The sequence below is a fragment of the Blastococcus sp. TF02A-35 genome, assembly GCF_004571075.1.
Classification (GTDB): domain Bacteria; phylum Actinomycetota; class Actinomycetes; order Mycobacteriales; family Geodermatophilaceae; genus Blastococcus.
This window is the reverse complement of record NZ_SPQP01000033.1, coordinates 1-41,482: the sequence shown is the minus strand read 5'-3', so window position 1 is coordinate 41,482 and position 41,482 is coordinate 1. Positions and strand designations below refer to the sequence as shown.

Genomic DNA, 41,482 nt, shown 5'->3' with positions numbered 1-41,482 from the left:
GTGACCTTCGCGGTGAAGCGCACGCCCACGGGCAGCGCGACCGCCTGCGCGGCGCGGGCCCCGACGCTCGCCGCCAGGCCGGCGAACCGCTCGACGAGGCGGACCGCGACGCCCTGGCCCCGCCGGCGCGGGTGCACCGCGACCGCGTGCACGACGGCGAGCCGGTCGGCGCTGACCACGCCCAGCAGGTAGCCGGCGTCCTCGCCTTCGGGGGTCAGGGCGACCGCCCCGAACCCGCCCAGCTGGTGGAAGAACACCGGGTCGTGCAGCGCCCGCACGGCGTCGTCGTCGAGGGCGGAGCCGGACCAGAACTCGGCCCGGCGGTCCAGGAGCCGGCCCAGCAGGGCACCGGCGGAGAGCTCCTCGAAACCGACCAGACGCAGGTCTCCGGTCACCGGCGGTCCTTCGCGGCGTCGAGCTCGGCGCGCGTCGGCGGGTCGGCGCCGACCCGGGTGCAGTTCAGGGCGGCCACCAGCGCCGCGTCGTCGACGAGGGCGAGCAGCTGCTCGTCGGACGCCGCCTCCAGGGCCGCGCGGCTGGTGACCCCGGCGGCGAGCAGCCCGGTGAGCAGCCCGGCGGCGAGGGAGTCCCCGGCACCGACGGTGTCGACGACGTCGACGCGCGGGATCTCCCGGTGCAGCACCGGACCGCCGGGACGGGCGATGCGCAGCGGCGCGCCGCCGTCGGTGAGCACGACGAGCGCGGGCCCGCGACCGGCCCAGCGCCGGGCCGCCTCGTCCAGGTCCCCGGCGTCGGGCTCGAGCCAGCCGAGGTCCTCCGCGCTCACCTTGACCACGTCGGCCCGGGCGACGAGCCCGTCCAGCCGCCGGGCCACCGCGGCCCGGTCGTTGCCGAGGGTGGCGCCGACCGGCCCGTCGGCGAGCATCGGCCGGATGTTGGGGTCGACGCTGACCAGCGACCGGCCGGAGAGCCGTTCGACCAGCCGCGCGACCGCGGAGCTGCCCGGCTCGGTCCAGCTGGAGATGGACCCCACGTGCACCGCGCCGACCTCGGCCGGCAGGGCCTGCTCCAGCTCGGCGTCGGTCCACTGCCAGTCCGCGGCGCCGAGCACGTGGAAGCCGTAGTCAGGGGAGCCGTCCGGGCCGACGCCCACGACGGCGAGGCTCACCGGCTCCGCGGCGTCCACGAAGCCCGAGGTGTCCACGCCCGAGAGCTCGGCGTGCCGGCGCAGGTTGGCCGCCAGCGGGCCGGTGCCCAGCCGGGCGAGCAGGCGGACGGGGGCCTCCAGGCGGCCCGCGGCCACAGCCACGTTCAGCGCGTTGCCGCCCGGTCGGGCGACGTACTGCGGGGCGGTCCCCTCCGGGCCGGCGCCCGCCTCGGGGACGGGGAGCAGGTCGACGACCAGCTCCCCGAGGACGCACAGGACGGGGCCGGCGGGCTGCACGTCCCGAACCCTAGCCGCGCGTCCGGGGACCTGCGTTGGCTGCACCGGGTGATCACCTGGGACCATGGCGGGTGACGCGCATCGCCGGGCCGGCCGTCGTGCCGGAGCAGGAGGACCCATCCCCATGCCCAACCCGTTCGTGAAGCTCTGGAAGTACCTCACCGCGTCGGCCAACGCGCAGATCGACCAGCGCGCCGACCCCAAGATCCAGATCCAGCAGGCCATCGAGGCCGAGCAGCAGCGCCACCAGTCGCTGGCCAACCAGGCCGCCGCCGTGCTGGGCAACCAGCGGCAGCTGGAGATGCGGCTCAACCGCCAGCTGGGCGAGGTCGAGAAGCTGCAGGCCTCCGCCCGCCAGGCGCTCGTGCTGGCCGACCAGACGCGGGGCAAGGGCGACGCGGCCAAGGCCGCCGAGTACGAGCAGGCCGCCCAGGCGTTCGCCACCCAGCTGGTCGCCGCCGAGCAGGCGATGGAGGACCTCAAGCGCAGCCACGACGAGGCGCTCCAGGCCGCCGAGCAGGCGCGTGGCGCGGTGGAGCAGTCCCGCATGCGGCTGCAGACCACCCTGGCCGAGCGCACCAAGCTGATGAGCCAGCTCGAGCAGGCCAAGATGCAGGAGCACGTCGCCGACTCGCTGCGGCAGGTCAACGAGCTCTCGGCGCCGGGCAACACGCCCTCGCTGTCCGAGGTCCGCGACAAGATCGAGGCCCGCTACGCCAACGCCCTCGGCCAGGCCGAGCTCGCCCAGACCTCCGTCGAGGGCCGGATGCTCGAGGTGCAGAAGGCCACCCTCGACGTCGCCGGCGCCTCCCGGCTGGACCAGATCCGCGCCTCCATGGGCGGCGCCCCGGCGGTGGAGGGCACCTCGGCCGCCGGCGCGATCGAGCAGGGCACGCCGGCGGCGCAGCCCACCGCCCAGCCCCAGGCCCAGCCCGCCGAGCGGCCCGAGCAGGCCTGAGCGAGGGCGCCTCTCCCACGGGGCCCCGTCCCGCACGCCTCGCGGCGGTCTCCCGGTCCGGGAGGCCGCCGCGAGCCGTCGGTGGCCCCGTCAGCCGGGGGTGGCGACCGGGCGCGGCCGGCCCGGCTCCCCGGTCCGCGCCTGCGGGTCGATGGCCGACCGCGCGGCCTGGCAGCGGGGGCACCAGTAGGTCACCCGCTCCTGCAGGTGCGGTCCCTGGTCGCCCATGAGGATCGGCGTGCGGCAGCGTCGGCACGGCTTGCCCTTGCGCCCGTAGACCCAGTGGTCGTAGCCGCGCCGCAGGTCGCCGGTCGTGCTCTGCTCGGGTCGCTCGAGGTTCGCCTTCATGAGCCGCTGCGCCCGCTCGACGAGCGGTGCCAGCCGGTCGTCGACGTCGGCGACGCGGGCCCAGGGGTGCACCCCGGCGAGGAAGAGCGACTCGACCTTGTAGAGGTTGCCGATCCCGGCGAGGTTGCGCTGGTCGAGGATGGCCACGCCCACCTGCTCCTCGGGTCGGTCCCGGATCCGGCGCAGCGCCTCCTCGAGGTCCCAGTCGGGGCCGAGGATGTCGGGGCCGAGGTGCCCGACGAGGGTGTCCTCCTGGGACGTCGGCACGTACTCGACGTCGTGCAGCCGGTAGCCGACGCACTCCCACTCGTCGGTCGCGAGCACCACGCGCACGTCGTAGCCGGGGCCGCCGCGCCACCTGGTCCCCGGCCGGTAGATGTGCCAGCTGCCGTCCATCCGGTAGTGCGTGCGCAGGGTGTGGTCGTCGGCCAGCCGGATCAGCATGTGCTTGCCGCGGGGGACCACCTCGCGGACGGTCGCCCCGGCGAGGTCGAGCGCGGCGAGGTGCGGCAGGCGGAACTCACCGCGGCGCAGGGTGGCGCCGGCGAGCGCGGTGTTCATGCGCTTGGCCGCCAGCCAGACGGTGTCTCCCTCGGGCACGCCGTCCATGATCCCCTCCGGTGACCGGGGTGCGCGCGGCCGACCGCCTAGCCTGCTCGTCGAACCAGCGGTCCACGGGAGGGAGGAGGAGCTGCGTGCCGCGCTGGGTGCACCCGAACGCGATCGACCTGCCCCCGGAGCCGCCGGTGGTCCTCGCTCGGCCGCACTGGGTGAGCCGGGCAGTCGTCGTCCTCCTCACCGGCCCGTTGTTCGTGTTCGCCGTCGTCGCGCCGTGGGCGACCACCGAGGACCGGGTCGGCGTCTCGGTGGTCACCGGCGTGCTGCTGGCCTGAAGCGTGGCGCTCGCCACCAGCCGGTGGGAGGGACAGGGGCCGCTGCTGGTGGGGGTGGGTGCCGTGGTGGTGCACAGCATCGCGGCCTCGCAGGTCGCCGCGGTGACCGAGGAACGCGGCGTGCAGGTCGAGCGGGCCGACGGCACGACGGTGACCCTGGGGGCGCTGGAGTACCGCCCGTTCCAGCTGGCCCTCAGCCGCGGGCTGGCCGCCCACGTCTCCGGGGAGGCGGCCGCGGTCCGGGCCTGGGCCGCGCGGCACCGCGACACCGAGCTGCCCCCGCACACCCGTGCGGTCACGGTCGACCCGCGCTGGGCGGCCTGGGGCGGGGCGCTGCTGCTGGCCACCGCCGGCTCGCTGGCGTCCCTCGGGGTCGGGCTCCTGTACTGAGCGCCGCGCTCAGCCGCGCAGGCGCAGGCCCCGAGGGGTCGCGGCGAAGCCGGCCGCCTGCAGCGCCTGCGACAGCGGCGTGGGTTCGTGCACCGAGGCGCCGTCGGCCTTCTGCACGACCATCCGCCCGAGCGCCCCGGCCGACACCGCTCCCGACAGCGCCGTCGCCGCCTCCTTGAGCGCCTGCTCGTCCTCGGTCCACGACAGCAGCGTCTTGCCGCCGCGCTCGACGTAGAGCACCAGCTCGCCGTCGACCAGCACGACGAGCGCGCCCGCCTTGCGCCCGGCCCGGTGCCCGGCCTTGCGGGTGCCGGTGCCCTCGCCGAGGTCCACGGCCTCGCCGTCGGACGCGACCGTGCGCTCGGGCCAGGGCAGCGCCGCTCCGTACACGTTGGCGGGGTCGGTGGCGGCGAGGACGACCGCGCCGGCGGGGACGCGGTCGGGCGAGGCGAAGCTGCGCAGCCGGTCCACCGAGCCCGGGGTGCCGAACTGGGCGGCGCCGAGCGTCTCCACGAAGTAGCCGCGGCGGGCCCGGCCGTTCTCCTCGAACGCACGCAGCACCGGGTAGACCGCCGAGAACCCGCCGGTGACCTGCTCGGCCATGACGGCGCCGCGGGTGAGGACGCCGTGCCGCTCGAGCAGCGCCTCGGCCCGCGCGGTCGAGCGCCGGGTGGCGTTCGGCTCGCGGTCGGGCAGCCGGGACCAGCGGCCCGCGACCGTGGGCGGGCCGCTGCGGGTGGGCATCGCGGCCCGGCTCAGCCGCGGGCGCCCGTACCGGCTGCGGGTCACGCGCGGCGGCGCGGCGGCGCGCTTGTGGGTGCCGCCCCCGCCGAGCCGGGTGCGCAGCGGCGCGAGCGTGTCGTTGGTCAGCGCGCCGGCCCACACCAGGTCCCAGACCTGGTCGGCCAGCGCGGCGTCGTCGGTGGCGCCCAGGGCGTCGGAGAGCCCGCGGAAGAACATCGCCTGGCCGCCCGCGAGCAGGTCGAGCAGCGGCTGCCCCTCGCCGGCGACCTCCAGCTGCTCGGGCAGGAGCAGCGGCGCCAGGTCCGCCGGCACCAGGCTGACCCACCCGTCACCACCGGGCAGGCCACCGGCGCCGGCCCACAGCACCTCCCCGGCGCTGGTCAGCTCGTCGAGCATGGCGGGGGAGTAGTCGCGCACCCGCGTCGGCAGGACCAGCGACTCCAGCGCGCTCGCGGGCACCAGCGCACCCGCCAGCTGCTCGACGACCGCGAGGACGCCGTCGGCCCCGCGCAGCCGGCTGCCCACCGACTGCCAGGAGGGGGTGAAGCGGGCCAGGGTGTCGATCGGCACCGGCTCCACCTCCTGGCGCAGCTTCGCCAGGCTGCGCCGGCGCACCGACCGGAGCACGTCGGCGTCGCACCACTCCTGCCCGCTGCCGCCCGGGCGGAACTCCCCGGACACCAGCCGGCCGGTGCCCGTCAGCCGCTGCACGGTGGCGGTGACGACGGCGACGCCCAGCCCGAGCCGGGTCGCGACCTCCTGCGGCTGGAAGGGGCCGTGCGTGCGGGCGTAACGGCCGACGAGGTCGCCGAGCGGGTCCTCGACCGGCTCGGTGAAGACCTCGGGCACGCCGACGGGCAGCGCGGTGCCGAGCGCGTCGCGCAGCCGGCCGGCGTCCTCGATGGCGACGTAGCGCTCCTCGCCGGCGATGCGCACCACCAGCGCCCGGCGGGCGGCGACCAGCTCGTCCAGCCACGCCTGGGGGACGCCGCGGCGGGCCGCCTCGCCGGGAGTCAGGTCACCGACGATCCGGAGCAGGTCACCGGCGCCGTCGACGTCGCGCGGGTGCCGCTGCTCGGGCAGCCGCTGCAGCTCCGACTCGATCTCGGCCATGGCCTCGGCGTCGAGCAGCTCGCGGAGCTCGGACCGGCCGAGCAGCTCGGCGAGCAGGCCGGTGTCCAGCGCCAGGGCCTGGGCGCGGCGCTCGGCCAGCGGTGCGTCGCCCTCGTAGAGGAACTGGCCGACGTAGCCGAACAGCAGCGACTGGGCGAACGGCGAGGCCGTCTCGGTCTGCACGTCGACCACCCGCACGCGGCGGGCACGGACGTCGCTCATCAGCTCGACCAGCCCGGGCACGTCGTAGACGTCCTGCAGCACCTCGCGGGCGGCCTCGAGCGTGATCGGGAAGGACGAGAACTCGCTGGCGACGCTCAGCAGCTGGGCGGCGCGCTGGCGCTGCTGCCACAGCGGGGTCCGCCGCCGGGGGTCGCGCCGGGGGAGGAGCAGCGCGCGGGCGGCGCACTCGCGGAACCGGCTGGCGAACAGCGCCGAGGTGCCGACCTCCGCGGTGACCTCCCGCTCGACGTCGTCGGGGTCGAGGACGGCGAGGTCGCCCTCCGGCGGCTCGCCGGTGGTGTCGGGCAGCCGCAGCACGATGCCGTCGTCGGAGTGCATGGAGGAGACGTCGACGCCGTAGCGCTCGCGCAGCCGCGCGGCCAGCACCAGCGCCCACGGGGCGTTGACCTGCGCACCGAAGGGGGAGTGGACGACGATCCGCCAGTCGCCCAGCTCGTCGCGGAAGCGCTCGACCAGCAGCGTCCGGTCGTCGGGGAGGTGGCCGGTCGCCGCCTTCTGCTCGGCGAGGTAGGCGGCGAGGTTGGCCGCACCCCACTCGTCGAGGCCGGCGGCGCGGGCGCGCTCCAGGCCCGCCTCCGGCGTGGCGGACCCGACCTCGCGCAGGAACGCACCCAGCGCCCGGCCCAGCTCCAGCGGGCGCCCGGGGGCGTCGCCGTGCCAGAACGGCATCTTCCCGGGCTGGCCGGGGGCGGGGGTGACCAGCACGCGGTCGTGGGTGATCTCCTCGATCCGCCACGACGAGGACCCGAGGAGGAAGACGTCGCCCGTGCGGGACTCGTAGACCATCTCCTCGTCGAGCTCGCCCACCCGGCGCCCGCCGGTGCCCTCGGCACCGACGAGGAAGACGCCGAACAGGCCGCGGTCGGGGATCGTGCCGCCGCTGGTGACGGCCAGCCGCTGGGCGCCGGCGCGGGCGGTGAGGGTGTCGGTGACCCGGTCCCAGGTGAGCCGGGGGCGTAGCTCGGCGAAGGCGTCGGACGGGTAGCGCCCGGCCAGCATGTCGAGCACCGCGTGCAGCGCGGACTCCGGCAGCGAGGAGAAGGCGGCCGACCGGCGCACGAGCGCGCCGACCTCGTCGACCGTGCGCGGGCGCTCGGAGACGATCGCCACGACCTGCTGGGCCAGCACGTCCAGCGGGTTGCGCAGGTAGCGGATCGACTCGATCGCGCCGGACGTCATCCGCTCGGCGACCAGCGCGCACTGCACGAGGTCGCCCCGGTACTTCGGGAACAGCACGCCGCGGCTGACCGCGCCGACCTGGTGACCGGCGCGGCCCACCCGCTGCAGCCCGCTGGCCACGGTCGGCGGGGCCTCGACCTGGACGACGAGGTCGACCGCCCCCATGTCGATGCCCAGCTCCAGGCTGGAGGTGGCGACGACGGCCGGGAGCCGGCCGGACTTCAGCGCCTCCTCGACGATCGCGCGCTGCTCGCGGGAGACCGAGCCGTGGTGGGCGGCGGCGACCGGCTGGAACGCCTCGGGCAGTCCCCCGCCGGACCCGGCCTGGGCCATCAGCGCCGCCGCGTTCGTGCCGGGCGGGACCGGCTCGCCGGTCTGGCGCTCGTAGGCCAGCTCGTTGAGCCGGCTGGTGAGCCGCTCGGCCAGCCGCCGGGAGTTGGCGAACACGATCGTGCTGCGGTGCGCCTGGACGAGGTCGAGCACGCGCTCCTCGACCGCGGGCCAGATGGAGTTGCGCGGCTGGTTGCCCGCCGCCGACCCCTCCAGCTCCCCGGTCGGCTGCCCCAGCTCGCTCATGTCCTCGACCGGGACGACGACCGAGAGGTCCCACTGCTTGGTCGAGCCCGGGGAGACCACCTGCACCGGGCGACCGCCGGCCAGGTACGTGGCGACCTCCTCGATGGGCCGGACGGTGGCCGACAGCCCGATCCGCTGCGCCGGCCGCTCCAGCAGCTCGTCGAGCCGGTCGAGGGAGACGGCCAGGTGGGCGCCGCGCTTGGAGTCGGTGACCGCGTGGACCTCGTCGACGATCACCGTCTCGACGCCACGCAGCGCCTCCCGTGCCTGGCTGGTGAGCAGCAGGAACAGCGACTCCGGCGTCGTGATCAGGATGTCCGGCGGCTTGCGGGCGAAGGTGCGCCGCTCGTCGGCGGGCGTGTCACCGGATCGGATCCCGACCTTGATCTCCGGGCGGGGGAGCCCGAGCCGGGCCGCGGCCTGCCCGATGCCGGCCAGCGGGGCGCGCAGGTTGCGCTCGACGTCGACCGCCAGCGCCTTCAGCGGGGAGACGTAGAGGACCCGGCACCGGGTGCGCTCGTCGGCCGGCGGGGTCGCCGCGAGCCGGTCGAGCGACCAGAGGAACGCGGCGAGCGTCTTCCCCGAGCCGGTGGGGGCGACGACGAGCGCGTGCTCCCCGCTGCTGATGGCCTGCCAGGCGCCGTCCTGCGCCGCCGTCGGGCGCTCGAAGGCACCGGTGAACCAGGCCCGGGTGGGCTCGGAGAACCGGGCCAGCGCACCGGGCGCGGTACCGGTCTCGGCGGACGCGCGGTCGGACACGTGATCAGTGTCCCCGCCGTGTACGACACTTCGCTGGCCGGCGACCCCGCCGGCGCCCGGGAACCACCCGGTCGGGAGAAGGAGGCAGCCGTGGCGTCGCTGGAACGGGCACCGGCCACCGACCTGGCCAGGGTGCAGCGGCGCACGGTCGGCGTCCTCGGCGGGGGAGTCGCCCTGGCCGGCCTCGGCGTCACGGTCGGGATCACCGCCGGCGGGCTGCTGGCCCGCGACGTCGCGGGCACCGACTCCGCGTCCGGCCTGGGGCAGACGGCGGGCGTGCTCGGTGCGGCGGTGCTGGCGGTCCCGCTGGCCCGCATCAGCGACTCGGCGGGCCGTCGCGCGGGGCTGGCGGTGGGGTACGGGATCAGCGTCGTCGGCGCGGTCGTGACGGTGTGCGCCGCCGCGGCGTCGTCGCTGTTCCTGCTGCTGGTCGGGCTGTTCCTCTTCGGCGCCTCCACGGCCTGCGGCCTGCAGTCCCGCTACGCGGCGGCGGACCTCGCCGCACCCGAGCGCCGCGGCCGGGACCTCTCGCTCGTCGTCTGGGCCACCACCCTCGGCTCGGTGGTGGGGCCGAACCTCGCCGCACCGGGAGCGGTCGTGGGGGAGTCGCTGGGGCTCCCGGCTCTGGGCGGGGTGTTCGTCGTCTCCGCCGTCGTCTTCGGGGTGGTGGCGGTGGGCTTCCTCCTGCTGCTGCGGCCCGACCCGCTGCTGCTGGCCCGCCGGCTCGGCGGGGGAGCCGCCGGACCGCGCCCGCGCCGGGCGACCGGGACCGCGCTCCGGGCGGTCTGGTCGACGGCCGGCGGCCGGCTGGGCCTGACCGCGGTGGTCGTGGCGCACGCGGTGATGGTCGGCGTCATGGTGATGACGCCGGTGCACATGGGCCACGCCGGCGGGGACGCCGACGGCGTCCTGCGGCTGGTGGGCCTGGTCATCAGCGTCCACGTGGCCGGCATGTACCTGTTCTCGCCGCTGGTGGGCCTGCTGGTCGACCGCGTGGGGGCGGCCGCGGTGGTGGCCCTGGGCGGGGCGCTCCTGCTGGCGGCCGCCGCGGTGGCCGGGACCGCGGCACCGCGCGACTCCGGGCAGCTGGCGGCGGGGCTGCTGCTGCTGGGCCTGGGATGGTCGTGCGGGCTGGTGGCGGGGTCCGCGCTCGTGACCTCGTCGGTGGGGGACGCCCTGCGCCCGACGGCGCAGGGCGGCACCGACCTCCTGATGGGGCTCGGCGCGGCGCTCGCCGGCGTCGTGGGTGGCCCGCTGCTGGCCTGGGGCGGCTTCGGGCTGGTGTCCGGGGTCTCGGCGGTGCTCGTGGTCCCGCTCGTCGCCGTGCTGCTGACGACCTCCCGGGCTCAGCGCCCGCGGTAGTCGCGGACCAGCAGGACGACGCTGACCAGCAGGGCCAGGACGATGCCGATCTCCAGCACGACGTCGAGGGTCTCCGAACCGGTGCCCGGGATCATGTCGGCAGCCTAGGGCCCCGAGCCGTGCGACGCGTTAGCGTCGGTGCGTGCGCCTGCAGGAGTTCTGGTCCCGTCTCGACGAGCAGTTCGGCTCGATGCGGGCGCAGACCGTCGCCCGCGACCACGTCTTCTCGGCCCTCGGCGGGCGCACCGCGCTGGACGCGATCGACAAGGGCGTGCCGGTGCGCAAGGTCTGGCTGGCGATCTGCGAGGCCTACGACGTGCCGCCGAAGGACCGCTGACCGCTCGTCCCCGGCCGCCCGTGTGGCTGCTGTGACAGCTGGCGTGTCGCCCTGGCGATCGAACAGGTGTTCGGCCTACTGTGGCTTCCACAGGCGGTCGTTCCTCCACAGCCCGTCCGGAATCCGAAAACTGTCGGTGCCTCGCCCTAGCGTCGGTCCCGACCCGCTTCTCGCGAACCGAAGGTGACGCACCATGGCAGCAACGCTCGACCGCGACAAGGCCCTCGACATGGCCCTCGCCCAGATCGACAAGCAGTTCGGCAAGGGCTCGGTCATGCGGCTGGGCGACAACGCCGCCCAGGCGATCAAGGTCATCCCGACCGGCTCGATCGCCCTGGACATCGCGCTGGGCATCGGCGGCCTGCCGCGTGGCCGCGTCATCGAGGTCTACGGCCCGGAGTCCTCCGGTAAGACGACCGTCGCCCTGCACGCGGTCGCCAACGCCCAGGCCAACGGCGGCATCGCCGCCTTCATCGACGCCGAGCACGCGCTCGACCCCGAGTACGCCCGGGCGATCGGCGTCGACACCGACGCGCTGCTGGTGAGCCAGCCCGACACCGGTGAGCAGGCGCTCGAGATCGCCGACATGCTCATCCGCTCCGGCGCGCTGGACATCATCGTCATCGACTCGGTGGCGGCCCTGGTGCCCCGTGCCGAGATCGAGGGCGAGATGGGTGACAGCCACGTCGGTCTGCAGGCCCGCCTCATGAGCCAGGCGCTGCGGAAGATCACCGGTGCGCTGAACAACTCCGGCACCACGGCGATCTTCATCAACCAGCTGCGCGAGAAGGTCGGCGTGGTCTACGGCTCGCCCGAGGTCACCACCGGTGGTCGCGCGCTGAAGTTCTACTCGTCGGTCCGCCTCGACGTCCGCCGCATCGAGACCCTCAAGCAGGGCACCGACGCGATCGGCAGCCGCACGCGCATCAAGGTGGTCAAGAACAAGGTCGCCGCGCCGTTCAAGCAGGCCGAGCTCGACATCCTCTGGGGCCAGGGCTTCAGCCGCGAGGGCGGCATCGTCGACGCCGGCGTCGAGCAGGGCATCGTGAAGAAGTCCGGCGCCTGGTACACGTACGAGGGCGACCAGCTCGGCCAGGGCAAGGAGAACGTCCGGAACTTCCTGAAGGACAACCCGGACCTCGCCGACGAGATCGAGAAGCGGGTCAAGGAGAAGCTGGGCATCGGCCCGACGCTGGACGCCCCGGCGCCGGTTGACACCCCGGACTTCTGAGCCGCCGGTGGACGACCGTCCGCCGAACCGTCGGCGTGCCCCGGGAGGCCCCCGGGGCGGCCGGCGGACGAGGACCCCGGGTGGCGACGATTCCCTGACCCCGGACGTCGCCCCTGGGTCCCCCGAGGACGAGATGGGTGACCCGGAGTCGGTGGCCCGTGGCATCTGCCTGCGGGCCCTGACCGGGGCGCCGAAGACGCGTCAGCAGCTGGCCGACCTGCTGGAGAAGCGAGGCGTCCCGGAGGACGCCGCGACCACGGTGCTCGACAGGTTCACCGAGGTCGGTCTCATCGACGACGCCGCCTTCGCCCGCGCCTGGGTGAACAGCCGGCAGGCCGGCCGTGGGCTGGCCCGCCGGGCGCTGTCGGCAGAGCTCCGCGCCAAGGGTGTGGACCCCGAGGTCGCCGCCGAGGCGGTGGAGCTGGTCGACGACGAGGACGAGCGTGCGGCCGCACGCCGGCTGGTCGAGCGGCGGGCCGGCTCCATGCGCCGGCTGGACCGCACCACGGCGACGAGGCGCCTCATGGGGATGCTGGCCCGAAAGGGCTACAACGGCGGCCTGGCGGCAGCGGTCGTGCGCGAGGTGCTCGACGAGGTCGAGGCGGGGGACCTGGTCGACGACGACCTCCTCGAGCTCGACGAGGAGAGCGCACTGCCCTGACCGACGCCCGTGCAGGCCTCGCGCCGCCCTACTCGCCGAGCCGCACGAAGAACTCGGCGTTGTCCGGGTCGAGCGAGAACCACGCCCACGCCCCGGTAGCGGCGACCACGACCACCGCGCCGGTGACCCAGGCCGCCCATGACCGCACGCGGGCCACGTCGAGACCGACGGCGATCGGCACGGCCAGCAGCACCGCCGCCACCGCGGACCAGGCGAGCCCGGATCCGGGCCGAGAAGCCCCGCCGCAGCTCGACCAGCAGCCGCTGAACGCCGCGTGGGCGGTGCTCGCGACCCACGCGAGCGGGTAGGCGACGACGAGACCCGTCAGCAGCGCGGCGCCGAGGCCGCGTCGGCCTCGGGAGCCGGGGCGGGGCGCGTGGAGACCGTGTGCCATCGCGATGCTCCTCCTCGGGGCGTCCGTGGTGCGGGTCAGGCGACGGCGAGCCAGGCCGTGATGTCCACGGCCACGCCGTCGGGTGCGTCGGCGTCGGTGACGAGCCAGGCCGTGTCCTGGGGCGATCCCGCCCGCAGCCAGCCGGCCACCTCGGCGTCGAGCGCGTTCTCGCCGGTGCCCCCGCGGCGTCGCTCACCCAGGAATGTCAGGTCGGTCTCGGTGCCGTCGGCGAAGCGGAGGACCACGCGGCACCGCGCCCGGCGGTGCCGGGCCGGCGGGACCACCTCGCGGACCACGGCGTTCCGGGCGCCGGCAGCCACCGCGAGGGCGGGAGCGGCCGCACGCAGTCGCGTGACGAACTCCTGACCGGCGTCGAAGAGCGCGGTCGCGGCGAGCGCGGTGCCCGCGGGCAGCTCGATCGCCGGCGCGGGCCCGGTGTCACGTGCCGCGTCGGCGGCAGGGCGGGGGACCGGGGGCAGCCGGCGGCGCCCCGCCGTGTGCGTCGTCTCCATCGTGACGACCAGTCTCGTCACGAGCCGCGGCCCCGCCCGACCGGCGCGCCCGGGTGGGGCGGGTGAGTCGGACGGGGCCGTGGCACGACTCAGGCGGCTCCGCCGCCCCCGCCCATCTGCACGTCGGCGGGGAGCTCCTGGTCCTTGGTCCCGGCCGCCTTGGTGTCCCGGCGGGTGCGCCGCTCGACCACGCGCGCCAGCCACGACAGCAGCAGGTTCACGACGATGTAGATCACCGCGGCCGCCACGTAGAGCTGGAAGGTGTAGATCGGGCCGAACTGGAAGTTCAGCGTCTCCACCAGGCTGCGCGCGGTCCGCAGCAGCTCGAGGTACCCGACGATGAAGCCGAGCGAGCTGTCCTTGAGCAGCACGACGAGCTGCGCGATGAGGACCGGCAGCATCCGGCGCACCGCCTGCGGCACCAGGATGAAGGACATGACCTGCCACTTGCGCATGCCGACCGCGTACGCGGCCTCGCTCTGGCCGCGGTCCACGGACAGGATGCCGGCGCGGATGATCTCGGCCAGCACGGCCATGTTGTAGAGCGTCAGGCCGAGGGCCAGCGCGCCGAAGGCGCTGATCGAGATGCCCAGTCGCGGCAGGAATAGGAAGCAGAACAGGATCAGCACCAGCAGCGGCACGGCGCGGAAGAACTCGATGACCGCGGCCACCGGCACCCGCACCCAGGCGTGCTCGGAGAGGCGTCCGATCGCGAGGAATGCCCCCAGGACGGTCGCGGCGACCATCCCGACGGCGGCCACCTCGAGGGTGTTGAGCAGCGCCTCGAGCAGTCGCTGCGGCACGTTGGTGCGGGCGTCGAAGAGGATCGCCCAGCGGCTCGGGTCGAGCTGGCCGTTCGCGCCGAGCCGCCACGCGGCCAGCGCCACGAGTGCCAGGACGACGAGGGCGCCGAGCGCGCTGCCGATCCGCTGCCGCCGGCGGCCGCGCGGGCCCGGGACGTCGAAGAGGACGCTGGCGCTCATCGGACGATCGCCAGCCGGCGCTCGAGCACGCTGATGCCCCAGGCGGACGGCAGCGTGATCACCAGGTAGCCCAGGACCACCGCCCCGAAGACGAGCAGCAGCTGGTCGGCGTTGGCGTTGGCCAGCCGCTGCAGGAGGGCCGTCAGGTCGGTGACGGCGAACCCGGCTGCGATCGAGGTGTTCTTGGCCAGGGCGATCCACACGCTGCCCAGCGGCGGCACCACCGTGCGGAAGGCCTGGGGCAGCACCACGGTCGTCAGGCTCTGCCGGAAGTCGAGGCCGAGCGCACGGGCGGCCTCGGCCTGGCCCGCCGGCACGGCGTTGATGCCGGAGCGCAGGGCCTCGGCGACGAACGCAGCGGTGTAGAGCGAGAGGGCCGCGACCGCGGTGACGAACCGACTGGGGAACTGCAGGTCGACGTAGACGATCCCGAACGCCAGGAAGAAGAAGACCACCGTGAGGGGGGTGTTGCGGAAGATCTCGACGTACACCGTCGCAAGCCCGCGGAGCGCCGGGATGGGGCTGACCCGCATGCCGGCCAGCAGGGTTCCCAGCAGCAGGGCGCAGACGCCGCTGGCGACCGCGAGGGACAGGGTGGTGAGGAAGGCGGACTGGATCAGCCCCCAGTTGTCGCTCAGGAACTCCATGGCGCTCCTCGGTGGTCCTCGTGCGGTGTCATGTGCGGGAGACGTGGCGAACGGCGGGGGCGACCGGCGGGGGCGACCGGAGTCGGCCGCCCCCGCCGTCAGCTGTGGTCGGTCAGTAGCGGTTGACCGCCGGCGGCTCGGGGGCCTCCGTGTCGGTGATGGCGCCCGCCGTCTTGTCCCAGGCCTCGGCCCAGGTGCCGTCCTCGAAGGACTCCTCGAGGACGTCGTTGATGAAGTCGCGGAAGTCGTCCTTGCCCTTCTGGACGCCGATGCCGTAGGGCTCCTCGGTGAAGGGGTTGCCGACGAGCTCGAACTCCTCCGGAGCGCCGGCCACGAAGCCGGTGAGGATCACGTTGTCGGTCGTGACGGCGTCCACGTTGCCGTTGCGCAGGTCGTCGGCGCACTTGGAGTAGGCGTCGTAGAGGACCAGCTCCGCCTCGGGGTAGTTCGTCCGGATGTTCTCGGCGGGGGTCGAGCCCTCCACCGAGCAGACGCTCTTGCCCGCGAGGTCGTCCGGGCCCTCGATGTTCTCGGGGTTCCCGGCGGCCACCATGATGTCCTGCCCGGCCTCGTAGTACGGGCCGGCGAAGTCGATCAGTTCCTTGCGCTTGTCGTTGATCGTGTAGGTGGCGATCACCATGTCCACCCGGTTCTCGACCAGGAACGGCTCCCGGTTCTGCGAGACGGTCTCGGTGAAGGTGATCTGGTCCTCGGACAGCCCCATCTTCGCGGCGATGATCTTGGCCATCTCGACGTCGAAGCCCTCGGGGTCGCCGGCGGTGTTGGCCAGGCCGAAGCCGGGCTGGTCGATCTTGGTGCCGACGCGGAGCTCGCCGGCCTCGACGATGGCGGCCATGGTCGAGCCCTCGGGGAACTCGACCTCCTCCACCTGGGTCGTGGTCTCCTCGGCCTCGTCCTGCGCCTGGTTGCCGGCCTCGCTGGAGCAGCCGGCGAGCAGCAGGCCGGCGGCGGCGAAGCCGGCGGCGTAACGGGTGATGCGCATGCGGGATCCCTTCAGGGTCAGTGGTTGAGGATCTTGGACAGGAAGTCCTTGGCGCGATCCGACGTCGGGTTGGTGAAGAAGGTCTCGGGGTCGGCGGACTCGACGACCCGGCCGCCGTCCATGAAGACGACCCGGTTGGCCGCACGGCGGGCGAAGCCCATCTCGTGGGTGACGACGATCATCGTCATGCCCTCGCGGGCCAGCGAGGTCATCACGTCGAGGACCTCGTTGATCATCTCGGGGTCCAGCGCCGAGGTCGGCTCGTCGAAGAGCATGACCTTCGGGTCCATGGCCAGGGCGCGGGCGATGGCGACGCGCTGCTGCTGGCCGCCGGAGAGCTGGGCCGGGTACTTGTCGGCCTGCGCGCCGACGCCGACGCGGTCCAGCAGCTCCCGGGCCCGCTTCTCTGCATCGGCCTTCGACTGCTTGCGCACCTTGACCGGGCCGAGGGTGACGTTCTCGAGGATCGTCTTGTGTGCGAAGAGGTTGAAGCTCTGGAACACCATGCCGACGTCGGCGCGCAGGCGGGCCAGCTCCCTGCCCTCCTCGGGCAGCCGCTGGCCGTCGATGGTGATCTCGCCCTTGTCGATCGCCTCGAGCCGGTTGATCGTGCGGCACAGCGTCGACTTGCCCGAGCCGGACGGGCCGATCACGACGACGACCTCGCCGCGGTCGATCGACAGGTCGATGTCCTGCAGGACGTGCAGTTCACCGAACCACTTGTTGACGCCGGCCAGGCGGACGAGAGGCTCTCCGTTCGTACTCCTGGTCACCCGGTGACCCTAAGGGCGGGAAGGTCCCGGTTCGGAGTCCCGGCCATCACGAAGGCGTAACGAACCCCCGCAACCCGATCGAACGGGTGAAGAAAGGGCGCGCCGTACCCTCGGAGCCGTCATGGGAACCGAGCTGCAGGCACCTGTGCGCACCTACCGCGTGCGCACCTACGGGTGCCAGATGAACGTGCACGACTCCGAGCGGCTGTCCGGCCTGCTGGAGGCCGCCGGCTACTCCGCCGCCGCGGAGGGGGACGACGCCGACGTCGTCGTCCTCAACACCTGCGCGGTCCGCGAGAACGCCGACAACCGCCTCTACGGCAACCTCGGGCACCTGCGCCCGGTCAAGGACGCGCGCCCCGGTATGCAGATCGCCGTAGGCGGCTGCCTCGCGCAGAAGGACCGCGGCGAGATCGTGCGTCGCGCCCCGTGGGTCGACGTCGTCTTCGGCACCCACAACGTGGGATCCCTGCCGGCGCTGCTCGAGCGCGCCCGTCACAACGACGAGGCCCAGGTCGAGATCGCCGAGGCGCTCGAGGTCTTCCCGTCCACGCTGCCGGCCAAGCGGGACTCCGCCTACGCGGGCTGGGTGTCGATCAGCGTCGGCTGCAACAACACCTGCACGTTCTGCATCGTCCCGGCGCTGCGCGGCAAGGAGAAGGACCGCCGTCCCGGCGACATCCTCGCCGAGGTCCAGGCGCTGGTGGACCAGGGCGTCCTCGAGGTGACGCTGCTGGGCCAGAACGTGAACAGCTACGGCAGCGACTTCGGCGACCGCGGCGCGTTCGCCGACCTGCTGCGCGCCACCGGGCGCATCGAGGGGCTGGAGCGGGTCCGGTTCACCAGCCCGCACCCGGCGATGTTCACCGACGACGTCATCGCCGCGATGGCCGAGACGCCGGCGGTCTGCCACCAGCTGCACATGCCGCTGCAGTCCGGGTCGGACGACGTCCTCAAGCGGATGCGCCGCGCCTACCGGCAGGAGCGCTACCTCGGGATCATCGACCGGGTCCGCGCCGCCATGCCGGACGCGGCGATCACCACCGACATCATCGTGGGCTTCCCCGGCGAGACCGAGGCGGACTTCCAGCAGACCCTCGACGTGGTCCGCGCCGCCAGGTTCTCCAGCGCGTTCACCTTCCAGTACTCCAAGCGCCCCGGCACCCCCGCCGCGGAGATGGAGGGGCAGCTGCCCAAGGAGGTCGTGCAGGAGCGCTACCTGCGGCTGACCGCCCTGCAGGACGAGATCAGCTGGGACGAGAACCGGCGGCTCGTGGGCCGGAAGGTCGAGCTGCTCGTCGCCGCGGGGGAGGGGAGCAAGGACGCCGCTCGAGGCCGGCTCTCCGGCCGCGGCCGCGACGGGCGGCTGGTGCACTTCACGCACGCCCAGGGCGTCCGGGCCGGAGACGTCGTCGAGACCGTCGTCACCGAGGCCGCGCCGCACCACCTGATCGCCGACGGCCCGTTGCTGTCGCACCGTCGCACCCGCGCGGGCGACGCGAGCGAGGCCGGCACGCGGCCGACGACACCCGGCGTCTCGCTGGGCATGCCGCGGGTCGGGGTCCCGGCACCGCTGCCGGTCGTCACCGGCTGCTGACCACACGCAGGAGGGCCCCCGTCCGGTTCGGACGGGGGCCCTCCTGCTGCGAGCGGTTACCGCCGGGCGGACTTCTCCGCCTCGGCCAGCCACTCCTGGCGGGTGGCCAGGTTGGCCTTCGCCTCCTCGACCCGCCGCGCGTCGCCGGCTGCCTCGGCCTTGGCCAGCTGCTCCTCGGCCTTGGTGACGGCGGCGCGCATCGAGGCCACCATCGGGTTCTCCGGCGCGGTGCGGACGCGGCCGGCGTCGGCGGCGCCACGCACCTTCTGCTCGACGGCCTGCATGCGGTCCTCGAGCTGGCGCATCACCGCGCGCGGCACGTGCCCGATCGCGTCGTAGCGCTCCTGGATCTTCCGCAGCGCGTTCTGGGCGCCGCGGAGGTCCTTCGACGGGTCGAGCTTCTCCGCCTCGGCCAGCAGCTCCTCCTTGGCCTGCTGGTTGGCGACCTGCTCGGCGTCACGCGCCTTGTCCTGCTCGGCCCGGGCGCTGAAGAAGACGTCCTGGGCGGCGCGGAACTCCTTCCACAGGTCGTCGTCGCCGTCGCGGCCGGTGCGGGGCACGGCCTTCCAGCGGTCCATCAGCGAGCGCATGGCCGCACTGGTCGGGCCCCACTCCGTGGAGGTCGAGAGCCGCTGCGCCTCCTTGATCAGCTCCTGCTTGGCGGCGCGGGCCTCGCCGCGCTGGGCGTCGAGCTGGGCGAAGTGGGTGCCCCGGCGACGACCGAAGGCGTCGCGGGCGGCGGCGAACCGCGCCCACAGGGCCTCGTCGGTCTTGCGGTCGATCCCGCGGATCGTCTTCCACTCCTCGACGATCGCCTTGAGCCGGTCCCCGGAGGCCTTCCAGGCCGTCGACTCCGCGGCGATCTGCTCCGCCTCGGCGGCCAGCGCCTCCTTGCGCGCGACCTGCGCGGCCCGGGCGGCGGCCTTCTCGGCGCGGAACTCCGCGGTGGCCGACTCGGCCGTCTCGACCATGGCCCGGGCCCGCGCGGCCAGCCCGTCCAGGTCGCCGACGGCGGCGGCCGAGGGGATGGACCCGGCCAGCTCCTGGGCCTTGTTCTTGATCTCGCCGGGGTTGCCGGTGTGCGCCTTGAGGCGTGCCTCCAGCAGCGACACCTCGGTGGCGAGGTCGTCGAAGCGGCGGCCGTAGTGGGCCAGGCCCGCCTCGGCGTCGCCCGCCTGCCACGACCCGACGGCGCGCTCGCCGTCGGCCGTGCGCACGTAGACGGTGCCCTCGTCGTCGACCCGGCCCCACTGCGACGGGTCGCTGACCACGGCCTCGACCGGCGGGGCCGACGGCGTCGGCGCCTTCGGCGCGGGCACCGGGGACGGCGCACCGGCGGGTGGCTCGGCGACGGCCGCGTCCGCGGTGGGGTCGGCGAGGGCGGCGTCCCCGGGGGCCGGCGCCGCGGGCGTCCCGGCCGCGGCGGTCACCGCGTCGGGATTGCCGCTCGCCGCCTCGGGGACGGTCGTCTCGGGGGTCTCCGCAATCGGCGGAGCGTCCTGCTGCACCCCGTTGCCGGGGTTGTCCGTGCTCGACACGTCCGGCAGTGTCCCACGTCGCATCGGAGAGACTGCTGCCGTGACCTCTCTGCCTGCCGAGCGACCGTCCCGGGCGCCCCGTCCGTCGGCCGTCGTGGCGTTCTGCCCGGCCCCGCCGCTGCTGCTCCCGGCGGTCGAGGGGCGCGCCGGGCCCGAGACGGTGCTGCTGCGGGCCGCGTGCGCCGACGCGCTGAGCGGCCTCCTCGACGCCGCGCCGGAGGTCGTGGTGGTCGTCGGCGACGGCCCGGCCCCCGGCGAGCGCTTCGGCGACGGCGACCGGGGCGACCTGCGCGGCTTCGGGCTGGACCTGCAGCTGCCCTTCGACGGCCGGGTCCGCCCCGGTGGCGCCCGGCTGCCGCTGGCGCACACGGTGGGCGGCTGGCTGCTGGACCAGGCGTCGTTCGCCGGGACCCGCGTGGGCGTGGGGCCGGCGGACCTGGCGCAGCTGCTGCGCGACCTCCCGGCCCCGGTGGGCGTGCTGGCGATGGGTGACGGCTCGGCTCGCCGCACGGTCAAGGCCCCGGGCTACCTCGACGCCGCCGCCGAGCCGTTCGACACCGCCGTCGCCGACGCGCTGGCCGCGGGCGACGCGGCTGCCCTGGCTGCGCTCGACCCCGCCGAGGGGGAGCGGCTGCTCGCTGCCGGCGTGCCCACCTGGCGGGCGGTCGGGGCGGCGTTCGCCGGCCGGCACGTCACCGCCCGGCTGCACCACCACGCCGCACCGTTCGGGGTCGGCTACCTGGTGGCCGACTGGGTGGTCGCATGAGCGGGCCGGTGGGCGCCGCGCCGCCGGTGGTGGCCGTCGTGGGGCCGACCGCGACGGGCAAGACGGCGCTGGCCGTGGCGCTCGCCCAGCGGCTCGGTGGCGAGGTGGTCAACGCCGACTCCATGCAGCTCTACCGCGGGATGGACATCGGCACCGCCAAGCCCGACGAGGCCGAGCGCGGCGGGGTGCCGCACCACCTGCTCGACCTCTGGCACGTGCGCGAGCCGGCGTCGGTGGCGGAGTACCGGCTGCGTGCCCGGGCCGAGATCGACCGCCTGCGCGCCGCCGGGGTGACCCCCTTCCTCGTCGGGGGCTCGGGCCTCTACGTGCGGGCGGTCCTCGACGAGCTCGACTTCCCCGGCACCGACCCCGCGGTCCGGGCGCGGCTGGAGGCGGAGCTGGCCGACGTCGGCCCCGCGGAGCTGCACGCCCGGCTGGCCCGGCTCGACCCGGCGGCCGGTGCGGCGGTGCTCCCCAGCAACGGGCGGCGCATCGTGCGGGCGCTGGAGGTCATAGAGCTGACCGGTGGCCCGTTCCGCGCCGAGTTGCCCGCGCCCCGGCCGCACTACCCGGCGGTGACCATCGGGCTGGACCGCGAGCCGGCCGAGCTGGACGAGCGGGTCGCGCTGCGGGTGGACCGGATGTGGGCGGCGGGCTTCGTGGACGAGGTCGCGGCGCTGGACGCCGAGGGTCTCCGGGAGGGGCCGACGGCGTCCCGGGCCCTGGGCTACGCGCAGGTCCTCGCCCAGTTCGACGGCACCCTCACCGCCGAGGAGGCGCGCGAGCGGACGGTCACCACGACCCGCCGGTTCGTCCGCCGCCAGCGGTCCTGGTTCCGCCGCGACACCGGCACGGCCTGGCTGGACGCCGCCCGCACCGACCTGGTCGACGCCGCCGCCGCGGTGATCACCGCCCGTACGATCGAGGGGTGACCTCCTCGCCCCGCGTGCTGACCGGGCACGGCACCGAGAACGACTTCGTGGTGCTGCCCGACCCCGACGGAGCCGTGTGGGCCGGGGACCGGCTGGACGAGGCGACGGTGCAGCGGCTCTGCGAGCGCCGCGCGGGTCTCGGCGGCGACGGCGTCCTGCGGCTGGTCCGCAGCGTCCACGTGCCCGACGCGCCGGACGTGCTGGGGGAGGACCTCGACCGCTGCGAGTGGTTCATGGACCACCGCAACGCCGACGGCTCCTACGCCGAGATGTGCGGCAACGGCATCCGGCTCTTCCTGCACGCGCTGGTCAGCGAGGGGCTGGTGCCCCGCGCCGCCTGCGACGACGGCCTGCTGGTGGGGACCCGTGGTGGCCCGCGCCGCGTCGGCACCGCACCCGACGGCGGTTACTGGGTCGACATGGGCCCGGCCCGGGAGTTCGGCCGGGGCAGCGCGGAGCTCGACGGCCGCACCTTCGACGGGCTCGCCGTCTCCATGGGCAACCCGCACCTCGCGGCGATCACCGACGTCGACGTCGACACCCTCGACCTCTCCCGGCCACCGCGGTTCGACGAGGAGCTCTTCCCCGAGGGCGTGAACGTCGAGCTGGTCAACGTGCTGGAGCCCGGTGCCCACGTGCGGCTGCGCGTCTTCGAGCGGGGCGTGGGGGAGACCCGGTCCTGCGGGACCGGGGCCTGCGCCGTCGCCTACGCCGCCCTGGCTGCCGAGGGCGCCCGCGAGGGCACCGTCGTCGTGGACGTGCCCGGCGGCCGGCTGTCGGTGCGGATCGGTCAGGGGACGACGGTGCTCACCGGCCCGGCGGTGCTCGTGTCGGCCGGCGAGCTGTGCGTGGAGTGGCTCGCGGGCTGACCCCGCAGCGGGTGCCCGGGCCCCGGGATGCATCCGGGCGGCTGGTGCGTTGTACCCGGCGATGACAACTCAGGTGACCCGCACGCCGGACCGTGCCACGCTGGACACGATGACCACCGCCCCGCAGACCCCCTTCGACGAGCCCGACGACACGACCGGCTCCTACGCGCTCGAGGCGCGTGGCGCGCTGCGCCGCGTCGCCGGCCTCTCCACCGAGCTCGCCGACGTCACCGAGGTCGAGTACCGGCAGCTGCGACTCGAGCGCGTCGTGCTCGTCGGTGTCTGGACCGAGGGCACGCAGGCCGACGCCGACCGCTCGCTGGCCGAGCTCGCCGCCCTGGCCGAGACCGCCGGCTCGCAGGTCCTGGAGGCCGTGAGCCAGCGGCGCGACAAGCCCGACGCCGCCACCTACGTGGGCTCGGGCAAGGCCAACGAGATCCGCGACATCGTCGCCGCGACCGGCGCCGACACCGTGATCTGCGACGGTGAGCTGACCCCCGGCCAGCTCAACCAGCTGGAGAAGGTGCTCAAGGTCAAGGTGGTCGACCGGACCGCGCTGATCCTCGACATCTTCGCCCAGCACGCCACCAGCCGGGAGGGCAAGGCCCAGGTCGAGCTGGCGCAGATGCAGTACATGCTCCCGCGCCTGCGCGGCTGGGGTGAGTCGATGTCCCGGCAGGCCGGTGGTCGTGTCGCTGGTGGTGGCGGTATCGGTACCCGCGGCCCCGGTGAGACCAAGATCGAGACCGACCGGCGGCGGATCCGGTCGCGGGTCAGCAAGCTGCGCCGCGAGATCGCCGGCATGGCGACCGCACGGGCGACCCAGCGCAACAGCCGGGACCGCAACGCCACCCCGAGCGTGGCCATCGCCGGCTACACCAACGCCGGCAAGTCCAGCCTGCTCAACCAGCTCACCGGAGCCGGCGTGCTGGTGGAGAACGCGCTGTTCGCCACGCTGGACCCGACGGTGCGCCGGGCCACCGGGCCCGACGGCCGGGAGTTCACGCTCACCGACACGGTCGGCTTCGTGCGGCACCTGCCGCACCAGCTGGTCGACGCCTTCCGCTCGACGCTGGAGGAGGTCGCCGCCGCGGACCTGCTGCTGCACGTCGTCGACGGCTCCGACCCCGACCCGCTGGGCCAGATCAACGCGGTGCACGTCGTGCTCCAGGAGATCGACGCCTCCGCGGTGCCCGAGGTCATCGTCGTCAACAAGGTCGACGCCATGGACGAGGAGTCGATCCTCACCCTGCGCCAGGCCCTGCCCGACGCGGTGTGGGTCTCGGCCCGGACGGGCCACGGCATCGAGCAGCTGCGCGCCCTCGTGGCCGAGCGGCTGCCGCACCCCGACGTCGACGTCGACGTGCTCGTGCCCTACGAGCGCGGTGACCTCGTCGCCCGCGTGCACCGGGACGGCGAGGTGCTCAGCGAGCAGCACGAGGGTGCCGGCACCCGGCTCACCGCCCGCGTCGACGGCGCGCTGGCCGCGGCCCTCGAAGAGTTCGCGGTGCCGGTCGCCTGAGCGGCTCGCCCATGGCCGGATCACGGTCCGGTCACGGGCCGGTACGGTGACGGCGTGACCAGAGGAGCGGTTCGGGAGGCCGGTGTCACCGGCTCCCCGGCCGTCGTCTCGATCGGCCGGCCGCCGTGGTGGCTGGTCGTCGTGGCGCTGCTCGTGGGCGGTCTGGTGACCGCCGACCTGCTGGCCGACGGCCGCTCGCTGAGCCTGGACCTGCGGATCTCCGAGGTCGTCAGCGACTGGGGGCTGCGGGACTCCGCGGCCTACCCGCTGGTCTGGCTGGTGACCCAGCTGGGCGGCCGGGTCACGATCCTGGTCGTGCTCGCCGGGCTGGTCGGCTACCTCCTCTGGCGCCGCGGCGCGTGGCAGCCCGCGCTGCGGGTGGTGATCGCGGTCGGGGTGCTCACCGCCGGCGTGTACGCGATCAAGCACGGCACCGGCCGGACCGCGCCGGCCTTCCCGGGGTCCTACTTCTTCCACGACGACGGGGCGTCGTTCCCCTCGGGGCACGTGGCCAACGCCGTCGTCATGTGGGGTGTGGCCCGGTGGCAGGCGGTCCGCTACGGGCTGCCGGCCGGGGTCCAGCGCGCCTTCTGGTGGCTGAGCATCGTCGGCCCGCTGGCCACGGGCGTGGCCATGGTGTCCCTGGACTACCACTGGCTCTCCGACGCCGTCGTCGGCGCCGCCGCGGGGATCGTCCTGCTGGGCGTGGTTCACGCACTCGATGCAATCGTTCTGTCACGCTGGGTGCGTGCCGACGCAGGCTGAGCGACCGCGGGGCCGTGCCCGGGGGCGACGGCTCCTGCTGACGGCTGCGCTGGCCGGCGGTCTCGCGACGGTGTCACCCGCCGCCGCCGCCGAGGAGCCCGCGGTGCCCACCGTGCGCTGCTCGGTCACCGACGAGCGCCTCGCCGAGCTGTCCGGCCTGGTCGTCGTCGGGGACCAGATGCTGGCCATCAACGACGGCGGGTCGCAGGTCGCCGTCTACGGCCTCGACGGCGCCTGCCAGGTGGTCGACGTCCAGGGCGCGCCGGTGGACCCGTTCGACCCGGAGGACCTGGGGGTCGGGCCGGGCGGCTCCGTGTGGGTGGCCGACACCGGCGACAACAACGCCGAGCGGGCAACCGTCGCGCTGCACGTACTGCGGCCCGACGGCGCCGCGTCGCTCTACCGGCTCACCTACCCCGACGGTGCGCACGACGCCGAGGCGCTGCTCGTGGCACCCGACGGGACGCCCTACGTGGTCACCAAGGAGGTGCTCGGCTCCAGCGCTGTCTACCGGCCGACGGCCCCGCTGGCCGACGGCGGCACCGTTCCCATGGAGCGGGTGGCGACGGTCAACGTCACGCTCACCGGCACCCCGGGCGGCCCGGTCGGACGGGCCGGGCAGCTCATGGTCACCGGTGGCGCGGTGGCGAGCGACGGCAGCGCCCTGGCGCTGCGGACCTACACCGACGCCTACGTGTGGCCGCTGAGCGGCTCCGACGTGGTGGGCGCCCTCGCGGCGGCCCCGGCCCGCGTCGCGCTGCCGGAGTCGCCCCAGGGTGAGGCGATCAGCTTCACGGCGGACTCGCGGGGCCTGGTCGTGGCCAGCGAGGGGCTCCCCAGCGACGTCGTGGTCCTCCCGCTGCCGACGACGCCGGCTGGGACCGCCGCGCCGTCGACGGCGCCGGAGACCGCGATCCCGAGCATCGCCGAGCTCACGGAGAAGGGGTCGCCGTTGCCGGCGGCGCTCTTCGCGGCGCTCGGCGCGACCGTCGTGGTCTGGCTGGGCAGCCGGCTCCTGCGCCGTCCCTGAGCCGCCCGCCCGTCAGACCCGGCGGAGGACGGACACGACGCGGCCGAGGATGGTCGCCTCGTCGCCCGGGATCGGCTCGTAGGCGGGGTTGTGGGGCAGCAGCCACACGTGCCCGTCGCGCCGCTTGTAGGTCTTGACCGTGGCCTCGCCGTCGATCATGGCGGCGACGATCTCGCCGTTCTCCGCCGTCGGCTGCTGGCGCACGACGACCCAGTCGCCATCGCAGATGGCGGCCTCGACCATGGAGTCGCCGGCCACCTTGAGCATGAACACGGTGCCCTCGCCGACGAGCTCGCGAGGGAGCGGGAAGACGTCCTCGACGGCCTGCTCGGCCAGCACCGGCCCACCGGCGGCGATGCGGCCCACGAGCGGCACGTAGGTGGGTGCGGAGGCCTGCTCGCCCTCGCCGATGACCGGGGGCTCGACCAGCTGCGCGGTGCCACGGCCGGACTCGCCCGGGAGGCGGACGTCGAGGGCGCGCGGCCGGTTGGGGTCTCGCCGCAGCCAGCCCTTCTTCTGCAGCACCGAGAGCTGGTGGGCGACCGAGGAGGCGGAGGAGAGGCCGACGGCCTCACCGATCTCGCGCACCGAGGGCGGGTAGCCGCGCCGCTCGATCGAGTCGCGGATGACCTCGAGGACGCGCCGCTGGCGCTGGGTCAGGCCGTCGCCGTCCGCGGCGCGGTCCGGGAAGGTGCGCACGGAGGCCGAGGTGGGGTCCGTCTCCTGCGAGCTGCCCGAAGTCCCGCTCGAGTCCGTCACGTGTCCTCCTCGTGGCTGCGTCGCAGCTCCTCGGTGTCCGTCGAGTGCACGGTAGCGCCCGACGGCCCCCAGTTCAAACACGTGTTCGAAAAGTTGCCGTGTCCCATCGCTTCTGTCGGCGGCGTCCGGTAGACAACGGACAGACGTTCGAATCGAACAGGCGTTCGACGCCGGTGGCGTACCGGCAGCTGGGAGGCGGAGAGCCATGACGAGGAATGCGGCGCTGAGGACGGCCGGGGTGCCGGCCGAGCGGTCGGGGCAGGGGTCGGCCAGGGGTGCCCTCGCGGCCCCGCCGCGGGAGCGGCACCTGCGCGTCCTCCCGCCGCCGGCCGCCTACGCCGTCGCGCCGGCGCCCGCGAGCGTCCGGGCCGAGGTGCGCACGGCAGCCGGGCGTCCCGCGGGGGACCAGGCCCCGCGGCTACGGCTCACCGCCCGCGGCCGTCGCCTGGTGGCCGTGCTGGCCCTGGCGTGCGGGGTCGGGCTCGTCGCGCTGGGCGACGCCCTCGCCGGGGACGGCGGCGACGGCCTGGAGCTGATGGGCACCAGTAGCGTCGTCGTCGAGCGCGGCGACACGCTCTGGGGCATCGCGCTCTCGGTGGCCGGTGACGACGACGTCCGCGAGGTCGTCGACCGGATCGTCGAGCTGAACTCCCTGGAGGGTGGGGAGATCGTGCCGGGGCAGGTGCTCGTCCTCCCCTGAGGTCGCGAGCACGCCCTGGCGAGGCCCGCCGGCGGGCGGTCCGCCACGGCAAGAGGTTCACAACCGGGGACGGCGACTTCGTCAACCCTCAGTACCGAGTCATTCACCGTCCGTGCTGGTCAGCGACATACCTTCCCTCTCGTGTCGAGCGTCATGGAGAACCGAGCAGCCGTGTTCACCAACCAGTCCCCGGCTGTCGAGGTGTACGAGTCGGGCACCTGGTGGTCCGGCGAGCTCCTCGGCTGGCGCCACGACGACAGCGGTGCCTGCCAGGTGTGGGTCCGCGCCGTCGTGGACGGTGTCGAGCGGACCGGCTGGACCGAGCTGGCCGCCGTCCGCCTCCCCGAGACCCCCGCGGCCCGGCCGGTGGCCGACGGGGACCGGGCGCGCCAGGCGGTGACCCGGCGTCGGGCGGTCGCCGACGCGGAGACCACGGCCAGCCTGCCGCTGGCCCGCGACCACGTGGCCGCGGAGGTGGCACCGGTCCGCTCCGGCGGCCGGCGCCGTGCACCCGAGGACGCCGACGTCCAGCTCGCCCCGGCCGCGTCCGTCCCGGTGCCTCCCGGCCGCCACCGTGCGCCGTCGGCGGACCCGGACGCCGGTCGCCACCGGGCCGCGGACACCGAGCTGTTCACCGCGATCGTCGACGAGCCGGTGCCCTCGTCGCGGCAGCGGCGTGACGACCTCCTCGCGACGGCCACCTGGTCGGTCCCGTCGGCCCGTCAGGTCCCTGCCGAGGAGACGCTGGCCGGCGAGACCTGGGGCGGGCCTGCCGAGGAGCTGCTCACCCGCCCGATGCGGCTCACCGACCAGCCCGCGCAGCCGCGCCGGCCCCGGCTGATGGCCCACTGACACCCGGCCGACACCGCACTCCCGCCGACGGCGCCGGGGAGCCCTGAGGGGTTCCCCGGCGCCGTCGGCGCGTGTCCAGGGTCGCCGCGGAACGCGCCGGGGGGCCGTCCCCGCTGGTCGCGGGCGGGGGTGGTCCGGCGGGTCGCCCGGCGTGTCGTGTGACTCGTGGGGACGGGTGTTCCGGCTGCGCACGAACGGGTCAGGGCGGAACACGCCGAGGAAACGATCACTTGCACATCTTGTGGAGCCCGGCCTAGGGTTCCCCTACATCTAGTAGTTACAGAGTTGTAAGCCCGTCCACAGGCCGATCCTCAGGTTCTCCCCGCGGCATCCACCGGATGTCCCCAGGAGGGTCCACAGGACACCGGTGGCGGGTGGCCGGGAAGGAGGTGAACCACCGTGCGTTGCCCGTTCTGCCACAACCCCGACAGCCGGGTCATCGACTCCCGCGAGGCCGACGAGGGCGCCACCACCCGGCGTCGTCGGAACTGCCCGAAGTGCGGACGGCGGTTCACCACCGTCGAGGAGGCGGTGCTCGCCGTCGTCAAGCGCAACGGCGTCAGCGAGCCCTTCAACCGCAGCAAGGTGGTCGCCGGCGTCCGGCGGGCCTGCCAGGGCCGCCCGGTCGACGAGGGCCAGCTCAAGCTCCTCGCCCAGCAGGTGGAGGACGCCATCCGTGCCACCGGTGCGGCCGAGGTCCCGAGCAACGAGGTGGGCCTGGCCATCCTGGGCCCGCTCCGCGAGCTCGACGAGGTCGCCTACCTGCGGTTCGCCAGCGTCTACCGCTCCTTCACCTCGGTGGCGGACTTCGAGCGGGAGATCGCCGAGCTCAAGGCCCGGGAGGCCGCCGCGCCGCCGGGCGAGCGGGCGCCTCGGGACCCGGTCCCCTCCGGCGGCTGAGAACTGTCAGTGCCGGCCGATAGACAGCAGTTCGAGCAGCTACCGATCGTGGCTCTTCCCCAGCCCCCGATCCACCACCGCGCAGCACCACCGCGCAGCCCCGCGAAGCACCATGCGACACACGACCAGGGAGAGCTCCACACCATGACCGAGACCGACGACCGCTTGGCCACCCGGGCCCGCCGCGCAGGCAAGGCGCCCAGCCGCAAGGGCCTCAAGATCAAGCGCGTCTTCACCACCGCCGGTGTGCACCCGTACGACGAGGTGACCTGGGAGCGCCGCGACGTCGTCATGACCAACTGGCGGGACGGCTCGATCAACTTCGAGCAGCGCGGCGTGGAGTTCCCCGCCGAGTGGAGCATCAACGCCACCAACATCGTCACGACCAAGTACTTCCGCGGCGCCGTCGGCACCTCGCAGCGCGAGACCAGCCTGCGCCAGCTCATCGACCGCGTGGTGCTCACCTACACCGAGGCCGGTCGCGAGCACGGTTACTTCGCCACCGAGGGCGACGCCGAGATCTTCGAGCACGAGCTGACCTGGATGCTGCTGCACCAGTACTTCAGCTTCAACAGCCCCGTGTGGTTCAACGTCGGCACGAGCGCCCCGCAGCAGGTCAGCGCCTGCTTCATCCTCGCCGTCGACGACGAGATGGACTCGATCCTCAACTGGTACCGCGAGGAGGGCCTGATCTTCAAGGGCGGCTCCGGTGCCGGCCTGAACCTCTCCCGCATCCGCTCCTCCAAGGAGCTGCTGTCCTCCGGTGGCACCGCCTCCGGCCCGGTCTCCTTCATGCGCGGCGCCGACGCCTCCGCCGGGACCATCAAGTCCGGTGGCGCGACCCGCCGCGCGGCGAAGATGGTCGTCCTCGACATCGACCACCCCGACATCGAGGAGTTCATCGAGACCAAGGCGCGCGAGGAGAACAAGATCCGCGCCCTGCGCGACGCCGGGTACGACATGGACCTCGGCGGCAAGGACATCACCAGCGTCCAGTACCAGAACGCCAACAACTCCGTCCGCGTCTCCGACGAGTTCATGCGCGCGGTCGAGGAGGGCGACGAGTTCGGCCTGCGCGCCCGCCTGGACGGCTCGGTCCTCGAGACCGTCGACGCCAAGGCCCTGTTCCGCAAGGTCACCCAGGCCGCGTGGGAGTGCGCCGACCCGGGCATCCAGTACGACGACACGATCAACGACTGGCACACCAACCCCGAGACCGGCCGGATTAACGCGTCCAACCCGTGCTCGGAGTACATGAGCCTGGACAACAGCTCGTGCAACCTGGCGTCGCTGAACCTCATGAAGTTCCTGAAGGCCGACGGCACCTTCGACTCGAAGAACTTCGTCAAGGCCGTCGAGCTGGTCATCACGGCGATGGACATCTCGATCTGCTTCGCCGACTTCCCGACCGAGCCGATCGGCGAGACCACCCGCGCCTACCGCCAGCTGGGCATCGGCTACGCCAACCTGGGCGCGCTGCTCATGGCGACCGGCCACGCCTACGACTCGCGTGGCGGCCAGACGCTGGCCGCGGCCATCACCTCGCTGATGACCGGCACCGCCTACCGCCGCTCGGCCGAGCTGGCCGGCATCGTGGGCCCCTACGACGGCTTCGCCCGCAATGCCGACGCCCACGCCCGGGTCATGCGCAAGCACGCCGCCGCCAACGACGCCATCCGCCCGGTCGGTGCCGACGACGCCGACGTGCTGAAGGCCGCCACGCAGCAGTGGCAGGAGTGCCTGGAGATCGGCGCCGACAACGGGTGGCGCAACGCGCAGGCCTCGGTGCTGGCCCCCACCGGGACCATCGGCTTCATGATGGACTGCGACACGACCGGCATCGAGCCGGACTTCTCGCTGGTCAAGTTCAAGAAGCTGGTCGGCGGCGGCTCCATGCAGATCGTCAACCAGACCGTGCCGCGCGCGCTCCGCAGCCTGGGCTACCAGGAGGAGCAGATCGAGGCGATCGTCGAGTACATCGCCGAGCACGGCCACGTCGTGGACGCCCCGACCCTGCGGCCGGAGCACTACGAGGTCTTCGACTGCGCCATGGGCGAGCGGGCCATCTCCCCGATGGGCCACGTCCGCATGATGGCCGCGGTGCAGCCCTTCATCTCCGGCGCGATCAGCAAGACGGTCAACATGCCGGAGACGGCGACCGTCGAGGACGTCGAGAACATCTACTTCCAGGGCTGGAAGATGGGCCTCAAGGCCCTCGCGATCTACCGCGACAACTGCAAGGTCGGCCAGCCGCTGTCCGACGCCAAGGCCAAGAAGGCCGAGGTCGTGGTCGAGGAGACGGCTGCTCCGTCGGCGCTGTCGCACCCGGTCCGCAAGCGGCTGCCCAAGAAGCGGACGAGCGTCACCACCTCGTTCAGCGTCGCCGGCGCCGAGGGTTACATGACCGCCGGGATGTACGAGGACGGCAGCCTCGGTGAGGTGTTCCTGAAGCTCGGCAAGCAGGGCTCGACCCTGGCCGGTGTCATGGACGCCTTCTCGATCGGCATCTCCCTGGCGCTGCAGCACGGTGTGCCGCTGGAGACCTACATCTCCAAGTTCACCAACATGCGCTTCGAGCCGGCCGGCATGACCGACGACCCGGACATCCGGATCGCCCAGTCGGTGATGGACTACATCTTCCGTCGCCTGGCGCTGGACCACCTGCCCGTCGAGAAGCGGGCCGGCCTCGGCATCTTCACCGCCGAGGAGCGCGCCGCGCAGGTCGCCGGCAGCTACGGCTCGTCGGCCTCGACCGCCGCCGTGCAGGAGGAGGAGGTCGACCTGGAGCAGCTGCGTGGCTCCGCGCCGATCGAGACCGCCTCGGTGGAGGAGAAGGTCACCCCCGAGGGCCCGAAGTCGGTCAAGGAGGCCCACTCCTCGGCCGAGCTGCTCGAGCTGGTCACCGGGACCGCCACCGACGCGCCGCTGTGCATGACCTGCGGCACGAAGATGCGGCCCGCCGGCAGCTGCTACGTCTGCGAGGGCTGCGGCTCCACCAGCGGCTGCAGCTGATGTCGAGTTGCAGCATTCCGTCACCGGAGTTGCAGCATTCTGACACCGTGATTGCAGCATTCTGACACTGGAAGTTGCAGCAAGGTGGCACCGGTGAGGGGCTGCAAATAGCGAGGGGCGGGCGACCAGATGGTCGCCCGCCCCTTCGCTTTGCGCTGGCCCTGTTACGTGAGATCGGGGAGCGCGAGAGCCAGGTCGGATGTGGGCCGGTACTGGGCCATGTCGTCGAGTTCGATGCAACCCATGTTCTTCAGGGCGCCCAAGGTCAGTTTCTCTTCCTTGCCGATGTTCCGGTGGAACACGGTCTCGCCGTTGACGATCCGGCGGAGCGTCCGAGCCTGTGCCAAGTTCAGGCCAGCGGCCATGGTTTGAAGGCATCCGATGGCGTAAGCGACAGCCCTACCTGGTGAGTCGGTCGACATGACCTTGGCCCGGCCGTTGACGTGGTGCAGTCGCAGGCCGGTTCCGTGAAGCGCAGCGGGGACCGCGGCGAGAACGGCGTCCATGTGATCGCGGGACCAGCCCAGCACGCGGGCGGCGTGGGCGAGAGAAACCATGTTGGTGGCGGAGACGAGGATGGGGATGAGGGTTTCGACGCCGCCACGGTCGTTGGCCGGACCGGGAACCTCCTGCTGAGGCGCGGCGGCCTCGGGGGGATCGAGAAGGTCTGTGAGCCGAACTCCAAGTTCTGTCGCCAGCCGGTGGAGTTGAGAGAGCGAGGTGTGCCCGTCCAACTCGCCGGACTGGCGAGCCTGCCGGAACTGCGACTGGGGGATCTGAGTCCGCTGCACGATCGCTCGCTCGTGGAGGGCGAGCATGTTCATGCGGTCTGTGATGAGGTCCCGATTGATGCGGATCTTCATTGGATGGGTGTCACTTTCAGGCCGTTCCGGTGTTGCCAACGGTCGGATTTGGGTGTCGACCACTTGGTGACGAGCGGCAGGTTGAGTTCCTGGGTGATGCGGCGGATGCCTGCTCGCGTGGCGACGATGGACCTGTCGATGAGGGGTGGGTCTTCGTCGCCGGAGATGAGTTGGTGCCAGCGTTGAGCGGCGAGGATGGGGTGGGCGCCCGCGGCGAGCGTCAGGCCGCTGGAGGGGATGGTTCCGTCCGGTTCTACGTCGAGTGCCCGCAACGCGAGGATGTCCTGCGTGGGCACGTGTTGCGCGTGGAGGACGGTTGCTGCTGCGCGCCACGGGTCGGCGTAGGACCGCAGCGCTTCGTAGTGCTCGGGCTTGAGTGGGTTGACCATCTTGAGGTGCAGGAACCGTTCGAGGTGCCCCATGCTGACGCGCACATTGAGGCCGTTGCGGAAGAGCCCCGCTTGGACGGCGCGGACCGCGGTTGTCGCCGGGACGGATGAGCAGCCGTGCTGATCCCATAGTCCGGCGATGAGGCGGGCGATGTCGTCCTCGGTGCGCGCGTTGCTGCGACGGGCCTGCTGGTAGGCGTCGAGGTAGACCTGGTCGGCGGTCGCCACGAAGTGGGCGGGCCACAGAGACCGATAGGCCGGGCGGTAGGAGATCCAGTCGTCGTCCGGGATCTCGACAGCATCGTCCTCCTCGGACGTGGTTGAGGCGGGCGATGGTGCACGGCCGGGGGAGCGAAGTTCACCGGGCAGATCGGTGAACCGAAGGGTGACGCCGCCGAGTTCGTTGATGGTCGAGGCGTGTACGACGGTCTGGCCGTAGCCGCTGATGAGGTGCAGGTTGGCGCCGATGCGCTGGGCGAAGTCGAGGCTTTCCAGGATGCCGTTGCGGTCCATGTCTTGGACCTCGCCGAGGAACACGTCCGTGATTCCGCGGGCCAACGACCAGGCGCTCGCCGCGTTGAGCAGCGTGTAGGAGCCCTGTGCCTTGGTGTAGAGGTCACGTGTGGCCCCGAGGCTGCGCATGATGTCGGCGGCTAGCGAGTGAATGGACTTGGCGTTCGGACGCGCGATCGCGCGCACCGCATGGGGCATGTCGACCGGATCGACGAGCCCGTCGAGATCCTTGCCGCGTGGGGCTTCGTAGTGGAACAGCCGGGTCATGCCGCGGCCTCTTCGTCGATGGAGACGATGGCATCGTCGAAGTCGTCGCGAGTCGCGGCCGTCACGTCCCAGTCCTGGAGCGTTTCGACCAGGTCGACCCAGCGCCGGAGATTTCCGCGAGCGAACTTGTCGTCGGCGTAGCGGAGGACATCGTCGGGAACAGCGGCGAACCGGGCATCGATTGCACGGACGGTGTCGAACATGTCCTGCCCGCGAAGTACGCGGAAGGTCCGGCGAAGCCGAATGCGGGAGTCAAGAGGCGTGTTCTCGCGGACGGTTTCCATGGCGCCGTAGCCGACTAGGAGTAGAGGGAAGCGCGGGCGTGTGATGTCGTGGATGTACCGGGCCTCGGTCAACCCCTTGATGCGGACGTTCTGGACCTCGTCGAGGATCAGCAGGCCCTGCCACTCGCCGAGTGCCTGGACGAGTTCCGCTTCCATCTCGGTCTTGTTCTCCCCGGCCGGGTTGTGGCCGGTGACTGCGGTGATGCTGATCCGCAGCAGGTCCAGCGGTGCTGGGTTCTCGGGCATGACGGCGATCGCACTCGGGCGGTCACACTTCTCTGCGGCCCACTGAGCGAACGTCGTCTTGCCGGTGCCTGGCGGCCCGTCGATCAGCCCGATCTTGTTCCTGTTGAGCAGCCCGCGCATCGCCGTAACTGCCTCACGGAAACTCGGGGTGTGCACCAGAGGGTGTTCGAGTTCCAGGTGCGGCGGCAAGACCAGGGCGGCCAAGTCCGGCCGCTGCTTGCCGTCCCGCCGGGGCGACTTGCGACCCAGGGCCTTGAGTTCAGTTGTCGTCATTGATTCCCCCGAAGTCTGAGCCAGGGCGCTTGCTGAGGCGCTGCTTGGCTTCGTTCACCTTCTTGTCGCGACGCTGCTGCTCGACCTCGGTCCGGGATGGAGCGACCTGGCGCTTGCTGCGCTGTGGCGTGGTCGGGTCGACGCGGGGCGTGGGAGGTGGAGCGAACGCCTCCTCGGCGCGCGTGCGATTGCGGTGCGAATCCAGGTCGGTGACCTTGGCGATTGCCTCTTCGACCGCCTCCTGCACCGCCGCGTCCGGCTCGCCGTCATAGGCGGCGAGGTCTCCGGTGGCCTTCTCGTGCAGCCGGTCCTGGACTGCGGCAGCGTTGATCCGCTTCATGAGTTCGAGGTCCTGCTGGCGGTTACGGAGGATGGCCTGGCGCTGCGTATCGGTCAGCAACGTCCGGTCGTACGCGCGGCAGATCCACGTGTCACCGTCGAAGACCTCGATGAACCGGCTCTCGCGGGACAGGTACCGGATGGTGACCTTGAGTCCCTTCTCCCGGTACGCGTTCAACTCCGGCGCGAGGTAGTCGCGCCCCTGGAACCGGATGCCTTCGGCGTTGATCGCCCGACCCGTCGTGGCGCGCATCATCATCGCGCGGATGGTCACGTCATCGACCTGCGTGAGTTCGGTGGGGTCATCGCGCCAGGCCACCAGCGGAGGCTGGTCGCCGAGACGGGCGATCTTCCCGTTGGTGTTCTCGCCCTCCAGCCAGTCGTCGAGATGCTGCTGAAGGCCCTCGATGGTCAGCACCATGTCGGGGGTGATCTGGTCAGGCGTGCTCGGGCAGAGGAGCGGCTTCCCGTCGTCTCCTTGGCCACCCTTGGTGTAACCGGGCAGCGCGGCCAGCAGTTGCTTATTCAGGGCGCTGAACGTGGACTCGGCCGGACCGTTCTGGTGCTTGTAGAACGCCTTCGTCGGCGCCACGACAACACCGAGCATGACGGCACCACGGGTCACGGCCTCGGCGAAGTGCTCCCGAGCGTTGTCAAGAACCAGTTGAACCGGCAGCCCACCGACCTGCACGATCTCGTCGCCGTACTTGTACTCACGCACGGAGGCGGCAGTGGCGAGGAGGTCGCACATGGCGTCCTCGTTCGGCCGCCCGACATAGGCGACCGCGGCGAGCCGCATCGAGGTGGCGTTGTCCCGGACGATGCCGATCCACGGGCGCACCACCTGGTTGCGCGGAGTGCTGACCCACACATCGGCCTGGGTCCAGTCCAGGTGCCATGTGTGGTTGCGGTGCGGAGCGGCCATCGACAGGTAGACCTGGTGGCGGACCATGGCGTCCCAACCGTGCAGGACGCCTTCGCGGATGCTCGGCGGCAGTTTTGCGAACGCCCGCGTGAAGGTCGGGTAGGAGACCCGGCCGGGGGAGTCCGGCGACGGCCACAGGCGGCAGTACGCCTTCTTCAGATTCAGCGTGGACCGGATCGCCGTCAGGTGCTCTTCGTCGATCTCGAACGGGCGCCCCTTGCAGTGCGTGGGGGCGTCGTTGTCCACCTCCTGCTGGCGCTTCCGGACGCGCGTCGCCTGCTGCTGCTCGGCAACCTGTGCATCGAACTCCGCGACCCAACGGCGGAGGCTGCGCGGTGACACTCCGGCGTGCGTAGCGATCTGGTGAACGGCGAAGTTCGGCAGCGTGCCGCCGTAGGTCGAGCGGTAGGAGAGAGCGGCGCGGACGATCGCGTCCTTCTCGGTGTGCGTCATGCCGCATCCCGCAGACGCGCGGCCGGGGAGTCGTCGAGCCGGTGCACCGTTCCGTCGGCGGTGATGAACCGCGCCTCGCCGGGGTTGCGGAGCGGCAGGAACCGGACCCCTGCGAAGCCGGACCCCCACTTCTCCGCGCCGAACTGCCGGTAGCGCTGGGGCTGCGCGAGCATGGCCGCGTCCACGTTCAGGCGCACCCAGGCGGTCGTCTTCAACTCGTCGATGACTACGCCAAGGCCGGGGACCGACCAGACCAGGTCCACCCGGCCACCGTCGAACGGGATCTCGGCGCCGAGGTACTCCGCCTGAGCGCCCGGCGCGTACCGGTGCAGGTAGGCGCAGGCAAGCGAGGTGATCTGCGCGCGCGCCTTGGCCAGGTTGCCGAAAACGCGGGTGTCCCGAGCGGCCAGATTCACCCACTCGGTCGCCCGCTGCGCAATCACGCTCGACTGCGCACCGCGGTGCTCGGCAAGTGCACCGGCGCACTGGTGAACGAGTGCCCCAATGGCGACATGCCAGTCGCTCATCCCCGGCCGGACATCGCCGGTCGTCTTCGAGCGGGACCCGTGGAGGCGCGCCGCCGTCACATGCCGGGCGGTCATGCCGCCGTCCCGAGAGCGGTGGCGCCCCGGCGAATGCTGATGCGGGACGGGTGGTGCTGCTTGACGGTCATTGTTGCTCCTTCGTAGGCGTCGGTGACGCCCCGGCCTGACCCCGAGGTCGGGATCAGGCGCGGGGTCTGTGCCGGTCGCCTCGCTTGGAGAGCGACATGGACGCTTGCTTCACGAGTCCTCCTCTCACTGCTTGTTCGAACACCTGTTCGAACGTTGCGCGGGACGGTAGGCCGATGCGTCCTCGGCTGGCAAGTCCTGCTCACCTGGTGGGTCATCGGCCACTCCGACCGTGCAGATGCGAGGTCGCTTCGTGTCGTGACGCCACCCGCCCGCGTTGGTCGCATACATTGACGCAAGCGCTGGAGGGCGAAAGCCCAGGTCAGGAGCGCTTTCGTGAGCACCGTCCGACTTGACGGGTTGCTTCAGATCCTGAGTGGGGGAGACGGTGGTTCCTGGCCCCGGACGGTTCGTGCGCTTCGATCGGCCCGAGCCCAACAAGCGCTATCCGCGGCTAGATGCAGTGCACCCGGAAGACCGCCCGGTCGGCTTTCCCACCCCGCTGGAACAAGTCAGGTCGAGCCCCGATCGGCCGCTGGCGGCCCGACTCAGCCGCAACCGGGGCACCCGCTGGTGCCTGTCCTGCGACACGGTGCTGCCGTCCAATGGCCAGTCGCCGTTCTGCGACTCGTGCCGCAGGCGCTATCGCGCATTGGAGCAGCGCCGCCGCCGCGACGCCGCCCGGCCGGACGTGCCCATCTCCAAGAATCACCTTCGCCGAGTGCACGACTACGCGGACAAGGTCGTAGCCGACCTCGGGAATCTCACGGTCGCCTACAACACCGGCGGCGATCTCCGTCGGGAGATGGACGCCACCATGCTGGACATGAAGATGCTCGTGAAGTACCTGCGCGACTACTTCCCGCGCGTGTAGTCCGCGTTCCTGCGCCATTGAGATGGTCGTCGCGGCTCGCGTTCGGCTGGATGAGCGCCGTGGTCCTCGGCGGTCCGTGGTGGCCAAGTCCGGCGCCCCGGAAGGGCGATCCGGCCGTACCGCGACGAGCAGGAAGCGCGCCGACCGCTATCATCGCCCCATGACGATGAAAACGGTCGAGGCAGGGGGTGCAACGGCGCCGGTCAGCGAGGCCAGCGCGCTGTCTGCGGCAGCGTGCATGTTCCGCAGCCTCGGCGATCCGGCCCGGCTCGCGATCCTGCGCCACCTCGCGCTGGGCGAGCACAAGGTCGTCGACCTCACCGCGCACCTTGGGCTCGCCCAGTCCACCGTCTCGGCGCACCTGGCCTGCCTGCGCGACTGCGGCCTGGTGACCTCCCGGCCGCAGGGCCGGGCGTCGATGTGGTCTTTGAACCACGCCTCGGACCTACTCGACGTGCTTTCTGCGGCCGAGCGTCTGCTGGCCGCCACCGGCGACGCGGTCGCACTGTGCCCCACCTACGGCGAGGAGACCGCCCGATGAGCGCCCCCACGATCACACCGCAGGCCCGCCGGGCGATCCGGCTGGAGCAGGTCACCATCGGCTACAACGTCGTCGAGATGGTCATCGCGGTCGCCGCCGGGCTGACCGCCGGACTCATCTCACTGGTCGGGTTCGGCATCGACTCCGGCATCGAGGTCGCCGCCGCGACCGTCGTGCTGATCCGGCTCTACGCCGAGTTCCGTGGCGGCGACGTGGACGAGGTCAAGGAGCGGCGGGCGCTGAAGTTCATCGCCGTCACGTTCTTCGCCCTGGCCGCCTACGTCACCTACGAGGGCGTCATGCGCCTGTTCGGCGACGAGACGCCGGAGACCAGCCTTGTCGGCGTCATCCTGGTCGGCGCCTCCGTGGTGATCATGCCGTGGCTGGCCCGTGCCAAGCGCCGCGCCGGTGAGGCGCTGGGCTCCCGCCTGGTCATCGCCGACGCGGCCGAGACCCGACTGTGCGCCTGGCTGTCGGTCTCCACCTTCATCGGCCTGCTCGCGTTCACCGCGTTCGGCTGGACCTGGGTGGACGCCGTGGCCGGGTTCGTGATCGCCGGGTTCGCGGTCATGGAGGGCAAGGAAGCCTGGGAAGGCGAGATCGCCTGCGACGACGATGACTGTGACGATGACTGAGCCCCACGCCAGCCGAGGCCGCTCGTGAGCGCCGTCGCTCTCGCCCTGTACGTCGTCGCGCTGGTCGTGCTGTTCGGCGTCCGATCCTGGGTGCAGCGCCGCCGCACTGGAAGCACCGGCTTCAAGGGCATCTCCGGCACCCCGGCCGAGGCGGGCTGGTGGGGCGGCGTGCTGTTCGTCGCCGCGATCGTGCTCGGCCTGGCCGGTCCACTGCTGGCCGTGACCGGCACCGTGCCCGCCGACCCGCACCCCGCCCTCGCCGTCGTCGGGCTGGTGCTGACGCTGGTCGGGTTCACCGCCACGCTGGCCGGACAGACAGGTATGGGCGCGTCCTGGCGGATCGGCGTCGATGAGGCCGAGCGGACCGACCTGGTCACCACCGGGGTGTTCGCCCACGTCCGCAACCCCATCTTCACCGCAATGGCGCTCGCCCAGGTCGGCATGCTGCTGCTGGTGCCGACCTGGCTCAGCCTGGCCGCGCTCGCCGCGCTAATCGCCGCCGTGGAGTTGCAGGTCCGCGCCGTCGAGGAGCCCTACCTGCGCCGGGTGCACGGTGGCGCGTATGTCGCGTATGCCGCGCGGACCGGCCGGTTCGTGCCGCGCGTCGGCCGCGACGCCTCGAACCCGGCCGAGGCCCGCATCGGCTGATCGGACGCGCCCTGCGACGCCACGGATTGCCCCGAGGGCAGCCTCGTAGGCTCGGGGCGGCGTCAGGCCCGACGCACCCCTAACTTGACGGGAGACCCCTTGCTCCGCCGGTGCGCCGCTCTCACCCTTGCGGGCGGACTGACGCTCACGCTGACCGCCTGTACGACCGAACCTTCTGACACCCACGCAGCCGACTCGCACCCACGCCCGGCGGCGGATGTCGGGATGGAACATGTGCACGGGTTGGGCGTCGATCCGGCCGACGGGATGCTCTACGCCGCCAGCCACTTCGGCCTGTTCCGCCTGCCCGAGGACGGCGACGCGGAACGGGTCGCGGACCGCTACCAGGACACCATGGGGTTCACCGTGGCCGGGCCGAACACCTTCGTCGGCTCGGGGCATCCGGACCTCCAGGAGCAGGACCTGCCGACCCACCTGGGCTTCATCCGCAGCACCGACGCCGGAGAGACCTGGGACATCGTCTCCCTCGGCGGCGAGGTCGACTTCCACGCCCTCCGGGTGGCGCACGGGCGCATCTACGGCTGGGACTCCACTTCCGGCCGCCTGCTGGTCTCCGCCGATGAGGGGCAGACCTGGGACACCCGCAGCACCCTGGACCTGCGCGACCTGGCGGTGCACCCCGAGGACCCCGAGGTGCTTCTGGCGACTACCGAGCAGGGCCTGCTGCGCAGCGGCGACGGCGGCCGGACGTGGACGGCCGTTCCGACTGCTCCCGGCGTCACCGTGCTGGCCTGGCCCGCCACCTCGTCGCTCTACGGAGTCACGCCCGACGGCGCCGTTCACGAGTCGACCGACGGCGGAACGGCCTGGACGGAGCAGGGGTCGGTCCAGGCCGAGCCTGAAGCAGTGCTCGTCGACTACCGCGAAGGTGTCGAGAGCATCTACCTCGCGGTGTCTCCGGCGACCATCCTCGTCAGCACCGACGGCGGCGATTCGTTCACCACCCGCTACGCGGGCTAACCGCCCCGCACCTGGGTACTCGCCGCAGGGACTGCCTGGACGGTGCGCCCCGGCATGTGTGCTCGCTGCTTCGGGTGGGGGCCACGTGCCGCTGCCGTACTGATGCCTGCCCGATCGCTCTCGTGCCCGACCGAAGGTGGCCTCGCAGTGGAAACTTTGGGCTGGTGGAATACCCCCAGGGGGTACTAGCCTTAGGCGGGTACCCCCAGGGGGTAGTAGCCGTTGAGGCGGCACAGAGGGCACCGACGTGAGGGAGTGGGTCATGCCGACGCAGCAGCAGACCACCGTGCTGGAGGTCTCTGGCGTGCACTGGGCCTCGGAGAAGGCAGTGGCGGAGAGCGTGCTTGGTAGGCGGCCCGGCGTGCTCAGCGTTGAGGCGAACCCGGTGTCCCAGACGGCGACGGTCACCTACGACCCGTCGCGGACGTCGGTGGCGGAGTTGGCGGGCTGGGTGCGTGATTGCGGTTACCACTGCGCCGGACAGTCGGTCCCGCAGCACGTGTGCGACCCGGCCGCCGAGCCGCGTGACCACGCGACGGCTTACGACGGTCACCGTCCAGCAGTGAGCGCGGCGACACACGACCACGCGGCCATGACGGCGCTCTCCGCCGAGTCTGAAAGCGAGCAAGCCGGGCACGGCGAGCACGCGGGGCACGGCGAGCATGCGGGGATGACGCCGCAGGACGCGATGGGGCACGGCGGCCACCACGCCGGGATGTCGATGGATGACATGGCTCGCGACATGCGCAACCGCTTCCTGGTGGCCGCGCTGCTGTCGATTCCGATCCTGCTGTGGTCCCCGATCGGCCGGGAGGTGATCGGCTTCG

Annotated in this window: 41 protein-coding genes; 24 read left to right on the top strand and 17 right to left on the bottom strand. The window is 72.8% G+C overall.

Going from position 1 to position 41,482, the window contains the following annotated elements; genetic code table 11:
• Together E4P43_RS15050 and E4P43_RS15045 are read right to left on the bottom strand one after the other, a co-directional pair.
• On the bottom strand, window positions 1-395 hold a 395-nt coding region (locus tag E4P43_RS15050; protein WP_167759201.1), incomplete at its 3' end, for a GNAT family N-acetyltransferase.
• Complete coding sequence (locus E4P43_RS15045) at window positions 392-1,405, bottom strand: PfkB family carbohydrate kinase (RefSeq protein ID WP_245159151.1); 1,014 nt, start codon at window positions 1,403-1,405, stop codon at window positions 392-394. The genes E4P43_RS15045 and E4P43_RS15050, both read right to left, overlap by 4 nt.
• 124 nt (window positions 1,406-1,529) lie before the next feature.
• Between E4P43_RS15045 and E4P43_RS15040 the strand changes: the two genes are divergently transcribed.
• The gene (locus E4P43_RS15040) at window positions 1,530-2,363 is read left to right on the top strand and encodes a PspA/IM30 family protein (RefSeq protein ID WP_135146276.1); all 834 of its coding nucleotides are present in this window, start codon (window positions 1,530-1,532) and stop codon (window positions 2,361-2,363) included.
• Window positions 2,364-2,453: 90 nt separating this feature from the next.
• On the opposite strand, the gene E4P43_RS15035 is transcribed toward E4P43_RS15040, so the two are convergent.
• Window positions 2,454-3,311 (bottom strand): DNA-formamidopyrimidine glycosylase family protein, encoded by an 858-nt coding sequence (locus E4P43_RS15035; protein ID WP_135146275.1) that lies wholly within the window; start codon window positions 3,309-3,311, stop codon window positions 2,454-2,456.
• A gap of 95 nt (window positions 3,312-3,406) precedes the next feature.
• Between E4P43_RS15035 and E4P43_RS15030 the strand changes: the two genes are divergently transcribed.
• Together E4P43_RS15030 and E4P43_RS15025 are read left to right on the top strand one after the other, a co-directional pair.
• A complete protein-coding gene (locus E4P43_RS15030; RefSeq protein WP_135146274.1) occupies window positions 3,407-3,604 on the top strand; it encodes a hypothetical protein in 198 nt (65 codons plus the stop codon).
• 3 nt (window positions 3,605-3,607) lie between these two features.
• A complete protein-coding gene (locus tag E4P43_RS15025) occupies window positions 3,608-3,994 on the top strand; it encodes a hypothetical protein (RefSeq protein WP_135146273.1) in 387 nt (128 codons plus the stop codon).
• 9 nt (window positions 3,995-4,003) lie between these two features.
• Here E4P43_RS15025 and E4P43_RS15020 read toward each other — a convergent pair whose 3' ends face one another.
• Complete coding sequence (locus tag E4P43_RS15020) at window positions 4,004-8,608, bottom strand: ATP-dependent helicase (protein ID WP_135146272.1); 4,605 nt, start codon at window positions 8,606-8,608, stop codon at window positions 4,004-4,006.
• 90 nt (window positions 8,609-8,698) lie between these two features.
• Between E4P43_RS15020 and E4P43_RS15015 the strand changes: the two genes are divergently transcribed.
• From E4P43_RS15015 to E4P43_RS15000, 4 genes are all read left to right on the top strand, one after another.
• On the top strand, window positions 8,699-9,970 hold the full coding sequence (locus tag E4P43_RS15015; RefSeq protein ID WP_167759200.1) for an MFS transporter: 1,272 nt from the start codon (window positions 8,699-8,701) through the stop codon (window positions 9,968-9,970).
• 142 nt (window positions 9,971-10,112) lie between these two features.
• Window positions 10,113-10,307, top strand: a complete 195-nt coding sequence (locus E4P43_RS15010) for a DUF3046 domain-containing protein (RefSeq protein ID WP_135146271.1) — start codon at window positions 10,113-10,115, stop codon at window positions 10,305-10,307.
• A 193-nt stretch (window positions 10,308-10,500) separates the two neighbouring features.
• Window positions 10,501-11,538, top strand: a complete 1,038-nt coding sequence (recA, locus tag E4P43_RS15005) for a recombinase RecA (protein WP_135146270.1) — start codon at window positions 10,501-10,503, stop codon at window positions 11,536-11,538.
• Window positions 11,539-11,671: 133 nt separating this feature from the next.
• Window positions 11,672-12,199 (top strand): regulatory protein RecX, encoded by a 528-nt coding sequence (locus tag E4P43_RS15000; RefSeq protein WP_135146269.1) that lies wholly within the window; start codon window positions 11,672-11,674, stop codon window positions 12,197-12,199.
• 28 nt (window positions 12,200-12,227) lie between these two features.
• On the opposite strand, the gene E4P43_RS14995 is transcribed toward E4P43_RS15000, so the two are convergent.
• From E4P43_RS14995 to E4P43_RS14970, 6 genes are all read right to left on the bottom strand, one after another.
• Complete coding sequence (locus E4P43_RS14995) at window positions 12,228-12,593, bottom strand: hypothetical protein (protein WP_135146268.1); 366 nt, start codon at window positions 12,591-12,593, stop codon at window positions 12,228-12,230.
• Window positions 12,594-12,628: 35 nt separating this feature from the next.
• Window positions 12,629-13,126, bottom strand: coding sequence for a hypothetical protein (locus E4P43_RS14990; protein ID WP_135146267.1), 498 nt, complete (start codon window positions 13,124-13,126; stop codon window positions 12,629-12,631).
• 68 nt (window positions 13,127-13,194) lie between these two features.
• Entirely contained in the window at window positions 13,195-14,088 is an 894-nt protein-coding gene (locus E4P43_RS14985; protein ID WP_135146266.1) for an amino acid ABC transporter permease, read from the bottom strand.
• Window positions 14,085-14,735, bottom strand: coding sequence for an amino acid ABC transporter permease (locus tag E4P43_RS14980; RefSeq protein ID WP_135146265.1), 651 nt, complete (start codon window positions 14,733-14,735; stop codon window positions 14,085-14,087). Before E4P43_RS14980 ends, E4P43_RS14985 begins: the two co-directional genes overlap by 4 nt.
• A 112-nt stretch (window positions 14,736-14,847) precedes the next feature.
• Entirely contained in the window at window positions 14,848-15,738 is an 891-nt protein-coding gene (locus tag E4P43_RS14975; protein ID WP_135146264.1) for a glutamate ABC transporter substrate-binding protein, read from the bottom strand.
• A gap of 17 nt (window positions 15,739-15,755) precedes the next feature.
• On the bottom strand, window positions 15,756-16,511 hold the full coding sequence (locus E4P43_RS14970; RefSeq protein ID WP_135146263.1) for an amino acid ABC transporter ATP-binding protein: 756 nt from the start codon (window positions 16,509-16,511) through the stop codon (window positions 15,756-15,758).
• A gap of 121 nt (window positions 16,512-16,632) precedes the next feature.
• Here E4P43_RS14970 and miaB point away from each other — a divergent pair, with 121 nt between their 5' ends.
• Window positions 16,633-18,108, top strand: a complete 1,476-nt coding sequence (miaB, locus tag E4P43_RS14965; protein WP_135146262.1) for a tRNA (N6-isopentenyl adenosine(37)-C2)-methylthiotransferase MiaB — start codon at window positions 16,633-16,635, stop codon at window positions 18,106-18,108.
• A gap of 56 nt (window positions 18,109-18,164) precedes the next feature.
• Here the strand turns inward: miaB and E4P43_RS14960 are convergent, their stop codons facing one another.
• Complete coding sequence (locus E4P43_RS14960; RefSeq protein WP_135146261.1) at window positions 18,165-19,646, bottom strand: DUF349 domain-containing protein; 1,482 nt, start codon at window positions 19,644-19,646, stop codon at window positions 18,165-18,167.
• 40 nt (window positions 19,647-19,686) lie between these two features.
• On the opposite strand from E4P43_RS14960, the gene E4P43_RS14955 reads away from it, so the two are divergent.
• The 6 genes from E4P43_RS14955 (at window position 19,687) to E4P43_RS14930 (ending at window position 25,530) form a co-directional block, all read left to right on the top strand.
• Window positions 19,687-20,412, top strand: coding sequence for a hypothetical protein (locus E4P43_RS14955; RefSeq protein WP_135146260.1), 726 nt, complete (start codon window positions 19,687-19,689; stop codon window positions 20,410-20,412).
• On the top strand, window positions 20,409-21,344 hold the full coding sequence (gene miaA / locus E4P43_RS14950) for a tRNA (adenosine(37)-N6)-dimethylallyltransferase MiaA (RefSeq protein ID WP_135146259.1): 936 nt from the start codon (window positions 20,409-20,411) through the stop codon (window positions 21,342-21,344). The genes E4P43_RS14955 and miaA overlap by 4 nt, the downstream gene beginning before the upstream one ends.
• Entirely contained in the window at window positions 21,341-22,213 is an 873-nt protein-coding gene (gene dapF / locus E4P43_RS14945) for a diaminopimelate epimerase (protein WP_135146258.1), read from the top strand. The genes miaA and dapF overlap by 4 nt, the downstream gene beginning before the upstream one ends.
• Before the next feature lie 109 nt (window positions 22,214-22,322).
• Window positions 22,323-23,735, top strand: a complete 1,413-nt coding sequence (gene hflX, locus E4P43_RS14940) for a GTPase HflX (protein ID WP_245159150.1) — start codon at window positions 22,323-22,325, stop codon at window positions 23,733-23,735.
• A gap of 54 nt (window positions 23,736-23,789) precedes the next feature.
• Window positions 23,790-24,500 (top strand): phosphatase PAP2 family protein, encoded by a 711-nt coding sequence (locus E4P43_RS14935; protein ID WP_245159149.1) that lies wholly within the window; start codon window positions 23,790-23,792, stop codon window positions 24,498-24,500.
• Complete coding sequence (locus E4P43_RS14930; RefSeq protein WP_135146256.1) at window positions 24,484-25,530, top strand: hypothetical protein; 1,047 nt, start codon at window positions 24,484-24,486, stop codon at window positions 25,528-25,530. The genes E4P43_RS14935 and E4P43_RS14930 overlap by 17 nt, the downstream gene beginning before the upstream one ends.
• A gap of 12 nt (window positions 25,531-25,542) precedes the next feature.
• Here the strand turns inward: E4P43_RS14930 and lexA are convergent, their stop codons facing one another.
• Complete coding sequence (gene lexA / locus E4P43_RS14925; RefSeq protein WP_135146255.1) at window positions 25,543-26,289, bottom strand: transcriptional repressor LexA; 747 nt, start codon at window positions 26,287-26,289, stop codon at window positions 25,543-25,545.
• Between the two features lie 205 nt (window positions 26,290-26,494).
• Here lexA and E4P43_RS14920 point away from each other — a divergent pair, with 205 nt between their 5' ends.
• The 4 genes from E4P43_RS14920 (at window position 26,495) to E4P43_RS14905 (ending at window position 31,753) form a co-directional block, all read left to right on the top strand.
• Complete coding sequence (locus E4P43_RS14920; protein WP_135146254.1) at window positions 26,495-26,989, top strand: LysM peptidoglycan-binding domain-containing protein; 495 nt, start codon at window positions 26,495-26,497, stop codon at window positions 26,987-26,989.
• A 141-nt stretch (window positions 26,990-27,130) separates the two neighbouring features.
• Window positions 27,131-27,841 carry a hypothetical protein gene (locus E4P43_RS14915; RefSeq protein WP_135146253.1) on the top strand — a complete coding sequence of 237 codons (711 nt, stop codon included), beginning with the start codon at window positions 27,131-27,133 and terminating at the stop codon, window positions 27,839-27,841.
• A gap of 399 nt (window positions 27,842-28,240) precedes the next feature.
• The gene (nrdR, locus tag E4P43_RS14910; protein ID WP_135146252.1) at window positions 28,241-28,741 is read left to right on the top strand and encodes a transcriptional regulator NrdR; all 501 of its coding nucleotides are present in this window, start codon (window positions 28,241-28,243) and stop codon (window positions 28,739-28,741) included.
• Between the two features lie 144 nt (window positions 28,742-28,885).
• Window positions 28,886-31,753 (top strand): vitamin B12-dependent ribonucleotide reductase, encoded by a 2,868-nt coding sequence (locus E4P43_RS14905; RefSeq protein WP_135146251.1) that lies wholly within the window; start codon window positions 28,886-28,888, stop codon window positions 31,751-31,753.
• Window positions 31,754-31,917: 164 nt separating this feature from the next.
• On the opposite strand, the gene E4P43_RS14900 is transcribed toward E4P43_RS14905, so the two are convergent.
• The 5 genes from E4P43_RS14900 to E4P43_RS14880 are packed head-to-tail and all read right to left on the bottom strand — an operon-like array spanning window position 31,918 to window position 36,907.
• Window positions 31,918-32,616 (bottom strand): hypothetical protein, encoded by a 699-nt coding sequence (locus tag E4P43_RS14900; RefSeq protein ID WP_135146250.1) that lies wholly within the window; start codon window positions 32,614-32,616, stop codon window positions 31,918-31,920.
• On the bottom strand, window positions 32,613-33,785 hold the full coding sequence (locus tag E4P43_RS14895) for a hypothetical protein (RefSeq protein ID WP_135146249.1): 1,173 nt from the start codon (window positions 33,783-33,785) through the stop codon (window positions 32,613-32,615). Before E4P43_RS14895 ends, E4P43_RS14900 begins: the two co-directional genes overlap by 4 nt.
• Entirely contained in the window at window positions 33,782-34,588 is an 807-nt protein-coding gene (locus E4P43_RS14890) for an AAA family ATPase (protein ID WP_135146248.1), read from the bottom strand. Before E4P43_RS14890 ends, E4P43_RS14895 begins: the two co-directional genes overlap by 4 nt.
• Window positions 34,575-36,305: a Mu transposase C-terminal domain-containing protein gene (locus tag E4P43_RS14885; protein WP_135146247.1), complete on the bottom strand. Its 1,731-nt coding sequence runs from the start codon at window positions 36,303-36,305 to the stop codon at window positions 34,575-34,577. The genes E4P43_RS14890 and E4P43_RS14885 overlap by 14 nt, the downstream gene beginning before the upstream one ends.
• Window positions 36,302-36,907: a hypothetical protein gene (locus E4P43_RS14880; RefSeq protein ID WP_135146246.1), complete on the bottom strand. Its 606-nt coding sequence runs from the start codon at window positions 36,905-36,907 to the stop codon at window positions 36,302-36,304. Before E4P43_RS14880 ends, E4P43_RS14885 begins: the two co-directional genes overlap by 4 nt.
• 481 nt (window positions 36,908-37,388) lie before the next feature.
• On the opposite strand from E4P43_RS14880, the gene E4P43_RS14875 reads away from it, so the two are divergent.
• From E4P43_RS14875 to E4P43_RS14850, 6 genes are all read left to right on the top strand, one after another.
• Window positions 37,389-37,850 (top strand): hypothetical protein, encoded by a 462-nt coding sequence (locus E4P43_RS14875; RefSeq protein ID WP_135146245.1) that lies wholly within the window; start codon window positions 37,389-37,391, stop codon window positions 37,848-37,850.
• Window positions 37,851-38,010: 160 nt separating this feature from the next.
• Window positions 38,011-38,391, top strand: coding sequence for a metalloregulator ArsR/SmtB family transcription factor (locus E4P43_RS14870; protein WP_135146278.1), 381 nt, complete (start codon window positions 38,011-38,013; stop codon window positions 38,389-38,391).
• Entirely contained in the window at window positions 38,388-39,026 is a 639-nt protein-coding gene (locus E4P43_RS14865) for a cation transporter (RefSeq protein WP_135146244.1), read from the top strand. The genes E4P43_RS14870 and E4P43_RS14865 overlap by 4 nt, the downstream gene beginning before the upstream one ends.
• A gap of 24 nt (window positions 39,027-39,050) precedes the next feature.
• A complete protein-coding gene (locus E4P43_RS14860) occupies window positions 39,051-39,674 on the top strand; it encodes an isoprenylcysteine carboxylmethyltransferase family protein (RefSeq protein ID WP_135146243.1) in 624 nt (207 codons plus the stop codon).
• Window positions 39,675-39,773: 99 nt separating this feature from the next.
• Entirely contained in the window at window positions 39,774-40,655 is an 882-nt protein-coding gene (locus E4P43_RS14855) for a F510_1955 family glycosylhydrolase (RefSeq protein ID WP_167759199.1), read from the top strand.
• A 262-nt stretch (window positions 40,656-40,917) separates the two neighbouring features.
• Window positions 40,918-41,482 (top strand): heavy-metal-associated domain-containing protein (locus E4P43_RS14850; protein WP_135146241.1); only part of this gene is annotated, 565 nt, incomplete at its 3' end.

Excerpts from the sequence above, each read along its gene's own strand:
- E4P43_RS14985 (WP_135146266.1), bottom strand. The coding sequence starts at position 14,088 with ATGAGCGCCAGCGTCCTCTTCGACGTCCCGGGCCCGCGCGGCCGCCGG.
- miaA (WP_135146259.1), top strand. The coding sequence starts at position 20,409 with ATGAGCGGGCCGGTGGGCGCCGCGCCGCCGGTGGTGGCCGTCGTGGGG.
- miaB (WP_135146262.1), top strand. The coding sequence starts at position 16,633 with ATGGGAACCGAGCTGCAGGCACCTGTGCGCACCTACCGCGTGCGCACC.
- E4P43_RS15000 (WP_135146269.1), top strand. The coding sequence starts at position 11,672 with ATGGGTGACCCGGAGTCGGTGGCCCGTGGCATCTGCCTGCGGGCCCTG.
- hflX (WP_245159150.1), top strand. The coding sequence starts at position 22,323 with ATGACCACCGCCCCGCAGACCCCCTTCGACGAGCCCGACGACACGACC.
- recA (WP_135146270.1), top strand. The coding sequence starts at position 10,501 with ATGGCAGCAACGCTCGACCGCGACAAGGCCCTCGACATGGCCCTCGCC.
- E4P43_RS14885 (WP_135146247.1), bottom strand. The coding sequence starts at position 36,305 with ATGACGCACACCGAGAAGGACGCGATCGTCCGCGCCGCTCTCTCCTAC.
- E4P43_RS15040 (WP_135146276.1), top strand. The coding sequence starts at position 1,530 with ATGCCCAACCCGTTCGTGAAGCTCTGGAAGTACCTCACCGCGTCGGCC.
- E4P43_RS14895 (WP_135146249.1), bottom strand. The coding sequence starts at position 33,785 with ATGACCCGGCTGTTCCACTACGAAGCCCCACGCGGCAAGGATCTCGAC.
- E4P43_RS14865 (WP_135146244.1), top strand. The coding sequence starts at position 38,388 with ATGAGCGCCCCCACGATCACACCGCAGGCCCGCCGGGCGATCCGGCTG.
- E4P43_RS14920 (WP_135146254.1), top strand. The coding sequence starts at position 26,495 with ATGACGAGGAATGCGGCGCTGAGGACGGCCGGGGTGCCGGCCGAGCGG.
- E4P43_RS14905 (WP_135146251.1), top strand. The coding sequence starts at position 28,886 with ATGACCGAGACCGACGACCGCTTGGCCACCCGGGCCCGCCGCGCAGGC.
- E4P43_RS14880 (WP_135146246.1), bottom strand. The coding sequence starts at position 36,907 with ATGACCGCCCGGCATGTGACGGCGGCGCGCCTCCACGGGTCCCGCTCG.
- E4P43_RS14980 (WP_135146265.1), bottom strand. The coding sequence starts at position 14,735 with ATGGAGTTCCTGAGCGACAACTGGGGGCTGATCCAGTCCGCCTTCCTC.
- E4P43_RS14995 (WP_135146268.1), bottom strand. The coding sequence starts at position 12,593 with ATGGCACACGGTCTCCACGCGCCCCGCCCCGGCTCCCGAGGCCGACGC.
- E4P43_RS14890 (WP_135146248.1), bottom strand. The coding sequence starts at position 34,588 with ATGACGACAACTGAACTCAAGGCCCTGGGTCGCAAGTCGCCCCGGCGG.
- E4P43_RS14900 (WP_135146250.1), bottom strand. The coding sequence starts at position 32,616 with ATGAAGATCCGCATCAATCGGGACCTCATCACAGACCGCATGAACATG.
- E4P43_RS14975 (WP_135146264.1), bottom strand. The coding sequence starts at position 15,738 with ATGCGCATCACCCGTTACGCCGCCGGCTTCGCCGCCGCCGGCCTGCTG.
- E4P43_RS14870 (WP_135146278.1), top strand. The coding sequence starts at position 38,011 with ATGACGATGAAAACGGTCGAGGCAGGGGGTGCAACGGCGCCGGTCAGC.